The sequence below is a fragment of the Paraburkholderia sp. MM5482-R2 genome, assembly GCF_050436125.1.
GTDB classification, from domain to species: domain Bacteria; phylum Pseudomonadota; class Gammaproteobacteria; order Burkholderiales; family Burkholderiaceae; genus Paraburkholderia; species Paraburkholderia tuberum.
The window spans coordinates 2813651-2871321 of the sequence record NZ_JBNDLP010000003.1; the positions used below are offsets into that span (position 1 = coordinate 2813651).

49 protein-coding genes (2 of these 49 running past the window's edge) are annotated in these 57671 nt (G+C 63.5%); 14 read left to right on the forward strand and 35 right to left on the reverse strand.

All coding sequences use genetic code 11. The annotated features are described in order from the left end of the window. The 5 genes from OKW37_RS34885 to OKW37_RS34905 form a co-directional block, all read left to right on the forward strand. On the forward strand, positions 1–69 hold the end of the coding sequence (locus OKW37_RS34885; RefSeq protein ID WP_429403649.1) for a ShlB/FhaC/HecB family hemolysin secretion/activation protein. Its footprint begins 1695 nt before the window's first position; the window shows 69 of its 1764 coding nt (coding positions 1696–1764); its start codon lies beyond the left edge, outside the window; its stop codon occupies positions 67–69. Between the two features lie 57 nt (positions 70–126). Next, entirely contained in the window at positions 127–807 is a 681-nt protein-coding gene (locus OKW37_RS34890) for a CsgG/HfaB family protein (RefSeq protein WP_429403650.1), read from the forward strand. Between the two features lie 122 nt (positions 808–929). After that, positions 930–1247: a DUF4810 domain-containing protein gene (locus tag OKW37_RS34895; protein ID WP_429403651.1), complete on the forward strand. Its 318-nt coding sequence runs from the start codon at positions 930–932 to the stop codon at positions 1245–1247. Between the two features lie 10 nt (positions 1248–1257). Next, complete coding sequence (locus OKW37_RS34900; protein ID WP_429403652.1) at positions 1258–1923, forward strand: DUF799 domain-containing protein; 666 nt, start codon at positions 1258–1260, stop codon at positions 1921–1923. A 135-nt stretch (positions 1924–2058) separates the two neighbouring features. After that, entirely contained in the window at positions 2059–2463 is a 405-nt protein-coding gene (locus OKW37_RS34905; protein WP_429403653.1) for a hypothetical protein, read from the forward strand. Positions 2464–2616: 153 nt separating this feature from the next. On the opposite strand, the gene OKW37_RS34910 is transcribed toward OKW37_RS34905, so the two are convergent. The 5 genes from OKW37_RS34910 to OKW37_RS34930 all read right to left on the reverse strand — a co-directional run bounded on the left by OKW37_RS34910 (position 2617) and on the right by OKW37_RS34930 (position 11433). Next, positions 2617–3978, reverse strand: coding sequence for a sigma-54-dependent transcriptional regulator (locus OKW37_RS34910; RefSeq protein WP_184061845.1), 1362 nt, complete (start codon positions 3976–3978; stop codon positions 2617–2619). Next, positions 3968–5833: a sensor histidine kinase gene (locus OKW37_RS34915; RefSeq protein ID WP_429403654.1), complete on the reverse strand. Its 1866-nt coding sequence runs from the start codon at positions 5831–5833 to the stop codon at positions 3968–3970. Before OKW37_RS34915 ends, OKW37_RS34910 begins: the two co-directional genes overlap by 11 nt. A gap of 90 nt (positions 5834–5923) precedes the next feature. Continuing rightward, positions 5924–7249: a 2-hydroxycarboxylate transporter family protein gene (locus tag OKW37_RS34920; protein ID WP_311734819.1), complete on the reverse strand. Its 1326-nt coding sequence runs from the start codon at positions 7247–7249 to the stop codon at positions 5924–5926. A 142-nt stretch (positions 7250–7391) separates the two neighbouring features. Beyond that, complete coding sequence (locus OKW37_RS34925; protein WP_429403655.1) at positions 7392–10100, reverse strand: CoA-binding protein; 2709 nt, start codon at positions 10098–10100, stop codon at positions 7392–7394. A gap of 40 nt (positions 10101–10140) precedes the next feature. Next, a complete protein-coding gene (locus OKW37_RS34930) occupies positions 10141–11433 on the reverse strand; it encodes an ATP citrate lyase citrate-binding domain-containing protein (RefSeq protein ID WP_429403656.1) in 1293 nt (430 codons plus the stop codon). Positions 11434–12696: 1263 nt separating this feature from the next. Here OKW37_RS34930 and OKW37_RS34935 point away from each other — a divergent pair. Further along, positions 12697–13716: a phytanoyl-CoA dioxygenase family protein gene (locus tag OKW37_RS34935; protein ID WP_184061849.1), complete on the forward strand. Its 1020-nt coding sequence runs from the start codon at positions 12697–12699 to the stop codon at positions 13714–13716. A gap of 354 nt (positions 13717–14070) precedes the next feature. Here OKW37_RS34935 and OKW37_RS34940 read toward each other — a convergent pair whose 3' ends face one another. Beyond that, entirely contained in the window at positions 14071–15186 is a 1116-nt protein-coding gene (locus OKW37_RS34940) for a beta-propeller fold lactonase family protein (RefSeq protein WP_429403657.1), read from the reverse strand. Positions 15187–15365: 179 nt separating this feature from the next. Here OKW37_RS34940 and OKW37_RS34945 point away from each other — a divergent pair, with 179 nt between their 5' ends. The 5 genes from OKW37_RS34945 to gph all read left to right on the forward strand — a co-directional run bounded on the left by OKW37_RS34945 (position 15366) and on the right by gph (position 19011). Continuing rightward, positions 15366–16121, forward strand: a complete 756-nt coding sequence (locus tag OKW37_RS34945; protein WP_429403658.1) for a TonB family protein — start codon at positions 15366–15368, stop codon at positions 16119–16121. Positions 16122–16179: 58 nt separating this feature from the next. Beyond that, positions 16180–16947 (forward strand): MotA/TolQ/ExbB proton channel family protein, encoded by a 768-nt coding sequence (locus tag OKW37_RS34950; protein WP_429403659.1) that lies wholly within the window; start codon positions 16180–16182, stop codon positions 16945–16947. Then, positions 16938–17360 (forward strand): ExbD/TolR family protein, encoded by a 423-nt coding sequence (locus tag OKW37_RS34955; RefSeq protein ID WP_018424565.1) that lies wholly within the window; start codon positions 16938–16940, stop codon positions 17358–17360. Before OKW37_RS34950 ends, OKW37_RS34955 begins: the two co-directional genes overlap by 10 nt. A gap of 146 nt (positions 17361–17506) precedes the next feature. Further along, the gene (locus OKW37_RS34960; RefSeq protein ID WP_429403660.1) at positions 17507–18328 is read left to right on the forward strand and encodes an HAD family hydrolase; all 822 of its coding nucleotides are present in this window, start codon (positions 17507–17509) and stop codon (positions 18326–18328) included. Next, the gene (gene gph, locus OKW37_RS34965; protein WP_429403661.1) at positions 18319–19011 is read left to right on the forward strand and encodes a phosphoglycolate phosphatase; all 693 of its coding nucleotides are present in this window, start codon (positions 18319–18321) and stop codon (positions 19009–19011) included. Before OKW37_RS34960 ends, gph begins: the two co-directional genes overlap by 10 nt. 9 nt (positions 19012–19020) lie before the next feature. Here gph and OKW37_RS34970 read toward each other — a convergent pair whose 3' ends face one another. The 8 genes from OKW37_RS34970 to OKW37_RS35005 all read right to left on the reverse strand — a co-directional run bounded on the left by OKW37_RS34970 (position 19021) and on the right by OKW37_RS35005 (position 28143). Beyond that, positions 19021–19683 (reverse strand): ankyrin repeat domain-containing protein, encoded by a 663-nt coding sequence (locus OKW37_RS34970; protein WP_184061855.1) that lies wholly within the window; start codon positions 19681–19683, stop codon positions 19021–19023. A gap of 15 nt (positions 19684–19698) precedes the next feature. Continuing rightward, complete coding sequence (locus OKW37_RS34975) at positions 19699–20319, reverse strand: c-type cytochrome (protein WP_429403662.1); 621 nt, start codon at positions 20317–20319, stop codon at positions 19699–19701. Next, on the reverse strand, positions 20316–22049 hold the full coding sequence (locus OKW37_RS34980; RefSeq protein ID WP_184061857.1) for a pyrroloquinoline quinone-dependent dehydrogenase: 1734 nt from the start codon (positions 22047–22049) through the stop codon (positions 20316–20318). Before OKW37_RS34980 ends, OKW37_RS34975 begins: the two co-directional genes overlap by 4 nt. A gap of 361 nt (positions 22050–22410) precedes the next feature. Beyond that, positions 22411–23283, reverse strand: a complete 873-nt coding sequence (locus OKW37_RS34985) for a VOC family protein (RefSeq protein ID WP_429403663.1) — start codon at positions 23281–23283, stop codon at positions 22411–22413. A 100-nt stretch (positions 23284–23383) separates the two neighbouring features. Next, a complete protein-coding gene (locus tag OKW37_RS34990) occupies positions 23384–23812 on the reverse strand; it encodes an RT0821/Lpp0805 family surface protein (RefSeq protein ID WP_429403664.1) in 429 nt (142 codons plus the stop codon). Positions 23813–23828: 16 nt separating this feature from the next. Further along, a complete protein-coding gene (locus tag OKW37_RS34995; RefSeq protein ID WP_429403665.1) occupies positions 23829–25580 on the reverse strand; it encodes a SulP family inorganic anion transporter in 1752 nt (583 codons plus the stop codon). An 82-nt stretch (positions 25581–25662) separates the two neighbouring features. Then, positions 25663–26622, reverse strand: a complete 960-nt coding sequence (locus OKW37_RS35000; RefSeq protein WP_429403666.1) for a DUF2950 domain-containing protein — start codon at positions 26620–26622, stop codon at positions 25663–25665. 9 nt (positions 26623–26631) lie between these two features. Next, complete coding sequence (locus tag OKW37_RS35005; protein WP_429510051.1) at positions 26632–28143, reverse strand: DUF3300 domain-containing protein; 1512 nt, start codon at positions 28141–28143, stop codon at positions 26632–26634. A gap of 330 nt (positions 28144–28473) precedes the next feature. Here OKW37_RS35005 and OKW37_RS35010 point away from each other — a divergent pair, with 330 nt between their 5' ends. Together OKW37_RS35010 and OKW37_RS35015 are read left to right on the forward strand one after the other, a co-directional pair. Next, on the forward strand, positions 28474–28947 hold the full coding sequence (locus OKW37_RS35010) for a glycine zipper family protein (protein WP_018424548.1): 474 nt from the start codon (positions 28474–28476) through the stop codon (positions 28945–28947). Positions 28948–28965: 18 nt separating this feature from the next. Then, positions 28966–29553: a hypothetical protein gene (locus OKW37_RS35015; protein ID WP_184061864.1), complete on the forward strand. Its 588-nt coding sequence runs from the start codon at positions 28966–28968 to the stop codon at positions 29551–29553. A gap of 15 nt (positions 29554–29568) precedes the next feature. On the opposite strand, the gene OKW37_RS35020 is transcribed toward OKW37_RS35015, so the two are convergent. From OKW37_RS35020 to OKW37_RS35105, 18 genes are all read right to left on the reverse strand, one after another. Continuing rightward, entirely contained in the window at positions 29569–30588 is a 1020-nt protein-coding gene (locus OKW37_RS35020) for a hypothetical protein (RefSeq protein WP_429352432.1), read from the reverse strand. 19 nt (positions 30589–30607) lie between these two features. Then, positions 30608–30865, reverse strand: coding sequence for an RNA-binding protein (locus tag OKW37_RS35025; RefSeq protein ID WP_184061866.1), 258 nt, complete (start codon positions 30863–30865; stop codon positions 30608–30610). Positions 30866–30885: 20 nt separating this feature from the next. After that, positions 30886–31668 carry an enoyl-ACP reductase FabI gene (fabI, locus tag OKW37_RS35030; protein ID WP_429403668.1) on the reverse strand — a complete coding sequence of 261 codons (783 nt, stop codon included), beginning with the start codon at positions 31666–31668 and terminating at the stop codon, positions 30886–30888. A gap of 12 nt (positions 31669–31680) precedes the next feature. Next, on the reverse strand, positions 31681–32856 hold the full coding sequence (locus OKW37_RS35035; protein WP_429403669.1) for an acetate/propionate family kinase: 1176 nt from the start codon (positions 32854–32856) through the stop codon (positions 31681–31683). Positions 32857–32860: 4 nt separating this feature from the next. Continuing rightward, positions 32861–33850, reverse strand: a complete 990-nt coding sequence (locus OKW37_RS35040; protein ID WP_429404373.1) for a phosphate acetyltransferase — start codon at positions 33848–33850, stop codon at positions 32861–32863. Positions 33851–33929: 79 nt separating this feature from the next. Further along, positions 33930–36266: a DUF3141 domain-containing protein gene (locus tag OKW37_RS35045; RefSeq protein WP_429403670.1), complete on the reverse strand. Its 2337-nt coding sequence runs from the start codon at positions 36264–36266 to the stop codon at positions 33930–33932. 178 nt (positions 36267–36444) lie between these two features. Next, positions 36445–37044 (reverse strand): PqiC family protein, encoded by a 600-nt coding sequence (locus tag OKW37_RS35050; RefSeq protein ID WP_184061871.1) that lies wholly within the window; start codon positions 37042–37044, stop codon positions 36445–36447. After that, entirely contained in the window at positions 37041–38654 is a 1614-nt protein-coding gene (locus OKW37_RS35055) for an intermembrane transport protein PqiB (protein WP_429403671.1), read from the reverse strand. Before OKW37_RS35055 ends, OKW37_RS35050 begins: the two co-directional genes overlap by 4 nt. Continuing rightward, a complete protein-coding gene (locus OKW37_RS35060) occupies positions 38638–39918 on the reverse strand; it encodes a paraquat-inducible protein A (protein ID WP_429403672.1) in 1281 nt (426 codons plus the stop codon). The genes OKW37_RS35055 and OKW37_RS35060 overlap by 17 nt, the downstream gene beginning before the upstream one ends. Next, on the reverse strand, positions 39915–41429 hold the full coding sequence (locus tag OKW37_RS35065; RefSeq protein ID WP_184061874.1) for an efflux transporter outer membrane subunit: 1515 nt from the start codon (positions 41427–41429) through the stop codon (positions 39915–39917). The genes OKW37_RS35060 and OKW37_RS35065 overlap by 4 nt, the downstream gene beginning before the upstream one ends. Before the next feature lies 1 nt (position 41430). Beyond that, entirely contained in the window at positions 41431–44664 is a 3234-nt protein-coding gene (locus OKW37_RS35070) for an efflux RND transporter permease subunit (protein WP_429403673.1), read from the reverse strand. Positions 44665–44677: 13 nt separating this feature from the next. Beyond that, the gene (locus tag OKW37_RS35075; RefSeq protein WP_429403674.1) at positions 44678–45925 is read right to left on the reverse strand and encodes an efflux RND transporter periplasmic adaptor subunit; all 1248 of its coding nucleotides are present in this window, start codon (positions 45923–45925) and stop codon (positions 44678–44680) included. Positions 45926–45941: 16 nt separating this feature from the next. Further along, positions 45942–46334, reverse strand: coding sequence for a hypothetical protein (locus OKW37_RS35080; RefSeq protein WP_090808966.1), 393 nt, complete (start codon positions 46332–46334; stop codon positions 45942–45944). 216 nt (positions 46335–46550) lie between these two features. Then, positions 46551–46937 carry a response regulator transcription factor gene (locus OKW37_RS35085; protein ID WP_184061877.1) on the reverse strand — a complete coding sequence of 129 codons (387 nt, stop codon included), beginning with the start codon at positions 46935–46937 and terminating at the stop codon, positions 46551–46553. A 162-nt stretch (positions 46938–47099) separates the two neighbouring features. After that, positions 47100–47723: a response regulator transcription factor gene (locus OKW37_RS35090; protein WP_429403675.1), complete on the reverse strand. Its 624-nt coding sequence runs from the start codon at positions 47721–47723 to the stop codon at positions 47100–47102. Continuing rightward, on the reverse strand, positions 47720–49180 hold the full coding sequence (locus tag OKW37_RS35095) for a PAS domain-containing sensor histidine kinase (protein ID WP_429403676.1): 1461 nt from the start codon (positions 49178–49180) through the stop codon (positions 47720–47722). The genes OKW37_RS35090 and OKW37_RS35095 overlap by 4 nt, the downstream gene beginning before the upstream one ends. 942 nt (positions 49181–50122) lie before the next feature. Beyond that, positions 50123–50710, reverse strand: a complete 588-nt coding sequence (locus OKW37_RS35100) for a BPSL1445 family SYLF domain-containing lipoprotein (RefSeq protein WP_409259456.1) — start codon at positions 50708–50710, stop codon at positions 50123–50125. Between the two features lie 283 nt (positions 50711–50993). Further along, positions 50994–51674: a hypothetical protein gene (locus tag OKW37_RS35105; RefSeq protein ID WP_187611523.1), complete on the reverse strand. Its 681-nt coding sequence runs from the start codon at positions 51672–51674 to the stop codon at positions 50994–50996. A 231-nt stretch (positions 51675–51905) separates the two neighbouring features. Here OKW37_RS35105 and ppk2 point away from each other — a divergent pair, with 231 nt between their 5' ends. Beyond that, the gene (ppk2, locus tag OKW37_RS35110; protein ID WP_429403677.1) at positions 51906–52721 is read left to right on the forward strand and encodes a polyphosphate kinase 2; all 816 of its coding nucleotides are present in this window, start codon (positions 51906–51908) and stop codon (positions 52719–52721) included. 27 nt (positions 52722–52748) lie between these two features. Here the strand turns inward: ppk2 and OKW37_RS35115 are convergent, their stop codons facing one another. From OKW37_RS35115 to OKW37_RS35125, 3 genes are all read right to left on the reverse strand, one after another. Further along, a complete protein-coding gene (locus OKW37_RS35115) occupies positions 52749–54533 on the reverse strand; it encodes an acyl-CoA dehydrogenase family protein (protein ID WP_429403678.1) in 1785 nt (594 codons plus the stop codon). Positions 54534–54550: 17 nt separating this feature from the next. Then, complete coding sequence (locus OKW37_RS35120; RefSeq protein ID WP_429403679.1) at positions 54551–56431, reverse strand: feruloyl-CoA synthase; 1881 nt, start codon at positions 56429–56431, stop codon at positions 54551–54553. Between the two features lie 72 nt (positions 56432–56503). Then, on the reverse strand, positions 56504–57671 hold the 3' portion of the coding sequence (locus OKW37_RS35125) for an aldehyde dehydrogenase (RefSeq protein WP_184052133.1). 284 nt of this gene lie beyond the right edge of the window; 1168 of the gene's 1452 nt are visible here — the last part of the coding sequence; the start codon falls outside the window, past its right edge; the stop codon is at positions 56504–56506.

The following is a 57671-nucleotide window of genomic DNA, read 5'->3' on the forward strand; positions in this document are numbered from 1 at the left end:
ATCTACAAGCCGTCAGATTTTCCCACTGCGCGCGTGACGCTCGGTTTCCAGTTGACCGCTCAATTCTGAAATTCACCCCGCCGACGCTATCCGGGTTTTCGGCGTTTCAACAAAGAGGAAAACAAAATGAAGTTATCGAAAACGAATGGTCTTGGAGCCGTTGCTGTTGCCGTTGTCGTGGCGCTGGGCGGATGTGCAACCGAGTCGTCGCACTCGCTGCCGGTGCCTCCCGTCGCCAGTGCGCAGAAGCCAGCGGTGGGCCAACCCATCGGCATTTCAGTCGGCAAGTTCGACAACCGGTCGAGCTATATGCGCGGCATCTTCTCGGACGGCGTTGACCGTCTCGGTGGTCAGTCCAAAACCATCCTGATGACGGCGCTCCAGCAGACTGGGCGCTTCAATGTGCTCGATCGCGACAACCTCGACGAAATCCGCCAGGAAGCAGGCTTCCTCAAAAAAGCACAATCGATCAAGGGGGCGCGCTTCGTCATCACCGGCGACGTAACGGAGTTCGGTCGCAAGGAGGTTGGCGACCGGCAGCTATTTGGCATCCTCGGCCGAGGCAAGAGTCAGGTGGCCTACGCAAAGGTCAGCCTGAACGTCGTCGACACGACGACATCGGAAGTCGTGGCGTCGAGCCAGGGGGCAGGTGAATTCAGCCTTTCGAACCGTGAAGTCATCGGCTTTGGCGGAACCGCCGGCTACGACTCGACGCTCAACGGCAAGGTGCTCGATCTGGCGATCCAGGAGGCCGTCAATCACCTGGTCGAGCAGGTCGATGCAGGTACGCTCAAGGCCGCACAGTAAGTGCGCCGGGCCATTGCGGCCATCCACTTTCAACCGTAGCTGCAATAAACATAATGACGCGATTCACGATGAAGCATAGCCGCATGATGCGGGGAATCTGTCTGCCAGTAATGGCGACAGCCATGCTCCTCACGGGATGCGCGGCGAACCGCCCCCAGCCGCTTTACCAGTGGACCGGCTACCAGCCCGCCGTGTACGACTATCTCAAGGGAGAAAAGGCTCCGCAGGAGCAGATCGATGCGCTGGAAAAGGCCCTCCAGGACATCAGCGGCAAGGGGCACATGCCGCCGCCGGGATTTCATGCGCAATTGGGCATGCTGTACGCGAGTGTCGGGAACGATACCCAGGCCATGCAGGAGTTCGAGTCTGAGAAGCAACTGTTTCCGGAGTCCTCGACCTACATGGACTTCCTGATGAAACATAAAACGAAACAGCCTTAAGCGAGTCGTCATGTCCAGATTCCTTTCTTTCAGACTTTGGTTTGCCCTCTCGACGTTCGCGTTGTTAGCTGCGTGTGCGCAACCCGTCAAGCATGCCGATTACACCGCTTTCAGGAACAGCCGGCCGCACTCAATCCTCGTTCTACCGCCCGAAAACGAGACGACCGACGTGCAGGCGACGAACAGCATGCTTTCGCAGATGACGATGCCACTCGCCGAATCGGGTTACTACGTGGTGCCAGTGGCGGTGATGGATGAGACATTCCGCCAGAACGGCCTGACCGTCCCGGCCGATATTCAGGCAACCTCCCCCGCGAAGCTTCGGGAGATCTTCGGTGCTGACGCCGCGCTGTATTCGAAGATCACACAGTACGGCTCCGTGTACCACATCGTCGACAGTGCAACAGTAGTAACGGCGTCCGCCAGGCTGGTCGATCTCAAGACCGGTGACGTGCTATGGCAGGGTAGTGCGAGCGCCAACAGCAATGAGGGCAACAACAATGCTGGCGGTGGCCTGATCGGCATGCTGGTCATGGCAGCGATCAAGCAGGTTGCGAATTCGCTGACGGACAGGGGGCACGATATTGCCGGAGTGACGAGCTATCGGCTTCTGCATGCCGGGCCGCCGAACGGGCTGCTTTACGGGCCACGGTCACCTCAATACGGCACTGATTGAACAATCCTCGATCAGCAGGGACCGGCTGTGGCGGCAGATGGCTCGTACGGTACTGGGTTGTCGACGGCACCGCATTTGTATTCCTGACGCAAAAGCTGCCGGTCCCTATGCAGGAACTCTTCAATCGAGGGTTTTATGGTGCGTGTGGCTTTCTTGCGCGATCTTTCTCTGGAAGGCCATCTTGCTCTGGCAGTCTTTCGATCCGGGCACGGGACGGCAGAGACGATGGTGAGTCTGCTGCGGATGCTCTATATGACGTACTTCATGCTCGGAACCGCTTGCCCGGAAGCAGACGTCGCGCTTTTTCGCGAAGCGGGGACCGTGCTGGACAGCAGTATCTCCGCTGCCGCACAGGGGCATTGCTGGCAGGTGTCGACGGAACATACCGTCACTGTCGGACAGGTCGCGTCGCGTTACGACGAGGTGCTTGGCAGTGTGCCGAAATATCGTTATATCGAATCGTGCGACCGGCTGTGCCGGTTTGTCCATTCGGCTGCGACATCGCCGTTGCCGGGTAGTCAGTCGCTGCGTAGAAAATAGGACTTGGTCAGACAGACGACGTCAGATCGTCGGTCTCAGTGCGGCCATCAACCGTCATTCGTTCGCGTCGTTACTCGGACATTCACACGTCCGTTCCACCCAGGAAGCAGCCACGATTCGCGATATTGAGCGCTGCATGATCGGGGCGCTCCCTCAAGCGTCGAGTCCTTCGCTTTGCTCGTCTCCGCCCGGAAACTTCAGTTGACGCACCTTGTGATAGAGCGTCTTTTTCGGCATTCCCAGTTCAGCGCTGGCCTCGGCGATATTGCCGTTGTGCCGCCGCAGCATATCCGCGATCAGCATATGTTCGAAATGGGCAAGTTGCTCCGCAAGCGTTCCGGTTTTAATCCGCTGCCCGCCGGCCGGCAGCAGGCGGTCGCCATCGAGCCCAAGGACAAAGCGATCCGCGACGTTCTGTAATTCCCGCACATTGCCCGGCCACTGATGCGTCATTAGCTCCGAGACCTGGGATGCAGACACAATCGGAGCCGACAGCCCAAAACGAAGTGCGGCAGCGAGTACGAAGTGCTCGAATAGCAGCGGTATGTCTTCTCGACGTTCGCGCAGAGGGGGTAAATCGATCAGCGCGACGTTCAACCGATACAGCAGGTCAGCGCGGAAACGTCCGTCTGTCGCAAGTTCGACGAGATCTGCCTTCGATGCCGCCACGATCCGGCAATCGACAGCTATCGCCTCGTTCGAGCCCAGTCGCTCAATCTGGCGTTCCTGCAATACCCGCAGCATCTTGATCTGCAATGCGATCGGCATGGTTTCGATCTCGTCCAGAAAGAGCGTGCCGCCGGTGGCCCATTCGATCTTGCCGATGCGGTTCTTGATTGCACCCGTGAACGCACCGGCCTCATGACCGAATAGCTCACTCTCGAATAGCTGCTCCGGTAAGCCGCCACAGTTGAGCGCAACGAAATGATGATCGCGGCGCCCACTGAAATCGTGCAGTCCACGGGCGATCAGTTCCTTGCCCGTGCCCGTTTCGCCGGTAATCAGCACCGACACTGAGGTATCCGCCAGCCGCAGGATTTTCCGTCGAACCTCGACGATCGCGGGTGACTTGCCGAGCACAAGCGCCTCTATTCCCTGCCAGTTGTGCAATGCCGCGCGCAAACCCTGCACTTCGAGCGTTAGACGGCGCTTCTCGACTGCGCGTGTCACACGACTCACGATGTGGTCCGACGAAAAAGGCTTCTCGATGAAATCATAGGCGCCCGTTCGCATCGCCCCCACCGCTGTCGCGATGTCCGCGTGCCCGCTGATCAGTACAACAGGGATCTGTGGATCGATCGCAAGGACACGTTCGAGCAATTTCAGACCGTCGATGCCCGGCATCCGTACATCGGACACGATCACCACCGGTGCACCCGGTGCGACCTCCGCCAGCGCCGCGGCCGCCGACTCATACGCCCGCACTGGAAAGCCAGCCAAAGCAACCGCCTGCTCGACGCCGAGACGCACGTTCTCATCGTCTTCGACCACAACAACGCTGATCTCATCGCCCATTGGCTGCCTCCTGCTCCGTCGCCACGGAGAATTCAATCGTGAATTGTGCGCCGCCGTTGGGTCGGTTTGCAGCGGAGATTCGCGCCCCAAAGCCGTCCACAAGACGCGAGGTAATCGCGAGCCCGAGACCCAGGCCGCGGCCTCGCGGCTTCGTCGTCACGAATGGTTCGAATAGATGCGCCAGAACCTCCGGCGCGATGCCCGCGCCACTGTCGCTGACGGTGAACCGCACACGGCTCGGCCGTTCGGTTCTGGAAGCTTCGATGGCGATCACGCGCTTATCCTGATCCGCGACGGCATCCAGCGCATTGCCGAGCAGGTTGACGATCACCTGCTGCAGCTGGCTCGGCTCTGCGCATATCGTCGTGCCGGCCGGGATCAGGACATCGAGTTGCACCTGCTCATCGCGAATCCGTGCTTCGTAGATCAGCACCGCATGCGCGACCGCTTCATTCAGTGACACCGCGACACGTTCGAATTCAGGCTTGCGGGCGAAGGTCTTAAGTTCGCTTGTGAGTATCGCCATGCTGTCGACGAGCCGCGAAATTCGCTCGAGGTTTCCGATGGCAGGCGCAGGCTGATTGCGTTCGAAAAACGTCCGTGCATTGTCGCAGAGCGTTTTGATGGCAACGAGCGGCTGGTTCAGTTCATGCGTCAGACCGGCCGCCATTTGTCCGAGCACCGCGAGCTTGCCCGCATGCACGACCTCTTGCTGGGAATCCCGCAGTAGCTGCTCGGTGCGTGTGCGCTCGACAATCTCCTCCCGCATCCTTTCATTGGCCTGCGTCAGTGCCGCCGTGCGCTCGCGAACCGTGATCTCCAGCCGATCATTGGCGCTGCGCAGCGCGTCCTGTGCCCTGAGTTTTTCCGCTATGGCGCGGCGGCGCTGGATCGCATAGAGGCAATACAGTCCGATGATGAGGAAGCCCCCCGTGATGAACGCAAGCGCGATTTGTTGCTGGCGCCGCGCGCTGGACACGTCGAGCAGAATCATGATCGAATCGCCGGCCTGGGGCGCGGTTCGCGACATTGCCAGGTATCGCCGCTCGTGGCCTGGGCGACTCCAGTCGGGAAAGCGTGCAAACCACGACGAAGTGTCCCAGTCACCGAGACGCCGGTATGGCAGCGCTTCTACGCTACGGCCGGCATATTGCCGCGATGCCTGGATCTGGCGTTGCTGCTGTGCCGTTATCGGTCTAAGCGACGTGAACTTCCACGCCGGAACCGTGGAAATGACAATCACGCCGTTACTATCGATCACCATCGCCGCGACGCCCGGCACTCTCCACGCGGATTCAAGCGCGTCTACGCTGACCTTGACGGCCGTGGCCCCGATCGGCCCGCCATCCTCTCGCACCGCGCTCGCGAAATAGAGGCCAGGCATGCCGGTGTTCGTGCCGATACCGAAGAACCGGCCCGATCCATGTGCGAGCGCGTCCTGGAAATACGGCCGATAAGACACGTTGGTGCCGACGAAGCTTTCTGGCCGATTCCAGTTGCTCGCGGCGATGACCAGACCGTGCTGGTCGATCACGTCTACGGCAACGCTGCCGGCGTCGCGATTCACTGCGTCAAGATAGGTATTGACCGTCTGTAGAAGTCCGGCCGGTGGGTGGGGCATCGCACTCAACAACGCGCGCACGCTTTCCTGCCTGGCGACGATCGAAGGCATCATCTCGTAGCGTCCGAACTCGCTCCCGAGGCTGGCAGCATACAGGTCGAGCCGGTGTGCGCCGATCTCCACAAGCGCACCGATCGAACGGTCCCACGCAAACTCGACCGCGGCGGCAGCCACACCGACGTAAAGCGCGGCGGCGGCCATCCATCCCCACAACGGAATACCGCTTATTTTCATGCCCAAGGTCGCCCCGCGGCGCTCAATTGCAGAATGACTGCCGATCCCGACGTGGGGAACGGCGTCCCGACGCTTGCCAATAGCAACTCATCATCCCATGCGCGCTAGAACTATCAGCGTGACCGTGACGACAATCGCCCCGCCAATGCGGGTGGCAATCTGCGCAAACGGCATCAGTTGCATGCGGTTGGCCGCCGTGAGGATGGCGACGTCGCCGGTCCCGCCCTGCCCACTGTGACAGGCGTTCACGATCGCTGTGTCGATAGGGTACATCTTCAACATGCGCCCGACCAGGAAGCCGGTCCCCATCAGTGTGGCCACCGTCGCGACGATCGTGACGATGTTCGCCAGCGTGAACGCAGCCATCAGTTTGTCCCACGGCGTCATCGCCACGCCGATCGCGAACAGCAGCGGATAGGTCACGGCCGTCGAGAAAAACTTATATACGACGAACGCGCCTTCCTGTAATGGCGGCGATACCGCCCGCGCGAGCTTGACCAGCACCGCGAGAAACAGCATGGCCACCGGCGCGGGCAGCCCGAACATGTTGCGACACATCAGCCCCAGCAGGTACAGCGTAATGGCAGTGATTCCAGCCGCCGCGATGTGGGAGACGTCGACGTGCCCGCGAATTTCTTCCTCCACCGGGTTCATCTGGTCCACCTCGCCGGCTTGCAAACGCCCCTGACCCGTGAGATGCGGAAAGCGTTTGCCGACCATATCGAGCGCGCCCGCGAAGATGATCGCGGTGAGACTGCCAAGCATCACGGGCGGCAGCACCAGGGCGAACAATTCGCCCTGCGGCAGATGAAGGATTTCTGAATAGCCGATCGACAAAGGTATCGCGCCTTCGCCGATGCCGCCCGCCATGATGGGTACCACGACATAGAACAACGTATGGCGCGCGCCGAGCCCGAGTGCCGTGCCGACCAGCGTCCCGACGATGCCCGCCGCGACCGAGCCGAGCCCGAGCGGAACGAAGATCTTGATGAAGCCTTGAATCAGCACACGCCGGTCCATGCTCAGAATGCTGCCCACGATGATCGACGCAATAAACAGGTACAGGAAGTTGGTCGATTTCGTGAAATCCGTGGTAAGCGTGAGGATTGGCTTGGGCAATAGGTGGTAGTAGGTCAGCGCGGAAGGTATAAAGGTCGCAAAGATCGCGGCCGCGCCGATATTGCGCACGATCGGCAGGCGCTTGCCGATCTCCGCGCAGGTGAAACCGAAGAAGGCCAATACGGCGATCGCCATTGATATCTCGCCGGGCACCTTTCCGGTGATCGCGAAACCCGCGATCAGCGCGAGCAGGATAACGTAGACCGGCAGCGGAATAATGCCGATCCGGTATTCCATCAGTTTCCACCAGCCCTCAGGCCAGAATCGGGGCTTGATTTCGGGTTGCGGCGCCGGCACCGGTACCGGCTGTGATGTGTGTGGAGTGACTGGCACGACGTGTCTCCTCGGCGTTTGAAGCCCGGTGCTGCATTCCGATAAATCAGTCGAATGCGGCCCGGTCTTCGGACTGATCAGTCGATCGTAATACAGCTTTTGGCTCTCACGCGACGAATCGCACGTTTGCCTGAGGTGTGCGAGTGTCCAGGTTGCGACCGCGATTCAAGTGGTCGTCAACCTCCGCAGCGCAGCCGATCATCCGGCCATACAGGAACACGGTAAAGGCCGCGGTCTCCAGCGCCTGACTGGAGAACTCGCCAGCCCGATGGCGCGCCCACAGCATCTTCAGCAACACCGAGGCAATCACTGCATCCACGTTGACCGCGAACACGTTGCGCGTCACGTTTTCGTCGTACAACGCCTGCACCAGCGCACGGTAGTAGTCGTGGAAGACGTTGTACTCGCCCCGAGCCTCGAAGCGTTGACGCACGAACGCCTCACGGGGATCGACGTTGATGGGCTTGCCCTTGAACACCGGATGGTTGATGCAGGGCAGTGCCGTGGCTTGCTGTGCGCCGACCTCCTTGCGTTGTGTCCGCTCCTCGCCATATGCACGTGCGAATCCGGCAGCCATCGCTTTCAGGTCGAGACCGTGCGCCGGATCACCGGGATCGGTCATCGCGACCTCCTTGAAACGCTCAAGCAGGAACGCCACCCCCTCGAAGCCATTGCCGCCATGCGCGTAGCCCGCGTGGGTGAGAAAGCCGACCATCGCTTTGTTGAGTTGGACTCGTTCCGGCGTTTCGGGACCGTCCGCCGATACCGCGCCCTTCGCGCCCTGCGCGGAAATCGCGCCCGGTCCGTTCGTGAGCAGCAGGCCCACGAGTGTCTGAAATCCAAACAGCTCAGCTTCATCCGGCTTGGCCCCAATCAACGCAGCGCACGCAACATCGGTCAGCGAGCGCTGTCCTAGCACCTCGTCCATCGCGATACCGCAGAAGCGTCCCGCTTCATGTTGTCCGGCGTCGACCGACGCGCCGATCAGCGTTCCGAACAGGCGCATCCACCATGGCAGGTTTTCGACGGTCATCCGCGATACGCGTTTGCGCATCAACGGCCCCCACGCGAGCGTCGTGGTGATTGCAGCCAGCACGGCATCGGCGCTCGGGTGTCCGTCGAGGCCCTGTAAATAGCGGATGAACGCGGACTTCGCCTCTCTATCCGTCAGGCCAGCGAGCATCGCCTGGGCCTTTTCGTCAGGCACCTCACACGTGAGCAAGGCTCGCGTCTCGGCATCGTCGGACTGCAGCAACGACAACTCGAGCCCCTCGTCGAGCGCGTCCCGCAAGGCAGCCGTGGTGCCGAGTTCGACCAACGCTCGCGCGGCCCGGCGCGCGCCGTCGGCGCGACCCGGGCCGACAATGCTCGCCGCCGCCGCGAGTACGCTGTTTGGCGCATTGCCCGCGCCACGAGCGGCCTGCGCCGCCGCGAGCGTCGTATCGCCATGCAGGTTGAGTTCGGCACCGACCGCAACACTGACGAGTTTCGCGTCGTTTGTGCCCCCCGGTTCGTGCAACAGCGCGAGGCAAAGGTTGCCCTCGAGCGAATACTGCGCGGCCTGTAGCACCGGCACGCCGTGCAGACTTGTCACCTGCGTGTCCGGGTCCATCTGCGATGCGCCCGAAGCGTCCTTCATATTCTGGCGGGGCAACACGATGCCGACCTGTTGGTTTAGCGCGGCGATCTGTGCGTCATACGGCGGCAACGCTGTGACAACCGGCAGGTCGAGCTCGGGCGGCAATGCAATTCCTATTGACGAGCGAAACCATGGCTTGAGCGCGAGACTGCCTTCTGGCGCGAAGTCGGGCCGCGCGCCGTTTTCATGCATCACCGCCGTCAGAGCCGCCGGAATGTGGGCGATATTGGCTACGAGCGCGCCTTTTGCGCTGCACACCGGATCGTCCGGTGTGAACGGTCGATCGACGCCAAACTTCTCCATGAACCAGCGCTCTTTTGATGCAGCGTCGTCGTTGCCGCCGGCCAATGCTCCCGCATGGCCGACCGCGCGCGTCAGTTTCTGCTTCCAGCGGCCGACCACGCAGGCGACCACCGGCTTGCTGAAATTCGCTTCGAGTTCGTAGTATCCGCCCGGCTCCGAGTACAGCACGGCCGCCTTGCTGCGCGCGTCATTGGCGAGCGCGAACGCGAACTCCGGCGCCGCGAAATGGATATAAACGTCCTTCCCACTCGACATCAGCGTAGTCGTTCCCCAGCCGGCCATTCGCAGGTATGTCGCGATCGTTGTCGTGAAGTTTCCCGAGTTTGAGAAGATCGCGATCGAGCCTTTCCTGAGTGCCTCGTCAGGGCTATCGCCGCCGAGTGCGCCGCCGATGCGCACGCGGTTCCACGCATCGGCAATACCGAGGCTATTGCCGCCGAAGATGTCAATGCCGTTTTGCTGTCCCATCGCACGTATTTCGCGCGAATCGTGCACGGACAATTTCTCCGTGACGATGAAGATCTTCTTCAGTTCTGGATTAACGCGAATCAGTTCGGCCACACCGTCGCGCGCGGCGGATGGCGGCAAATAGATCACGCCGCAGTTGAAATGATGGCCGTCCTGCAGCCCTTCCAGCACGCTGTTGTACACAGGGATATTGCCAAGCGAAGTCTCCAGCACCTGTCCGCGGCGTCCGGGCGACGTGCCGAAAACGACGTTACCTCCCGAATACGCGTGGCCCACCGGCGTGACTTGCCGCGACTCGCCCCCGAGTATGTTCAGCACGCACACGCGGTCCTCGCGGCAGGCAGCCTGCGCGAGCGAACTGATGCCGACGTAGTATTTGAAATCTCCTGCACCTTGCCTGTACATGGTCTTCCTCCAGATTGATTTATGCTCGAGTCATGAAGGCTCAGGCTTGGGCGGGCGCGCCTTGCGCACTGTTGAGCGTCGCGGTGACCAGCTCGCGGCCGCCTGCTTTCATCCACGCGTCCGCCGCCTTCGCGTACTGGATGACTTCGCTGATATCCGAATCGAACCCGAAAATGCTGTAGGGCAGGCCGAGCGCATCGCAGGTGTCACGCATTGCGCCCATGCCGCGTACAAGATTAGGGCCGCCGCGCCCGATCACCACGTAAAGCGGCGTCGGTCCGTTCTTGCTGAAATGCTCGCGCAACGCATCGGCCATTGCGCGCAGCGTCTCGAAGATATCGGTGTTGTTAGACTTCCCGCCGATGATGAACAGCACGTTGGTCTGTTTCAGCCAGTGCTTGAAACAGATGCGAGCCACTTCCTTCATCTTTTCGTAGGGAGGATTCCCACCGAAGTCCGAGGAAATGATCGCGTCGTCGCCCAGAATCTCCGACACCAGCGAGTTGGCCCCGCCGCCAAAAGTCGGCGCGAGGATCGTGCCGCCTTCGTTGATCACGTAGACGTCGCTTTGACCCTGGTAGGTCCGCAACTGGTTGATCTCTGATTCGAAATCGGAATAGTCGACCGAGAACACGTGCGCGGGTATGTCGAGCCGCTGCCAGCGAACGTCGTCGCGATCAAAGCCGCATTTGAAATCGCATGCGACTGGCGTCAGCCGGCCATCGCGACCGGGCTGCATGCGGATCGGGTTTAGCTCTAGCGTCGTCATACCGAAGTTGTGATAGAGCTCCCACAGTTTCGGCAGGTGTTGAACCAGCGGCGAGATGATTTCCTTAGGCGCGTTCAGGCGCGACAGCGCGTTCGCGACGACGAACGCCTTCAGTCCGGTGAGCGGATCGAACGGCACGTGCACGATCATGCTCGGATCAAGTTCTTCGATGTCGACGCCGCCGTGATGCGTGAGTGTCATCGTGGGCGCCCTGAAGCGCGTCGAATCAGTGATCGAGAAATACACTTCATGCTGCGCCGGCACTGCGCCTTCGAAGGTCACGCCATTAGCCTTGGCGGTCTGATCTCCATGCCGATGTTCGGCGAAGTACAGGCGCTCCTTCTCCTTCAGTGCGGTTTTCAGGTCGCTCGCTCGCCCGATGAGTCCCGCCTTGCCCTTTTTGCCTATCCCACCCTTGAACATCGGCTTCACGAATACCGAGCCATGACGATCGATCAGGGCTTTGATCTGCTCTTCGCTTGCGTCAGGGCCGAGAACTTCGGCAGTGGGAAAACCACCGAATTTCAACAGTCTTGAGCCGTACAACATACCAGTGACTTGCATATCGTCTCCTTGTGGGTTGCTTTCTGAATGGACCGCGGGGTGGCATCGTCGGGCGTGCCGGATACAGTGACGAACAATCGACGGACGCATCTGTCCCGCCGTCCGCGGGAGGCAGTCGGTGACCAGGGCAGAGTGGGAAAAGTCGAGTTGCGGCTTAGTAGCGCCGCGCGCGTGAGCGCGGGGGGATAAATCGAATCATGGATGTCGTCTCCGCAGGTGAGTCCTATTTGGACTGCTTTAATGGCGTTGAATGCTCTATGCGTTAAACAACGCAAGGCCCGTGCCATCGATCGCCTGACGTGGAGGTCGCGTATCTTATTGATTTATATGGATTTCATTGACCTGAAAATGACTGGCAGACGAACCGATTCTCGAAAGTCAGAATCCGCCGGCCGTGCAGGCTGAGACTTCAGCCGCCGTAGAAAGCCGAGCGTGGAAAAATTGACGTCGCATTCGGGCATCGGGGACGCGGTCTCCAGCGCGCATTTCCCAACTGTCCGCGGTGACCAGTGCTTCTTGCCGAAGATACCGTCAGGCCATTCCCAAAATCAGCAAATAAATCGACTGCGCGACTGACCAGGATGCGAGCGGACTCCAATGCCCGCGAAGGCCGGTTTATTGCCGTCCGATGCGGCAGGACAAGTGGCCGTTGTCGGACTTGAAAGCTGCCGCCGAGTCCCGCCGGTGTTCAGCGGCGGCAGTGGGTCGATCTGGTGCGTTCGCGGTCGGCCGCGTTCGGCCATGAAGCGTCATTCGCCCGCACCATAGCTGGGACATTCGAAAGTCGGCTCCGCTCGCAAACGGCCATTCATTTCGCAGGGTCGAACGCTGCGTTTCGGCCTTTGCCGACGTTCGTCGATCGACGCTAACGCATCCGCCCATCGCTCCAAATCGGCCCATTCACCGCGCGACGACTTCGAACGGCTGCCACCGTGGCCTCGCTGAATGCTTATACTCGACCCCAAACTGCCATTCGGCAAGCTTGGGGATGCGATTGCGCGCGCCGGTGCCTCTTCAGCTGCCGCGGCTCCGGTTTCGGCTTCGCGGCGCCAGGCGCGGTTCTCGTCACACAAACGGGAGACGATCAGAGATCACGGCTCGTGATCTTTTCGCTAACTGGCGCAGCCTCGGGTCTCGGCTGGCCAAAATCTTGTCGTCTTCCGACTCCGCGATTTCGACGACGTCCCTGCAACTAACATCCATTTGTCCATTTCGATTCGACAAACGGGCAGTGAGAGGTCGAAAAGACCATGGGAGAAAGCAATGGCAAGCGCGCCCCTCAATATTGACGATTCGGGCTGCAGCCTTGAAATCAGCGTCGACGAGACACCGGCAAGCTCACGTCGTGTCCGGGCCGGTGACAAGAAAAATGAAGCAGCATTATTTTGCAGTGAGTTTCTCTCTGTCGACATCGATCAGATCGTCAGCGATCTAAATGTAAATGGATATTACGCCTTCCCCTCGGCGATATCGCAATACACGCTGAAAACCATCGAGCGCGACGCGACACAAACGAGACTTGGGCTGAATGAAAACTCCATCAGCGGCGTCTACTCCGAGAAACAGTACTACCTGACCAATCTTCTCGCAGTTTCGAAGACCTTCTACAACTTTGCCACCTCGTCGTTAGTGCTCAAAATCTGCGAGCGATATCTGGGCAACGAATTCCGGCTGAAAGCGCTGCGTTATTATGAAACATATGGTGGACACCATATGCAGTGGCACACCGACAACAAGACTGACAAAGCATTCGCTCATATTCCGGGAATCATTTTTATTTTTTATGTCTCGGATGTCGAGGATGGCGAGTTTCAATATATCGAAGGCTCTCACCTTTGGTCGGGCGAAAAGGCATATAGCGACTATACCGACGAGTTTATCGAAGCGAACTACGAGTCCGCGATCAGGAGCTTCAAGATGCCCAGTGGCTCCTTGCTGATCTACAACACATACGGCATACACAGAGCGAGGCCCGTCAACAACAAGAATTTCGTCAGGAAAAGCGTCTTCCTCCAGGTAGACAGCGAAATCCAAAGGTCCGAGCCGATTATCGTCAACACCGAATTCATCACCCGGTTGAATGACCAGATCTCGATGTTTTTGGGCTTTGGGCAACCGTCCGACTATGAGGTCTTTCCAAAAACCACGCTGAACTCCTTGCCCCTCGACAAGAAGATTATCCGCGTGATGACGAGATATGTTTTGTATCGCCTCTCCCGCGGGGCTTTTTCCAGGCTCCCGCAGTCTGTCCGACTCGCCGTCAGGCGGCTCATCAAAAGGTAGTCGGTTGCGCGGCGGCTCGCCTGCTCTCTTATATAGGTTGCTGACTTAGGGAGTCCTTCTTCTTGAACGAGCTCGTTGCATCGCTTGCGGATGCGACGAATCTCATCTGGACGTCAAGTGACATGGAAATTTTTAGCGGGACGGTGACCTTCTGGTTCATCGACCGGGCACTCGCGACGCGTCGCACTTCCTGATTTCCCCGCCTGTTTCATCAACACAGCCCCGCTTCGACGGGGCTGTTTCGTTTTTGGAGACGCGCAATGATCCTCACCCGCGAACAGCTCGCGGCGGCGGTGCCGCGCGCGAACGTACTGGTATGGCAGGACCCGATAACAGCTCATTCGCCCGCTTCGCTCAATGCGATTCGATCGAGCCGTCGCTGTGCGGATACGTGACGATGCCCCACGCGAGCGGCAGCTCGCCGATCTGCTTGAGCGGCTGATAGCTCTTCGCGTCGAGCACGTAGACCGCGTCGGAGCGACCGCACGCGACCATCAGCTTCGAGCCGTCCGGCGTGAAGCTGAAATGCCAGCAGCGCTGGCCGACCGGCACATCGGCGACATGTTCGTACGTGTGGCCGTCGAACACCTGCACCACCCTGTCGCGCGCGGCGGCCACGAAGAGCCGCTGACCGTTGGGACCGAACGCGACGCCATAGGGCCCGAGTTTGGTGTCAACGGTCTTGACTACGTCGAACGTGTGCGCGTCGATCACGACGAACTTGCTGAGCGACTCCAGCGTGACAACATAATGCTTGCCGTCAGGCGACAGCCGGATGCCGCGCGGCCGCCCGCCCGCCGCGAGCTTCACGGTTCGGATCGGCGCGCCGGTTCGTGTGTGATAGATCGACACCGTATCGTCGCCTTCGTTGGTGACCAGCATCATCTGGCCGTCGCGCGAGAATTCGATGCCTTCGGTTTCGTGGCCGCTCGTGACCGAACGGATCACGTGCCAGTTTTTCATATCGATGATCGCGATTTCGGCGGGCGGCTTGTTCGCGTCGTCGTCGTCCGCGCCGGGCTTGTTGCCCGCGTTCGCTGCGGGCTTATTGTCCCCCTTCGCGTCGGGTTTGGCTCCCGGCGGCCCGCCGTCCTCGCCGGGCTCGTAGGTCACGTACGCGTAGCCGTTGCGCACCCGCACATATTCAGGGTTTTTGCCGATCTTCACGCGCTGGACGACCTTGCCCGTGGCGGTGTCGATCACCGCGAGATCGTTCGTGTTCTTGTTGGCGACCAGCAGACGCGTGCCGTCGGCGTTCAGGCTCAGGCCGCGCGGGCCACCGGCGCCGACCGGAAAGGTCTGCGTGAGCGTCATCTGGTCGAGATCTATCACGCCGACGCCGGCCTTCTCACTCGTCACGTAGGCGAGCGGCGCGGCCGCGGCATGCGCGGCGCTCGCGGCCAGCACGAGCGCGCAGGCCAGCGCGAGGGAACGGCGTGGTGGTCGGGGGAAAATCCGTGTCTCCAGCATCGTTGTACTCCGGGTTGATATGGCGGCGCCGCGATGGTTCGCGTCATCATTTCAAGGTAGCCCACCGGGCGATTGTTTGACAACGCGGATCGGCGGGAGATTTTCCCGAATTGCTTCGCGCCGGCCGTCGCGGGTTTGAAAAGCGGGGTCGGCGGGGGACAATGAGCGCGGAGGTGGCGATGATGCTGCAAGTTGCCATGGTGAACCCAGCAAGTCCTACGAATGCCGCGGCCGGTTACCGTCGCGCGGCCATCGTGCTGGGCGCCGTGATCGCCGCGCATCTGGTGCTGCTCGCCATCGCGTTGAGCGCGCGTAACCGGATCGTCGAGCGTCCGGTCGAGCCGCGCACGATCACCGCGTCGCTGCTGAGCCCCGAGCCTCCCGCTCCGGTTGTTTCACCTCCCGCGCCGCCCCCACCCGCCGCTGTCGTTCCGACGGCGCCAACGCCGCCGGTCACGCACCCCGCCGTGCGCGTCAAACCGGCGCCGCAGCCTCGCGCGCAGGTGCCGCGCAGTGTGGAAAAGCCTGTGCCGACACCGTCTCCGACACGCGAAAGCACCGCGCAGCCCGTCACGCAAGCCGCCGTTCCAACAGCCACCGCGCCATCGGCGGCATCGGCTTCCGCCGTCCATCCGGCGGTGCCCGCGTCGACCGAGCCGCGCAACGTGTCGCACGTCGACTGCTCGATTCCGAAGCCCGACTATCCCGACATCGCGAAGCGGCGCGGCGAGCATGGCACAGCGATCGTGCGTTTCGTCGTCGGGCTGAGCGGGCATATCGAAACGGCGCGGCTGCAAACCAGCAGCGGCTCCGCGCGGCTCGACGACGCGGCGCTCGCCGCCGTCCATGCGGGCGCCTGCCAGCCGTACACCGAAAACGGCACGCCGGTGCGCGCCGCGTACTCGCAGTCGTTCGTATTCGGACTGACCGAGTGACGCGACAGGGTGAGCGCACCGCCAAACAGACCAGGGACACCAAACGAAGGAACTCGCCATGCAACACTACGGACTCGCAAACGTCTGGGATTCAGGTGATATCGTCACGCGCGGCATTCTGAGCGTGCTCGTGATCATGTCGGTGCTGTCGTGGACGGTGATCATCGTGAAGCTGTGGCAACTGATCCGCCTGAGGCGCGCAACCCGGAGCGACGCGCGCTTCTGGAGCGCGGACCGCTTCGACGACGGGCTGCGCAGCCTCGGTCATTCGGAATCGGGCGCGCACGACAACCCGCTGCTCGCGCTCGCGCTGGCGGGCCATGAAGCCGCGACGCACCATCGGCAGACGCAGCAGCATCTGCACGACCGCATCGACGTGTCCGACTGGATCACCCGGCGTCTGCAGGACACGATGGACGAGACGATCGCGCGCCTGCAAAGCGGCCTCGCGATTCTCGCGTCGATCGGCAGCACCGCGCCTTTCGTCGGGCTGTTCGGCACCGTGTGGGGCATCTACCATGCGCTGATCGTGATCGGCGAGACCGGTCAGACCTCGATCGATCATGTCGCCGGCCCGGTCGGCGAGTCGCTGATCATGACGGCGTTCGGGCTCTTCGTCGCGATTCCCGCCGTGCTCGGCTACAACGGTCTGACGCGCGCGAACCGCTCGATCGTCGCGCGCCTGAAGCGCTTCGCGCACGGCTTGCACGCGTACTTCGTCACCGGCTCGCAGTTGCCGTCGAGCGCCGGGCCGCAGATGCGCGTGGTGCCGCGCGGCACCAACGCGACGAACGCAAACCGCGACGGAGACCTCGAATGGCAATGAGCCCTTTCTCCGACGACGACGATCAAGGTTTGATGAACGAGATCAACATGACGCCGCTCGTCGACGTGATGCTGGTACTGCTGATCATTTTTCTCGTCACCATTCCGGCGCTGCAACACGCGGTCAGGATCGATCTGCCGCACGCAAGCAGTCAGCCGGAAGCGCTCAAGCCCGCGCACGTGGACGTCGCGGTGCAGGCGGACGGTACGGTGCTGTGGGACGGTCAGCCCGTGACCGACGACGCCTTGCGCGCGCGCATCGCGCAAGCCGCCCTCGCGACGCCGCAGCCGGAGCTGCATTTGCGCGCCGATCGCAAGGTGCCGTACGAGCGTGTGGCGATCGTGATGTCGGCGGCGCAGCGTGGCGGACTGACGAAGCTGGGCTTCGTGACCGATCCGCAGTTGGGCAAATGACGCGGCGCGGCGTGCGTGTTCGGTGCGTGCCGGCACACAAAGTCCCGCTTATCGGCGGCGAAAGAATCTCTGAATTTGAATCGGCGGACGGCTCGGCTATCGTGGTGCGTGTCTGAACCGCACCCCACCCTTGCGAGGACCGCACGATGCAAGCCCTTATCTTCGACGTCGACGGCACGCTCGCCGACACCGAGACTGCTCATCTGCACGCATTCAACGCCGCGTTCGCGGAAGCGGGCCTCGACTGGTTCTGGGACGAAGCGCTCTATTCCAGCTTGCTGAAAGTGGCGGGCGGCAAGGAGCGTCTGCTGCATTACTGGCGCACGGTCGAGTGCGAGGAAGCCGGGGGCCCGCGAGCGCGAGACGCCGTCGACGCGCTGCACGCGCTGAAGACGCGCCACTACACCGAGCGCATGCGCGAGCGCGGCGTGCCGCTACGGCCCGGCATCGCGCGTCTGATCGACGAGGCGAACGAGGCCGGTCTACGCGTGGCGATCGCGACGACCACGACGCCCGCCAACCTTGACGCGCTGCTGCAAGCGCATTTCGGCGCCAGTTGGCGCCATCGCTTCGCGGCAATCGGCGACGCCGGCACCACGCCGGCGAAAAAGCCCGCCCCCGACGTCTATCGCCACGTGCTCGAACAGCTCGGCTTGCAGCCCGCGGCCTGTCTCGCCTTCGAGGACTCGCGCAACGGCCTGCTGGCAGCGCGCGCCGCGCGCGTGCCCGTCATCGTCACGCCGAGCGCTTTTACCGCGCGCGAGGACTTCGATGGCGCGCTGGCCGTGCTGCCTCATCTCGGCGATCCGCACGCGCCGATCGTTCCGATGGTGCGCGGCGAATGGCATCGCTGGGTGGATCTGGCGACACTGCGCCGCTGGCATCAAGACGCCACGCGTCGTCCCGATTCGGCTGCGCACGCCGCACTGAACGCGGACCAGGCGAACGCGAGCGCGTCATGGCAATGAACCGCGACTACCACGCTGTCCTGATCGATCTCGACGGTACGATGGTCGATACCGCTCCGGACATCGTCGCGGCTGCCGGCCTGATGCTGACGGACTTCGGCGCCACGCCGCTGCCGTACGACAGGGTGACCGGCTTCATCGGCAACGGCCTGCGCAAGCTCGTGCAACGCTCGCTGGATGCGGCGGGCCTCGGTGAGCGCGTCGAACTGGAGCACGCGCAAGCGGTATTCGAGCGGCACTACGCAGTGACCAACGCGGCGCTGGGTCGGGTTTTTCCTGGCGTGATGGCCGGGCTGCGCGCGTTGCAGCAGCACGGGTACCGCTGCGCGTGCGTGACCAACAAGCCGCAGGCGCTGGCGGCGGCGCTGCTCGACAAAACGGGGCTTGCCGCTTATCTGGACGGGCTGGTCGCGGGCGACACCGTGGCGAGCATGAAGCCGTCGCCCGAGCCGCTTTGGCACGCGTGCCGGCTGCTCGACGTCGAGCCCGAACGTTGCGTGCTGGTCGGCGATTCATCGGTCGATGTCGCGGCGGCGCGCGCGGCCGGTCTGCCGGTCTTCATCGTCAGCTACGGCTATGGCAGCGCGAGCGGCGCCGACCTGCCGCGCTGCGATGCGCTGATCGATTCGTTCGAGGCATTGCCGGCGATTCTGGCGCAAGCGCGGCCGGCATTGCGTGCGTGATTCGAGCCGCTAACCCGCCGACAACAACCCCGCGACGCGCTCCGACTTCGTCTGCACCGCGATATCTTTCGCCGTCATCCCGCGATTGTCCTTCAACGACCGGTTCGCGCCGCGCGCGAGCAACAGCTGGGCGGTCTCCGCGCGATCGTATCCCGCCGCCCACATCAGCGCGGTCAGATCGTTCTTGTAGGTCCGGTTCACGTCGACGCCCGCATCGAGTAACTGACCGACGACCTTCGTTTGCCCCTGGCCCGCTGCGTATTCCATCGCGGTCTTGCCGACGCGATCGGTCGCGAGCGGCTCGGCGCCATGCGCGAGCAGCAGCGCGACGATCTCGTCGAAGCCGCCGTAGGCTGCGGCCATCAGCGGTGTATCGCCCGGCGCGTTCGCATGCTGCACGTTCGCGCCGCGCTCGATCAGCGTGCGCGCCATCGCCGTATCGCCCTTCTTGCACGCGGTGACGAGCGCGGTGTCGCCGATCCGGTTCATCGCATCGACCGACGCGCCGCGCTGCAGCGCCGCGACGACCGACTGCTGATCGTCGTCCTTCGCGGCCGCGAGCAGTTGGCGGTTGATTTCCCCCTGGTCCTGGGCGAGCGCCGGCACCCATGCGCCGAATGCGGTGGCGAGCAGAACGGCGGCCGCAAGCTGCCGAGTGAACATGTCTGTCATGGTGTCTTCCCCGTGCTAATGCAGATTGTTGATATAAGCGGCCAGATGATGGATGTCGTCGTCGGACAGATTACGCGTCACGCTGGTCATGTTGCCCGCATCGTTGGTGCGCGTGTGCGAGCGAAAGTCCTGCAACTGCTTGACGATGTACTGATACTGCTGGCCCGCGACGCGCGGAATCTCGTTCTGCCCGGAAAAGCCACCCAGGTGGCACATCGTGCACAACAGCTCGGCGGCCTTCTTGCTGCCCGCCTCGATGCTCGCGCCATCCGCGTTGAACGGCACCGATACGGGCTTCTGCGCGGCGAAGTAGTCGGCGAGGTCCTGCATGTCCTCGCTCGACAGGTTCGCCGCCATCGGCGACATGCGCGGATCGCTGCGCCGTCCCTGCTTGAAGTCCTTCAGCTCCAGATACAGGTAGCGCGCGGTTTGCCCGGCCAGAATCGGATAGTCCGGACTGGTCGAATTGCCCATCGGCCCATGACAGGCCACGCACACCTGCGCTTTCGCCTTGCCCGCCTCGGCGTCGGCGCGCGCACCCGACGGCAGCCATGCGGCGATCAGTCCGCCGCACAGCAGCGCCACCCATGCAGCGCGCGCCCGACCCGGCGCTCCCCGCGGCGCCGGCCGCCTCATGGCACCGCGAACACGACGACGCTATTGCCGCGCTTGAAGTCGATCTGCGTATTGCCGCCCGCCGCGACCGCGATGTACTGCTTGCCGTTGACCGTGTACGACACGGCCGGCGCGTTGACGCCCGCGCCGCACTGGAACTCCCATAGCTTCTTGCCGGTGGCGGCATCGAACGCGCGGAACAGGCCGTTGCCCTCGCCGTTGAACACGAGACCGCCCGCCGTTGCAAGTACGCCGCCGATCAGCGGCTGGTCGGTCTTGTAGTCCCACGCGATCTTGCCGGTGTCGACGTTGACGGCCGACAGCTTGCCCCATTGCGCCTCGGACGGAATCAGCTTGAAGGCGCCGCCGAGCCACAGCTTGCTGCCGCCCGGATAGGCGGCGTCCTCGACCTGGTACGTCATCGGCTGATTCAGGTTGGCCGCGTAGACGAGGCGCGTTTGCGGATCGAACGCGATCGGCGACCACTCGACGCCGCCGTTCGCGCCCGGCAGCATGCGCGCGCCGGCTGCTGTCGGCAGGGTCCACATGTTTTCCTGCGGAATCATCGCCTGCGAGAAGCGGATCAGACGGCCGGTCGCACGATCATGCACGTACACGTGACCGGTCTTGCCCGCATGCACGATGCCGGGGATCATCTTGCCGTCGTTGTCGCGCACGTCGATCAGCACCGGCGGGCTCACTGCGTCGAGGTCCCAGACGTCGTGCGGCACGTACTGGTAGTGCCATTTGTACTTGCCGGTGTCGAGATCGATCGCGACGAGCGAATCCGTATAGAGGTTGTCTCCCGGCCGGATCGCGCCATACAGGTCCGGCGACGGGTTGCCGACCACGAAATACACCGTGTGCGTTTTCCGGTCGATCGCCGGCGTCATCCACACACCGCCGCCGAGCGTCTTGTAGAAGTCGCCGCCCTTGTCGGCCAACTGCTTCTTCTCCGCGTCGATGTCGCGCTTCTCGTCGCGGCCGGTCGCGTCTTTGGTGGCCCACACGCCTTCCTGGCCGGTTTCCGGAATCGTGTAGAAGGTCCACAGCAACTGGCCGGAATTCGCGTCGTACGCCTTCACGAAGCCGCGAATGCCGTACTCGCCGCCGTTCGTGCCGATCAGCACCTTGCCGTCGACGACCGTCGGCGCCATCGTTTCCGAGTAGCCCTCGTCGGGATTGGCGATCTGGCTTTGCCACAGCACGTTGCCGGTTTTGGCGTCGAGCGCGACGAGCTTGGAGTCGAGCGTGCCCATATAGAGCCGGTCACCCGAAATCGCGACGCCACGATTGTTCGGCCCGCAACAGAACGTCGTGACCGGACCCATCTTGTGCTTGTAATGCCAGAACTCTTTGCCCGTCGTCGCATCGATCGCGTATACGTGATTGAACGACGTGGTCAGGAACATCACGCCGTCCTTCACGATCGGCGCCGTTTCCATCGACTCGTTGACGGCCGTCTGGAAGATGAACGCCGGCCTGAGCTTCGCGACGTTCGTCCGGTTGATCTGCGCGCCGGGGTAATAGCGCGTCTGCGCGTACGAGCCGTTCGGATGGAGCCAGACCGCCGTCATGCTGCCGGCGCGATCGAGCTGATCCTGGGTCACGGGCTGAAGCGTCGATGGCACCGGCGCGGCGGTGGTGGTCGAGCTGTTCTGTACTTCGTCGGCGGCATGAGCCGCAGGCAAGCCGAACGCGATGGCGAGCAGTGGCAGGCCGACAATTCCCTGAATACGGTTGAATGGCATGAGCGTCTCCTAGCTTTTTATCGTTCCTATGAATTGCAGCGCAGGAGTGGCGACATGGATCCACGCGGACGACAGCGTGAAAGAGCACGATGGCGCAACCCTCGCAGACAACAAAAGCGTACGACTTCGAATCGTTGTTAGCTTTGTCAGGACGGGTCGGCTTCGCAGAGAGGGGAGAAGTGATGCACGGGTCCGCGGAAAACCGGCTCGTTTAAGGGTAGGCGATGTGTTGTGGATTTTCTAGATTAAATCGTTAAGGAGTGGCGAGCGATCAGCGTGCACCGTTGTGGTCGCTGACCGCCGCCCTGGTCGTGGCGTTTTCACCTGGGTCGCTTCGCGTTGCGGCCGCTCGTTGAGCCGATCAGAACCGGCCGCCGCGCGAATCGGCCCCCTGCTGATAGTTCCGGTTGGTCTGTTCCGGATTCCGGTTCACCAGCGGGCGCGCGTAAAGTGGGTGATGCAGGCTCCGTACTTCGTGTTCGAGCCGGAAGCAACGCTCTCCGGATGACAGATCGAGCAGGTCGGCAAACCGGTATTGATGCGGCTCTTCTCCATATACCAGACCTTTTTCGGCGAGCCGTGTGAACGGCCCCGAAAAAGCAGCGGTGTAAATGGCGATATGGTGTCCGTCGTATTCAGGAATGGGCTGGGTCGTTTCCGCGTACAGCAGTTGCTGATGCGTGCCGATATCGATCACCGCGCGGTGCAATCCATGCTTCTCTTCGATGTCGACGGTCGCATCGAACATATCGCGGTAGAAGCGCGCGATAGGCAACGCGCTGCCGATCGGCACATCCATCTTCACGAACGCGATGCCCAGATCGATGTCCGACCACGGAGCCGACGCGGATCGATTGAGAGGATCGAGGCACTCGTAGCGGTTGCCCCACGGACACGTCACTTCGACACTGCCTGCGCGCTCCGTCCAGCCGAACGCGGTGCCGGCGAGCAGCGGTTCGACCGAGCGCAGCCGCCTCACCAGCGCTTCGAGCTCGCCGACCACGAGACCGACACTGCCGCGCAGACGTTGCGCCGCCCCGTGCGGCAAGTGAATCTGCGACCGGCCGACGTTGATCCACATATTCTCGACCCCGGTCATCACGAACGGATCGCGCGTGAGCCCAAGGCCGGTGACGTAGAAGGCGGTCGCGAGAATCTGGTTGGGGATTTTCAGGTTGACGTGTTCGAGCAGGATCAGATTGCCGGTATCGTCGTTAGCGTAAGAGTGTTCCATGTGTTTGCCTTGTGCATGAGCCGCGAAACGCTGGACAAATTATGCATCAACAGGGCAAATGGTATGTGCTCGTGAGGCGTACGACGCGACACGCATGCGTTTATTGCTTCAGAATCTTCCACGGCCCATTGCCGGTTTTGCAGACGATCGGCGTCCACGTTTGCGTCTGTCCTTTCGCGACCGCGGTCAGCGTCGCGGTCCGGCAGGTTCGATCGCCGTCCTTCGTCGTGTCCTGCGGCGTCACCGTGCCCTTGATCGAAACGGAATTGCCGGTGCCCGCATTGCTCCACTCGTACGATTCGCCATCCTTTTTTGTATCGAGCGCCTTTTGCGCCGCGTCGTTGAGCGCTTTGCGGTCGGCCTGGCGCATGTAAGTAATGGGCGTGTCTTTCAGAAAGTTCAGGTTCGCTGCGTCACACAACATTGGGCTGGCAAGCAGCGCCGCTGCCGCAAGCCACTGCGTGATCGTGTGGGCGTACGCGGCGTCGAGTGCGGGCGCGCCCGCGCCAGGATGAAATTGACGTGACATGGGTTTCTCCTCGAGTTCATCCGCGATCCGCGTCGTCCGCGAAATCGCCGTTTTGCTGGAATGCGTCGACGACGTCGGCCACCGAGCCGCGTCGGCCGATGTGGCCGACACGAACTTCGAGCCCCTCGGCGCGCAGCATGTCGCGCACGTCCGCGTGCGCGCCGACGACCTTCATCGCGGCGCCCGCGGCCTCCAGCGCGCCGTGCATCGCTTCGAGCATGCGCGCGCCCGCCAGATCGACGACCGCCGATGCGGACAGATCGCAAATCACGAGCCGGACCGGTTCGGGTGCGGCGTGGATCATGCGCCAGATCGTCTCGCGCACGTGCTCGACGTTGAAGTACAGCAACGACGCCTCGACACGCACCGCCAGCACATGCGCAATCGTCTCGTTCTCGGCATGACGTTCGAGATCCGAGAAATAGCGCGTGCCGGGAATACGCCCGAGCATCGCGACATGCGGATGCGCGGCGCGGTGGATGATCAGCAGCATCGACACGAGCACCGCGACGATGACGCCCTTCAGGATGCCCAACAACAGCACCGCCGCGAACGCCACCATCGAAATCGCGAATTCGAAGCGGCTCACGCGCCACACATGACGCAGTTCGCCGACGTCGACGAGGCCCTTCACGGCCACGAGCACGATCGCCGCCAGCACGACGTTGGGCAGATTCGCGAGCAGTCCGGTGAGGAACATCAGACAGAAGCCGATCGCCAGCGACGCGAATACCAGCGCAAGCGCGCTTTTCGCACCGGCCTTGTCGTTCACCGACGATTGCGAAAGCCCTCCCGCAACCGGGAAGGCCTGGAACAATCCCGCGGCCAGATTGGCTGCGCCAAGACCCAGCAATTCCTGGCGGGCGTCGATCTCATAACCATGTGCCTGCGCGAGCGCGCGCGCGGCCGAAACGCTCTCGACGTATGCCAGCAACAGGCACGCGAACGCCAGCGGAACGATGCCGTCGATATCGCGCAGCCGCAGCCCGGGCAGACGGAATTCAGGCAAGCCTTGAGGCAGCGCGCCCACGAGCGTGAAGCCGCGGCTGGCCAGCGGCGTGACCGACAACACGACGATCGAGGCAGCGACGACGGCGAGCGCCACCGGACGCCCCGGCAAAAACTTTTCGCCGAGCAGCAGCAACGCGATGCAAACGAGGCCGAAACCGAGCACGCCGAGGTTGGTCAGCGGAAGCTGCCCCCACAGCACGGCGATCCGTTCGAAGAAGAATTCGCCGCCGCCTTTCACCCCGAACAGCTTCGGCAGCTGGGTCATCGCGATCGTCAGCGCGGCGCCCGCCTTGAAGCCGAGCAGGATCGTCTCGCTGATGAAGCTGACGAGCGAACTCAAGCGCAGCAGCCAGCCGATCACGCACATGCACGCGATCAGCACGGACGTGAGCGCCGCGATCGAAGCCCAGCGCGACGGGTCGCCCCCGGCCATCGGCACGAGCGTCACGCCGACGAGCATCGAGATCGCCGAGGTCGGGCCGATCGCGAGCTGGCGCGACGAGCCGAACAGCGCATAACAGAGGCCGCCGACCAGATAGCCGTAGATGCCGTATTGCGGCGGCAAGCCGGCGAGCGACGCATAGGCGAGCGATACCGGAATGCCATAGGCCGCGAGCGTCACGCCGGCGACCGCGTCCTTCGCGAGCCATCGAGGCTGATAGCTTCGCAGCCACTGCGCGGGAGGAAACGCGCAGCGCCACCCGCGCGCGGGTGGCGTGGAAGACGCGCGGCCGGTGACGCTCTGTGGATGGTTCAACGTAGCGCCTCGAGTACGGAAGCGGACCTGACGGAAGCACGGGCGCGCTGTACGGCCTTCGCCTCAGCCAACCCGGAGCGGCTCAGAGCGAATCCTTGACGCGCTGCCACGTGTGATCCGGATCGAACTCGGTCACAGGCGGCGCGTGCGCGCCACGGTCCTTCTGGTAGATGACGCCGTTGTTGCTGACCACGAAGGTCATCACGCCGCTCGTGCCGTACCGCGCCGGGTAAGCGACCATCGCGAAACCCGCGATCATGTGGCCGTTGATCACGTAGCTGAACGCGCCGCCCGGCGCGTTCTTGCCCTGCCGCGTCAGGATGTGGAAATGGTAGCCCCGGTAAGGATCGCCCGCCGCGTGGCCTTTCAGATATTCGGAACTCGCGGCGACGAGCGGGCCGAACGGACTCTCTTCTTCGTCGCTGTTTTCGTCGGTGGGCCAGTAGAGACCGTCCTGCTTGCCGGGTGTGCTGGCCAGCTTCTGCGCGTATTCGAGCAGGCCGTCGTGGTTGCGGTCGCGCGACGCGTATTGACGCTGCGCGTCGATATAAGCGTGCAGCACCTTGATCGCTTCGAGTTCGTTGGCGCCGATCCGTCGATTGATCAGTTCTTCTTCGCCCTGCTCGGTGGCGAAGCGCCAGGTGCCGTCCTCTTTGACGATCGGTATCGGCATCGGCCACGCCTCGTCGCCGACCAGCAGAATCCGCCGGTTCGGTCCCCTGTCGTCGAGCACGTGATAGGCCTCGAGCTCCTTGCTCGCCTTGGCCCAGTTCGCCTCGTTCTCCGCCTGATCCGGCGATACCACGAGGCTCTTGTGCGCTTCGCCGAAGATCGCGACGAGCGACGCTTCGTCGTCGGTCTTCAGTGCGCTGGACAGCGCGGCGACCGCGTCTTCCGGGGTGGCGAAAGTGCGCTGCCCCGCGGCGAGCGCGGCCAACGGAATCGACAGCGCGAGCACCATCGCGCACAGCCGGCGCGATGTGGCCACACGTCGCCGCGAATCGTCGCGTGGGCGCTTTCCGGTGATGCTTTGTCCGCTCATGGCTGCTCCTTATCGCCGTCCGCCGCCGCGGCCGCCACCGCCACCGCTGGGCCGCGGCGAGAATCCACCACCGCCACCGCCACGGCCGCCACCGCCGGAGAACCCACCGCCACCGGAATTTCCGCCGCCACGCGTCGATTGACGGCTCGCCGCGCCGCGCGCGCTGTTGGCTTGCGCGTCGCGCGCCGAGCCGTAGCCGCTGAACGCATCGCCGCCGCCCCCAGGCGACGCGCGCTGACTCACCTCGCGTGTGCCCGCCGACGCCGTCGGACGCTGGGACGGCTGCGGCCGCCCTTGCGCGCCAGCACCGCCGCCCGCGAAGTTTGCGCCGGCGCCGCCACCCGCGCCGCCACCTGCATAGTTTGCGCCGCCGCCCGCGCCGCCGCGGTTGCCGCCCGCCAACCCACCGCCCGCGCCCGCACCTGCACCTGCACCTGCACCCGCGCCGCCGCCGCGCGACGGCGGATCGCCGACCCGTTGCGTGCGCGCCGAGCGATCCGAGATACCGCTGACCTGGCCCGGCTTCTTGTCCGAGGTCCACGCGGAGGTGCCCCCTCCCTGCCCGCGACCACCGCCGCGGTTGATGTCGCCCGTGTTGATATTGCCGCGCTCGACGTTTCTATCGCCCCGCTCGACGGTTCTATCGCCGCGTTCGACGTTTCTTTCGCGGTTGATGTTGATGTTGTTGTTGCCGCCGCCTCCGTAATGCGTTTCATAGTGCCCGCCGTTCCAGGCGGCGGTAATCGCCGCGCCCCAGATCAGCCCCGTCGCGAGCGCGGCGCCGGGCGCGTACGGATAGTAGTAGGCCGGATAGGGCGTGGGCGCGTAGGCGTAGGTCACGGGCGCACTGGCCACCACGATGGTCTGCGGGTTGTACTGCGGCACGTAGATCACCTGCGGATCGGCCGGCTGGATCTTGATCACTTCCTTCTCGACGACCACGACCTGCTTGTCGTCGGATTTCAGATGCCCCGCCGACTGCGTTTGCCGCCGGAAGCGCTGAATCGCTTCGAGCACCGAGCCCTGATCGGCAACGACGGCCTCGCCGAGATTGATCGTCCAGTCGAGATCGGTGCTCATGTTCTTGACGATGCTGGGGTAATTCAGCAGCGCCTTCACCGGATCGTGCCACGCGTCGTTGAGCTTGAGCGACTTATCGTTTTTGTACTGGTCGAGAAAGCGATCGGCCTGCACGATTTCGACGGGATAGGTGGAGGCAGGAAGAATGATCGCGATCAGGTCGTCCGGATATAGCGCGATCGGTCCGACGAGCTTGTCGAGCGTCGCCGCGGAAACGGGTGCGTTCGGGGCCGAGTTCGCCGGAGCGTTCGCGGCCGGCGCCTGCGCCAGCGACACCGCAGTGGAGAACGCGCCGCAGCACGCCAGAAGCGCGGCGCCCAGTACATGGCTGATGCGTCGCGCGCGCTTCGCCTCGTCGTCGAGCGCCGGCATGCGCCTGCGCCTGTCGAGCGCCGTTGCAATCGGGATGATGCGTGTACGAGCACGCGAATCGCGGTCCATCGATGCTTCCCCTTGCGCTTCGTCAGCGGCCCCGGGCGGCATGGCCATGATCTTTGACAGACAGTTGTCCGAAGCAATGAAAACGACCTGCACCTGTCGCATGAATACAGTTTGGAAACCATGGACGAAATTGCAAATACGACCTTGGTCCGATTGCGCGCGACAGGCCCGCGACACCATGATGAAAGCGAACCTGCCATTGCTGCGCATCCACCGCGCGGCAACCGGTCCCACCAGAATTCCCATTCACGGGTGCCGGTTGCGCCCTCACGCCTGAGCAAACAGGAAGCCGGCGACTCGCACCCGCGTGTGCCCACGCAAGGAGCTGTCGTGAACAAGTCTACGAAATATGCCGTGATCGCCGCGTTGAGCGCGTCGCTATCGCTGGAAGGCCTGGCGCAATCGAGGCCGATTGCCTATCCGGCCAGAGGGCAAAGCCCGCAGCAACAGCAGCAGGACGAAGGCGCCTGCTATTCGTGGGCGAAGAGCAATACCGGCATCGACCCGACCATGGTCGCCAATGCCCCGCCCCCGCCTTCCGGCCCCGCGGTGGGAGGCGGCGAGCGCGTGCAGGGCGCCGCGCGCGGCGCGGCCGGCGGCGCGATCATCGGCGCGATTGCGGGCGACGCCGGCAAGGGCGCGGCGATCGGCGCGGCGACCGGCACGATGGTCGGCGGGTCGCGCGCGCGGCAGAACCGGCGCGCGGCCGCGGCACAATCGCAGTCGCAAACGCAGGGCTCGATGGACACGTTCAATCGCGCTTTCGCCGCCTGCATGTCGGGGCGGGGTTACACGGTCAATTGATCGCGCAAGGAGAGCAGAATGATTAACCACAAACTGATCATCGCGGCGGCGCTCGTGTGTCTCGCGAATACGGGGTTCGCTCAGACGGAGGCACCCGTCACGGTCAAGAGCGAGCCCGGCAAAGTCACCGTGTCGGGCACGGTCAAAACGACCGCGACGGTCGTCGGCATCGAGCCGGCAACGCGCACCGTCTTGCTCAAGGACCCGAAGGGCAAGGTCGTGCAGGTCGTGGTCGGCGAGGAAGCGCGCAACTTCGATCAGATCAAGGTCGGCGACGTGGTCAAGGCCGAGTATTCGCAGGCTCTGACCATCATGCTGAAAAAAGGCAACGCGCCGCTGACCGCCAACGAAACGCAGACGCTCGAACGCACACCGGCGGGCGCGAAACCCGGCGGCTCGGCCTCGCGCGAAGTCACGATCATGGCTAACGTCATCGCGGTCAATCACCAGAGCGGCGCGGTCACGCTGAAAGGCCCGCAAGGCAATACGGTGGATCTGATCGTGCAGGATCCCGAACAGCTCAAGCGGATCAAAAAAGGCGACCAGATCCAAGCGGTCTATACCGAGGCCGTGGCCATCTCCGTGGAGCCGGTCGCCGGCAAATAGCGAGCATGGCTCGCGTCAGATCAGGCGGTGCGCTTGCGCGAGGCCGCTGAGGGGCGGCGTAAAGTCCGCGCGTCGAAAACGCACCGTCGAGAAAACCCGTATCGCATTGGGACTCGCCGGCAGACGCGCAAGGCGAAACTCGATTTCGTGCGCGGGCCGCGTATCTCCCTCTCCCAGGACGACGTTCATCCGGTCGAGCCGGTAGATGCTTTTGCGCACGTAGAAATGCGCATCCGGCGCCTCCAGTACACCGCACATCACGTCGAGATGCCGCTCCAGCGCCTCTGTCTTCAGGCCCAACTGCGCCAGAGCCTGATCGTTCTCTTCGATCTGCGCCTGCAGCTTCGCCACTTCCGCGTAATTCGACGTCGCGTCGCTACCAAGCAGCGAGCGCACGCCCGCCCCTTGCCGTTCGAGAATCGTCAGGCGCGTTTTCAGCAGCGCCCTTTCGCGTTGCAATTCGTCCTGCCGCGAGGTGTCGGCCTCGATCTTGCCGAGCGCTTCGAGCACGAGCTGATCGACGATCCGCAACACGATCTGGCGCCGCAACGCGGCTTCGGATTCTTCGCACACGCGCACCTGGTGATCGCTGAAGTTGATGGTCGTCTGCGCGAGATCGGTTTGCGTCGTTTCGCCGTGTTGCCCGACGCCGAAAATACGCCGCTCGTCCATGGCCATGCCGAGCACCGCGAATACCTGATCGGCAGCGGGATGGTCGCTGAAGAACGTGTTCAGCTCGTGTGAGCGGTTGAAGACCGGGCAGACGTCGTCGGGTGTGGCGAAAAAGGCGTGGATATACGGGTCTGTCGCCCACGCCGCCGCGTTCGCTTCGCGCGTCGGCGGCACTTCATCGGCGAGCCGGAGCAGATAGGCGGTCGTGTGTTGCACGGCGGGCCGCAGGCGCGACGCATAATTGCGCGCGAGCCGCAACGACGGACAGAGCCCGACGATCCGCTCGACGATTTCCTTCGTCTGCTGATCGTCGCTCTCTTCGGAAGCGTTGCGCCTGGTCAGCCACCGCGACAGCAAACCCATGCCCGGCTCCCGTCGCCCGTCACGATTCGTCGCGCTCCGGCAGCAGCTGCGCGACGATCGTGTGGTTCTTCCAGAACAGGTTATGGACGCGGCTTTGCAGTATGCGCAGCCCGTCCGCGGACACGTCGTCGAAGACGACCACCGCGCCTGGCCGCGAGCCCGTGCCGTGCACCCGCTGGATCGAGCTGAAGCGCGGGAACCCGTAGCGAATCAGGAACTCGCCGATCTCTTCGTCGGAGACGCTTTCCTCGACGTTTCCAAGAAACAGTTCAGCCATGATGCTTACTCCTCAAGACCCTATGCGACGATGTTCAATCCGCCGTCGATATACAAGGTGGAACCGGACACCCGCCGGGCATACGGCGTGGCCAGAAACGCACAGGTATAGCCGACATCCATGATGTCGACGAGTTCGCCGAGCGGCGCGCGCTGCACCGCTTCGTTGAGCAGCAGCTCGAAATCCTTCAGGCCCGAAGCGGCGCGGGTCTGCAGCGGCCCGGGAGAAATCGCGTGCACGCGGATGCCCTTCGGTCCCAGCTCGAACGCCAGATAGCGCGCGCAGGCTTCGAGCGCCGCCTTGACGGGGCCCATCAGGTTGTAGTTCGGCACGACCTTGTTCGCGCCGTAGTAGCTCATCGTCAGCATGGTGCCGCCGTCTTTCATTAGCGGCGCGGCAAGGCGCGCCATCCGCACGAACGAATGGCAGGAGATGTCCATCGCGCTCAGGAAGCCCTCGCGCGACGATTGCAGCAAGCCGCCCTGCAGATCCGCTTTCGGCGCCCATGCAACGGCGTGAACGAGAATATCGAGGCTTCCCCATGTCTTCTCGATCCGGTCGAACACGGCCTCCATTTCGTCCTCGCCCGTTACGTCGAGCGGCATGAAGATCTCGGCGTCGAGTGCTTTGGCTATCGGTTCCACATAAGGAACCGCCTTGTCGTTCGCATAGGTGAGCGCAACGCTCGCGCCGAGGTCGTGAAACGCCTTCGCGCATCCGTATGCAATCGAATGCTCATTGGCGACGCCGGTCACGAGGGCCTTCGCTCCTCGCAGAATCAAACTCGGTTGCTCGACAGACATGGTGAAACTCCTCTATGGGGCGACAGCGCGCGTATGGCGGGCGATCATCAGTTCCTCGTTGGTGGGCACGACCCAGACCGGCAGCCTGCTCGAGGCGCGGGTGATCAGCGGGCCGCCCGCCCGATTGGCCGCTTCGTCGAGTTCGGCGCCGAGCCACGCGGCATCGCGCACGATGCGCTCGCGAATCGCGACGGCGTGCTCGCCGATGCCGGCCGTCAGCACCAGTGCGTCGAGACCTTGCATCGCCGCGGCGAGACTGCCGAGTTCGCGCCCGATGCGGTAGGTGTAGACGTCGATCGCAAAGCGGGCACGCGGGTCGTCGCTGTCGAGCAGCACGCGCATGTCGCCCGAGATGCCCGACATGCCGAGCAGCCCCGAGCCCTTGTAAATGAGGTCCGCGATCGACTGCGTATCCATCTTCAGCTCGTCGAGCAGATAGAGCATCACGCCGGGGTCGAGGCTGCCGCAACGCGTGCCCATCGGCAGGCCTTCCACCGCCGTGAAGCCCATCGTGCTCGCCACGCTCTTGCCCGCGACCATCGCGCACATGCTCGCGCCGTTGCCCAGATGCGCGACGACGGTGCGCCCCGCCGCCGCGGCCGGTGCGATCTCCGGCAGCACGCTCGCGATGTATTCGTACGAGAGCCCGTGAAAACCGTAGCGCCGCACGCCGTGGTCGGTAATCGAGGGGGGCAGCGCATAGGCCTGCGCGGTCTCGGTCTGCGTGCGATGAAACGTGGTGTCGAAGCACGCGACCTGTGGAAGGTCGGGACGCAGCTGCGCGAGGATGCGGATCGGGGTCAGGTTATGCGGCTGATGCAGCGGCGCGAGCGGGCTCAGGCTGTCGAGCTGGTCCATCACCTCGGAAGTCGCGAGGACGGGGCCGGCAAAGCGCTGCCCGCCGTGCACGACGCGATGCCCGACCGCCTTCAGTTGATTGCCGCCGCCGTGGTCGCGCAAAAAACCGCCCAGATATTCGATCGCTCCCTGATGGCCGAGCCGATGGCCATCGCCCCATTCGTGCGAGCTGGCATTACCGTCGCGATCCGTCACGCGAAAACGCGGGCTCGTGTAGAGCGCTTCGATCTGACCGCGCAAAATGAGCTCGAGTTGCGCTTGTTGCGCGTCGAAGGCGCTGAACTTGAGGCTCGACGAACCTGCGTTCAATACGAGGATCACATCCGCCATGACGTCACCCGACCACCTTGCCGGCCTCGCGCCGTGCCTTGGCCACCAACGCGGCGACCGCGCACGACGCGAGACGCGTCGACAGAGAATCCGCGCGGCTCGTCAGAATGATCGGCACGCGCGCGCCGAGCACGATGCCCGCCGCGTCCGCGCCGGCGAGAAACGACAGGCTTTTCGCGAGCATGTTGCCCGCTTCGAGGTCCGGCACCATCAATACATTGGCGCGACCGGCCACCCGCGACTCGATCTGCTTGATGCGCATGGCTTCAATGCTGATCGCGTTGTCGAGTGCGAGCGGACCGTCGACGAGCCCGCCGGTGATCTGCCCGCGGTCCACCATCTTGCACAGCGCCGCCGCTTCCACCGTCGATGGAATTTTCGGATTGACGCTCTCGGTCGCGGACAGGATCGCCACGCGGACCTCGTCAAGTTTCAGCGCGTGCCCGAGATCGATCGCGTTCTGCAGGATGTCGACCTTCTCTTCGAGCGTCGGCAAGATGTTGATCGCGGCGTCGGTGATGATCAGCGCGTTCTCGTACCCGGGCACGTCCATCACGAAGCAATGGCTGATGCGCCGCTCGGTGCGCAGGCCGGTGTCACGGCGAATCACCTCGGCCATCAGCTCGTCCGTATGCAGGCTGCCTTTCATCAGGGCCTCCGCCTTGCCTTCGCGCACCAGTTGCACGGCTGCCGCCGCGGCGGCATGGCTATGCGGCGCATCGACGATCGTGAAGTTCGAAATGTCGATGCCGTGTTCGGCGGCAGTCGCTTCGATGCGCGCGCGCGGCCCGACCAGCAGCGGCGCGATCAGTCCCATCCCGGCTGCTTCGACCGCGCCATTGAGCGAACTCTGGTCGCACGGATGCGCGACCGCTGTCGGCATCGCCGGCAGCGTCCGGCAGAAATCGATCAGACGCTGATACTTCGCGTGCTTTTCCATCGGCGTATTCCTCGTGTGTACGGTGCGTTGGATTCGTGACGCGTGGCACGCCATGCTGACGGGCGCCGTGCACACGGGCGCGGTGCGCACGGTTTCGTCACGCTTGCGTCCTGCCGCGCATCGCGCCAGTTGCTCACGTGCGAGTAGAGTCAGGCAAACGTGCGTTGCGCTTGCGGCTCTCGCGCGAGCCCAGCACCGCGCGGATGCGTTCGAACGCCTCCTTTTGCGCGGCGTCGGGCGCGGTGTTCAACACGCGCTCGTCGCTCGCCAGCTTGTCGAGCAGTTGTAGAAAGCGCTCGCGGTCCTCGCTGTGGGAAAGCAGCTTCGGCAGCGTGGCTATCGACTCGTCCGGTTCGAAGCTGACGATGATTTCCTGCTCACCCCGGATCCGCCGCCAGTGATCGGGGCTGATGTCGGGCAGGTACTCCGCGTAACTTTCGGCGATCTCCTTGCGCATCTCCAGGCGCGCGAGCGGCAATGACCCGCCCTTGCGCGACAACAGATAGGCCGCGCGCGCGAGCGCCTCCGTGTAGCCGCCGTCGCCGATCGCCTGCAATGCCGTGCGCACGAACGGCAGCTCGCGCGGATCGATCGCGCCGGCTTGCGCGGCCACGCCATCGGCGGCCGGCTTGCTCAGATACGTCGCATACAGATTCGCGTACACGCTGAAGAAGCTGGCCTCGGTCCCCGCGTCGCGCATCGCGCGGTAATAGTCCAGCGACGCGCTGAACATTTGCGAGCCGTTGTGTTCGAGCTTGCTCCACGGGTTATCGGCGGCGGCCCGCTGGCGATTCTCACGAACCGACTGCGCGGCCGCCGGCAGCCAGCCAAGCCACGGGTTCATCGCGGACACGGCCCAGCGCTGCCAGCGCAGCGGATGAAACTGGCGCAGCAGGCGGGCGCTCGTTTCGTTCGACATCGCCCGCACGAACGGCTGCGCGAGCAGTTCATACATGCGCTGATTCAGATTGGACACCGCGGCGACCGCTTCGAACGGCTTTTCGTCGATGCGGCCGAAGCGGTTGAGATGCGCGGAAATCTCCTCGAGCCGCCGCTCATGAAATTCGACTTCGTATTCGATCTCCCCGGCCGCGTTCCTGGCCTCGTTGATGGTCATGCCGTAGAGTCCCGGCGGGAAGGTTTCGATGGTCTCGAGCACGGACATGATCTGCTTGTGCTCCTTCTTCGCGACTTTCCCGGACACGAAAATGCCCAGATGCCCGATGTTCTGGTGCGTCAGACCGACGATCACCTGGCCGCGCGACTTGATCTCCTCGGTGCTGCCGTAAAGGTCCGCCACCCAGTTGAACGCCTGTTGAGGCGGCGTGATGTTGTCCCCCATCGACGCGAACAGGATGATCGGCGAGCGGATTTCACGCAGATCGAAAGCCTGGCCGCTGCTGTTCGTCACTCCGCCCGACCACAGCTTGTTGCCGACGAACAGGTTGCGCGTGATCCATTCGATCTCCTCGCGATTCATCAGGTAGTAGCTGCCCCACCAGCGCTCGAATTCCAGAAAGCGTGGCGGCTCGGTATCGACGTTCGAGAACAGGTGGTAGTACTTGTCCCAGAACGTGTTGGCGGGATTCAGGTTCTCGAAGTTCTCCACCAGATACGCGCCGTCGAACTTGCCGTTGCCAAGATCCGCCGCGTACGACGCGAGCCACGCGCCGCCCAGCATGCCGCCCGCGTAACGCATCGGGTTGTCGCCCTCGCCTTCGCTCCAGGCCGCGCTCCAGTACGACATCGGCGCACCGTTGATGACGATCGGGCCGGTCTCCTCGGGGTCGGAGCTGGCGAGCATCATCGCCGCCCAGCCGCCCTGGCAATTGCCGATGATCGCGGGCTTCGGACTGTCGGGATGCAGCGCGCGCACCTTGCGCACGAATAGCTGCTCGGCGTTGCACACGTCGAGCAGGGTCTGACCGGGCTCGGGGTCGCGAAAGAACACCACGAAGTAGACGGGATAGCCCGCGCGCAGCGCGATGCCCGCCTGCGAATCGTCCTTGAAGCCGCCAATGCCGGGGCCGTGCCCCGCGCGCGGATCGATGATCAGATACGGGCGTTTGCGCACGTCCACGCCCACGCCTTCGAGCGGACGAAGTTGCAGCAGCGCATAGTTGACCGGCCGTTCGAACTTGCGGCCGTCCAGCACCATGTCGTACTCGAAATGCAGCACCGGCGTGGGACCGCTGACGCTGCGTTCGACGAACTCGTTGCCGCGCCGGTACAGCGTGTCCCAGAACAGCAGCGAGCGCTGCGCGGCATCTACCGTGTATTGCCACGCACTGAGCGGATCGAATGGCGCGGGCATCGCGCTTGCGGTCGGGGCGCCATCGTGATCGAGCCCCAGCGTTTCGGTGACCCGTTCATTCAGATGCCGCTGGGCGATTTGCGTGCGCTTCTGCAGCACGTGGGTGATTTTCGAGGCAATGTCCTGGCTTTGTGACAACAGCGTTTCAGCGTCCATCGGAAGACTCCTGAAAGGTGCGCGTCACGATCGGTGCCGAGGCACGCGCCGTGCATTGATTGAATCGTGGAGTTGGCCCAGAGCTCTAGCAATCGGACCAAGGTCTTATTATGCGCGCGACCCGGTGCAGCGCACGGGTTCGGGCGCGGCGCGTGTCGACGTGACGCAGCGCGACGTCTCATTGAACGGGTTTCGCCTGCACCGCTGCGGCGATATCGCGGCTCACCGAGGCGAGCGCGCGATCGTGGGCGGCGATGATCGGCTCGAATCCGGGACCGGATACGCTCTCGCGCGCGACCGAGCGGCCGGTGACGGCGCGGACCTTGCCGGGCGGCCGCACGGCCCACAGCACGTCGACGGTGACGTCGCGCCCCGGCACGGACTCGAAGCGCATCACGTCGATCCTCACGCGCCAGACGACGGACGGATCGCGTACCGCATCGAATACCGAAATCTGCTGCGAGTTCAGCAGCGCGCCGAGATCAGCCGCGATCACGCGGCCGATGTCGCCACCGAGCGGCTGCGCCCAGCGGTCGAATTCGTTGACCGCGACCTCGTTGTTAGCGATCCGCGTGACGATCTGCGGCCGGTCCACGATCTCGGGTATCGTGACCGGACCGATCACCGCCGCGATCGGCCGGCTCGCGCCGGTGCTGCTCAACGACTCGTCGGGGCTCAGCGTGTAGAAGTTCGTCGCCGGCGACTTGCAGGCGCCGAGCAGAGCGCCGGCGAGCGCGAGCATCAGGCCGGCCGCGAAGCGGCGCATCGCATCTGTCATGGCTTCTTGTCCTCGGACTTGCCGCGCACGAGCGATTCCGGATGCTGCGCCAGATAGTCGGCCAGCGTGCGCAGCGAGGCAGCGGTGCGAGTCAATTCACGCATTGCGTCCTCCGTCGATTGCTGCAGCGACGAGTCGGGCTGCAGCGCGGCATTCGCGGAATCGAGCGTCGATTGCGCGGACAGCAGCGTGTCGCGCGCTTTCGGCACGACCTGCGTGTTGAGCTGCCCGAGCATCGCGTTGGTGGTGCGCAGCGTCGAGCGCGCGTCCTTGCCGATATCCTCGAACGGTATGTTGTTGATCTTGGCGAGCAGTCGCGTGACCGATTCCTGCAGCGATTGCAGCGTGCGCGGAATCGCGGGCATTTCGGGCGGCGTCTTGCTCCAGTCGATCGACGCCTTCGGCGCGTCGGGGAAATAGTCGAGCGCGAGATACTGCTGGCCGGTCAGCAGATTGCCGGTTCTCAACTGGAAGCGGAAGCCGTGCTCGACCAGATAGTTCGCGAGACCGCGCGGGTCGTTGGTGAGGTGTCCGCCGGCGCCGTCGTTCTGATAGCGCGACGTGAACCGCTCCGGATAGAGATTGATCTCGACCGGACTGCTGAAGCGGCGGGTGTCCGGATCGAAGCGCGTGTAGATCGCCGTCACTTCGCCGATTTCGACGCCGCGGAAATCGACCGGCGCGCCAACTGTCAGACCGCGCACCGAATCCGCGAAGTTCACCACGTATTTGACGACGATGCGATCGTGCATCTTCATCGCGTCGGCGCGCGTGGTGTACAGCTCGAACCGGGTGCTGGTATCGGCGCTCGTCTCTACCTGTGAATCGGGCGGCGATTCGAACGCGATCCCGCCGATGATGATCGACACGATCGACTGCGTTTCGACGCGCAAGCCGCTGCTGTCGAACGACATGTCGACACCGCTGGCGTGCCAGAAGCGCGTGTCGGTTCTGACGAAGCGGTCATACGGCGCGTTGACGAAGACCTTCACCGTGACGCCGTGGCCGTCGGGGTCCAACTGGTACGACGCGACCTGGCCCACCTGAATTCTGCGGAAAAACACGGGCGTACCCACGTCGAGCGAGCCGAGTCCCGTGCCGTGCAACGTGTACTCGTGCCCCGGCACGTCGCTCGCGATCACGGGGGGCTCCTCGAGGCCGACGAAACCGCGGCGCGCTTTTGGCGAATTGCCGACGTCGACGTCGATATACGAGCCCGACAGCAGCGTGCCGAGCCCCGACACCGTACCGCCCGAAATGCGCGGACGCACGACCCAGAAGCGCGTGTTGTCGACGAGCAGGTCCGACACGTCGCGCGTCACCTCGGCCTTGGCCACCACGCGCTTGTGGTCCGGCGTCAGCGAGACCGCTTCGACCACGCCGATATCGACGTCCTTGAACTTGAGCTTCGTCTTGCCGGCTTCGAGACCGTCGCCGGTCTTGAAGCTGATGCTGATCTGCTCGCCGCGCTCCATCACCGCCTTCACCGCCAGCCAACCGCCGATCAGTATCGCCACGATCGGCACGAGCCAGACCAGTTGCATCCGCCAGCGCGAGCGCGGCACCGGCTCCGCGGCGGGCAGTTCGGGCTCTTCAGTCGGAGTGGACACGTTCGGTCTCCAAAGCGTCCCACATCAGGCGCGGATCGAACGCCATCGCGGCGAGCAAGGTCAGCACGACGACCGCGCCGAACGCGATCGCCGCCGGGCCGGCCTTGATCGTCGCCAGCGCCTGGAATTGCACCAGCGCGACCAGCATCGTGATCACGTAGATGTCGAGCATCGACCAGCGACCGATCAGCTCGATCAGGCGATAGATCCGCGTGCGCTGCCCGGGCAGCCATTGCCAACGAAGCTGGGTCGACAGCGCGAGATACCCGATGCCGAGAATCTTCAGCATCGGCACGACGATGCTCGCGATGAATACGAGCACGGCGAGCGGCCACGAGCCCGATACCCACAGATACACCACGCCGCTCAGGATCGTGTCCTTCTGCGTGCCGAACAGCGAACTCGTGTCCATCACGGGCAGCACGTTGGCCGGAATGTAGAGCACCATCGCGGCCACCAGATACGCCCACGTGCGCGACAGGCTCGCGGGCTTGCGCTGGTGCAACGGCGCCCTGCAGCGCGGACAGACGTGCTTGACCGCGCCGCTGGGCTGCTTGAGCAGCAGGCCGCATTCTTCGCACAGCACGAGCCCGTAGGCAGACGCCGTGATGGCGTTGCGGCGCACGCGGATCGGCGGCAACTGCCACGCCTGCGCGCCACGCGCTGCCGTGATGCGCGCCCACACCTCATGCGGATCGAAGGTCGCCGCCGCGGCCGCGAGCAGCAGCATCAGCGCGATGAACGACCACAGCGCGGTGCCCGGCACCACCTTGGCGATATGCGCGAGCTTGACCAGCGCGACCAGCAAGCCGAGGATCAGCACCTCGGTCATGCCCCACGGCCGCGCGAGCTGAAACAGACGAAAGCACTCGGCCGGCCGCCACGGCACGCGCCCGAAGCGCAGCGGCAGCAGCAGCCACAGCATCGCCGCGGTTTGCAGCACCGGCGTGACGATCGTCGTCAGGCCGACCAGCAAGGCGAGCGGCCACGAGCCGTGGCTGTACAGCATGCGCACCGAACCCGCGAGCGTCGTCTGCACGACATGGCCGTTCAGCGACAGACCGACGATCGGAAACACGTTCGAGATCACGAGCAGCACCGCGGACGCGCACGAGAATGCGAGCGCATACTCCGGCCCGTTCGAGCGTCCGCGCCTGAGCTCCGCGCGGCAACGCTGGCAGCGCAACGCATTGCCGGCGGCCGGCGGCGCGCCGAGTTGAAGCAGGTCGCACTCTTCGCACGCAATCAGCTCGTTGCCCGTCATCTCGCCTCCACTGCACCCGACGTTCCAGCCGGCGCGGGCGCGTTCTGCGAGACCGGCGCCATCGCCGGCGAGTTTTGCGGCGCGGGCGGCGGCGCCGTCAGTTTTTCCGCCTCGGCCACCCAGCCACCGCCCGTCGCCTTGTAGAGCGTGACGTACGAGGCCAGCACCGCGCCTTGAGTTTGCGCATAGTTCAGTTGCGCGTTGAACAGGCTGCGCTCCGCATCGAGCACTTCGATGTAGCTCGTATAGCCGCCTTCGTAGCGCTGCCGCGCGAGGTGCGCATAGGTGTGCAGCGCCTCGACCTGGAGGTTTTGCGCATCGAGTGCCTGATGCGTCTTCTGCACGGAGATGAGCGCGTCCTCGACCTCCTGGAACGCTACCTGGATCGCCTTTTCGTACGAGTACAGCGATTCCTGCTGGCGCGCTTCGGCCTGGTGCACCTGGCCGGTGATGTTGCCCGCCGTGAAGATCGGCTGCGTGACGCTGCCGGCAAACGACCACACACGCGCCGGGCCGGTGAACAGATTCGAGAACTGCGCGCTGACCGAACCGAACAGCCCGGTCAGCGAAATCGACGGGAAGTACAGCGCGCGCGCCGCCCCGATCAGCGCGTTTTGCGCGACCAGCGTCTGCTCGGCCTCCAGCAGGTCGGGACGGCGTTCGAGCAGATCGGACGGCAGCCCCTCGGGAATCGGCGGCGTGCCCATCTGCGACAGCTCACGGCCGCGCAGTATCGCGCCGGGATTCCTGCCGATCAATACCGACAACGCGTCTTCCTGCTGGGCGATCTGCGCTTCGAGCTGCGGAATCGTGACTTGCGCGGCTTGATACTCCGACTGGCTTTGCGCGAGTTCCATCTGCGAGACCTCGCCGTAGCGGAAGCGCGCCTCGAACACGCGCACCGATTCCGCGCGGCTTTGCACGGTCTCCTTCGCGATCACTAGCTGCCGGTCCAGACTGCGCAGATTGATGTAGGCCGACGCGACCGAGCTCACCAGCGTGAGAATCGTGGCGCGGCGGCCCTCTTCGCTTGCGAGCAGGTTCGCGCGTGCCGCCTCGGTTTCCCGGCGCACCTTGCCGAACAGATCGAGTTCCCAGGACACCGCCAGCGTCGCGTCGAACTGGTTGTAGACGGGGCTCACGCCCTTCGGCACCGGCACGCCTTCGTCCTGCGAGACCCGTTGACGCGACGCGTCGGCGCCTGCCGAAAGCTGCGGGAACAGCCCGGAGCGCGTGGTCACGAACTGCCCGCGAAACTCGTCGACCCGCGCGGCCGCGACCTTCACGTCGCGATTGTCCTGCAGCGCGGCGGCGATCAGCTGATCGAGCACCGGGTCCTGAAACTGCTCCCACCACACGGCGTTGGCGATGCCCGCGGCCTCGCCCTGGGCGAAACGATAAGTGGCCGGCACGTCGACCGCCGGGCGCTGGTAGTTGGGGCCTAGCAGGCATCCGCTCAGCGCGAGCAGCATGACGGATGCGAGCAAACGCGCCGGTGCCGTGCCGTGCATCTCATTCACCTGCCTGCGGCGCGGACGGCGCCTCGCTCGACGCACCGGGCCCCGGCACCGCCGAGGGTTCGCGTCCTGCGCCGCCGCTGGGCTCCACGCCCGGCGTCGGCTTTTTGCCTCCCTTCGAGCGCGACGACATGGATTCGAGCAGGTAATAGAACATCGGGATGAAGAATACGGCGATCGCCGTCGCGCCCAACATGCCGCCGATCACACCGGTGCCGATCGAATGACGGCTGTTGGCCGACGCGCCCGTCGCGATCGCGAGCGGCACGCAGCCGAGAATGAACGCGAGCGAGGTCATCACGATCGGGCGCAGCCGTTCTTCCGCCGCGGTCATCGTCGCGTCGAACACCGAGGCGCCGGTCTCGCGATTGAGCACCGCGAATTCGAAGATCAGGATCGCGTTCTTCGCGGCGAGCGCGACCAGCATCGTCAAACCGATCTGGAAGTAGACGTCGTTGGACAGGCCGCGCAGCATGATCGCGAGCAGCGCGCCGAACAACGCGAACGGCACCGCCATCAGCACGCCGAACGGCAGCGACCACTTCTCGTACTGCGCGGCGAGGATCAGGAACACCATCACGAGACCGAATACGAAGACGAGCCCGGACGTGCCGCCCGACTGCCGTTCCTCGAATGCTTCGCCGCTCCATGCCACGTCGTAGCCTTCCGGCATCTGCGCGGCGATCTGTTCCAGCGTCGAGATCACCTGTCCGGAGCTGTAGCCCGGCGCGGCGTTCGCCGTGACCTTGATGGCCGGGAAATTATTGAATCGCGTGACGAGGTCCGGGCCCGTCGTAAAGCGGTAGCTTGCCACCGACTTGATCGGCACCATCGTGCCGTTCGTGCTGCGCACGAAGATCTGATCGAGATCAGTAGGCTTCAGGCGATACCGCGGCTCCGCCTGCAGGATCACCTGCCACAGCCGGCTCGAACGATTGAACTGCGATACGTACAGCGAGCCGAACATCGTCTGCATCGCGCTATAGACGTCTTCGACCGGCACGCCGAGCGTCTCCGACTTGTCGCGATCCACGTTGACCAGCAGTTGCCGCGACGCCGCATTGAACGTCATCGTGACGCCGGTCAGCTCCTTGCGCGCCCGCGCTTTCTGCACGAACTGGTCGGTCACGCCCGCAAGCTGTGTGATGGTCGCGTCGCCCTTGCTCTGAATCCACACCTCCGTGCCGCCCGTCGTGCCGAGCCCCGGAATCGACGGTGGGTTGACCGGCAGAATAATGCCCTCCTGGACGTTCGCGAAGTGGCGATACGCGTCGAGCAGCACCTGGCGCGCGTTCTGCGTCGCGCGGTTGGCGCGCGTATAGCGTTCGTCGAAGCTCTTCAGACCGACGAAGAAGGTGCCGGCATTGTTCTTGTTCTGGCTGTCGAGCAGGCTGAAACCATCGACCGTGGTGATGCTGCCGACCGCCTCCTGTTTCATGAAATAGTCAGTGATGACTTGCGACACCTGGCCGGTGCGGTCGAGGCTAGCCGCGTCCGGCATGATGACCGCGCCGAGCAGATAACCCTGGTCTTCAGGCGGCAGGAACGCCGACGGAATCGAGCGCACCATCAGCACCGCCAGCGCGATCATCGCCGCGAAGAACACGAGCCCCATGACAAAGCGCTTGATGATGAGCTTGACCGCGCGTGTATAGCCCGACGTCATGCGGGCGAACTGATTGTCGAACCAGCGGAAAAAGCCCTTCTTCTCGTGGTGCGTGCTTTTCAGCAGCAACGCGGCGAGCGCCGGTGACAAGGTCAGTGCGACGATGCCGGACAGCACCACCGAAATCGCAATCGTGATCGCGAACTGCTTGTACATCTGGCCGGTGATGCCGCCGAGAAACGCGACCGGCACGAACACCGCGCACAGCACCAGCACGATCGCCACGACCGGGCCGGCGACTTCGTCCATCGCCTTCTTCGAGGCGTCTTTCGGTGACAGCTTGTACACCGTCATGTTGCGCTCGACGTTCTCGATCACGACGATCGCATCGTCGACGACGATACCGATCGCGAGCACCATGCCGAACAAGGTCAGCATGTTGATCGAAAAGCCCAGCAGCAGCATGAACATGCAGGTGCCGACGATCGACACCGGCACCGCGATGATCGGAATCAGCGTCGCGCGAAGGCTTTGCAGGAATACGAACACGACGATCACGACGAGCACCAGCGCTTCGAAGAACGTATGGATCACGTCCGAGATCGACGCTCGCGTGAACTCGGTCGTGTCCATCGCGATTTCGTAGGTCATGCCTTCCGGAAACGACTTCTTCAGTTCCGCGAGTGTCGTGCGCACCTGCTTCGCCACGTCGAGCGCGTTGGCGCCCGGCTGCTGATACACGGCGAGCACGGTGGCCGGCTTGCCCTGGAAGCGGCTGCGAATCGAGTAGTCTTTCTGGCCGAGCTCGGCGCGGCCGATGTCCTTGAGCCGCACGATCGCCGCGCCGCCGTTCGCGGCGCGCACGATGATGTTGTCGAACTGCGAAGGCTCGGCGAGGCGCCCCGTGGTCGTGACCGCGAACGATTGCTGGACCTCTCCGCTGGTCGGCGACTGTCCGATACTGCCCACCGCGAACTGCTGGTTCTGGTTCGCGACGACCCGTTGCACGTCGGCGGCCGTCACGCCCAGCTGCGCCATTCGGTCGGGCTTCAGCCAGATGCGCATCGCGTAGTCTGGATTGCCGAAAATACTCGACTGATTCGCGCCCGGAATCCGCTTGATCGCGTCAAGCACGTAGATGTTCGTAAAGTTCGCGATATACGTCGAATCGTAGCGGTTGGTGGGCGAATAGATCGCGATCACCATCATGAACGCCTGTGACTTTTTCTGTACCTGAATGCCCTGCGCCTGGACCGATTGCGGCAGTTGCGGCAGCGCGAGATTCACGCGGTTCTGCACGTCGACCTGGGCCAGTTCGGGGTTCGTGCCGATCTGGAAGTACACGTTGAGCGTCATACTGCCGGTCGACGAACTCGACGAGTTCATGTAGATCATGTTGTCCGCGCCATTGACCTGCTGCTCGATCGGTGCGGCGACATTGTTCGCGACGACCTCGGCGCTGGCGCCCGGATAGGTGGCGGACACCGTGATCTGCGGCGGCGTGATGTCGGGGTATTGCGCGACCGGCAGCGAGAACATCGCCAATGCGCCGCCGAGCGTGATGACGATCGAAATGACTGACGCGAAAATCGGCCGATCGATGCAGTAGCGCGAAATGTTCATGGCGACTGCCCCGTCACTCGGCGGCGGGCGCTGCCGCGGCGCCTTGCGATGCAGCGGTCGCCACCGCCGCCTGGCTTTTCCCGCCGGCCGCCAGGGTTTTGATGATTTTCAGCTGCGAATCCGCGGTAACGCGCTGCGCGCCGTCCACGACGATGCGCTCGCCCGCCTTGAGTCCGTCGGAAACAAACCAGTTATCGCCCTGCCAGTCGCCGACTTCGACGACGCGCTGATGCGCCTTCGAGTCGCTATCGACGACCCACACGAAGTTGCTCTTCGCGCCCTGCAACACCGCGCGCTGCGGCACGAGCGTCGCATTGGGCCGGATCGCGCCGGAAACGCGGGCCCGCACGAACTGGCCGGGGCGCAAGATGCCCTTCGGGTTTTCGAAGGTCGCGCGCACGAGGAAGGTTCCCGTTTCGGTATTGAACGCCGGGTTCGCGAAGTTGATCTGGCCTTGCTCGGCATAGGGCGAGCCATCGGCGAGAATCAGATGCACGGAGAAATCGTCGTGCGCGGGAAATCGCAGACGTCCTGCCGCGATGTCATCCCGGTACTTCAGCATCTCGTTCTCGGAGATGCTGAAGTTCACCCACATCGGATCGAGCTGGTACACGTAGGTCAGCAAACCGTTCGAGGTCGCCGTCACGTAGCTGCCATCCTGCAGACGCGCGAAGCTCGACAGGCCGTTCAGCGGAGACTTGATCGTCGTGTAGCCGAGGTTCAGCAGTGCGGTGTCGACTTCGCCCTGGGCGGCGATCACCGCGGCGGCGCTCTGCTTCTCGTTGCCGACCGCGTCGTCGAGATCCTTCTTGCTCAACGCGTTCTGCGCCGCCAACGGCACCACGCGCGCGAGATTGGCCTTGGCGACTTCGAGGCGCGCCTGCTGCTGGGCCAGTTGCCCTTTCGCGGTCCGCAGCGCGGCCTCGAACGGCTTGCGGTCCATCTGGAACATCGTTTGTCCCGTCTTGACCAACGCGCCTTCGGTGTACATGCGCTTGTCGAGGAAGCCGTCCACCCGCGAGCGGATCTCGACTTCACGCGAACTCTGCGTTTGCGCGGTAAATTCGAAGTCGACCGGCGTGTCCTGTTGCGTCACCGTCATCACGGTCACTTCCGGCGCGGCGACGACCGGCGGCGGTGGTGCCTTCTTGCACGACGCGAGCAACGTGAGCAGCGTCAGCGCCGCGACGACGGCGAGCAATGGCAGAGCGCCGCGAGAATCCGGCCGCGGCGAGACCAGGGACACGGGTACGGTTTTCATCGCGCACTCCGCCTGATCACAAAGGCGTGCAGTTGCCGAACAGCACGAAGGCATCGTTTCTGTTCGCGATCGTCAGCGTCATCTCGCCGTCCGTCGAATCGACGACCAGCGTCCAGCCAAAGCCCAACTCATTGCCGAGGATCAGGAGCTGATCCGCCTCCTTGGTGACCGACAGCATCGGCGTCGTGCGCGCGGGACCGACGACCGCGCGTTTGTCGAAATCGAGAGTCAGGAATTTTGGCAGACCGAGATCCGCGGGCAACGCGCGCGTGCAGGCGATACCGGGATCGCAGGCGTGCGCGTCGATCGTCGCGCAGATCAGCCGCTTGCTGCCGTCGAAGTCCGCCGCGCCCACCTGCATCGCAGCGGTACCGAGAAGAATCGCGAGACAAACCGAAATTGACTTCATTACGTGCGCTCCCGCTTTTATCCTTGAACGCTGCCGCACTCCGCGCGGCGCATCGCACGCGCAAAGGCACGCACGCGCCGCAACCTGTCCGGTTTCGAATTCGGTGCGGCGCAGCCGGTGTTCGGTTCGACGCGTTGACTGAGTTCAGTTTGGTGGTCCGAAGAAACGGCGACAATCGGACCTTGGTCTCATATCATCCGGCGCGAAGACGCGCGTTCAGGGTGTCGGCGGACCGCCGATGGCCACCTCGACCGCCTTGAACAGAATCGCGCTGGTGAAAGGCTTGCGCAGATACGCGGCCGCGCCGGCCGCGAGCGCGCTCTGGCGGACGGAGAGATCGTCATAGGCGGTAATCACGATGACCGGCACGCCCATTTGCGCGAGCTGACGCTGGACTTCCAGGCCGTTGGTTCCCGGCATCTGGACATCCAGAATCACGCAGGCAGGCCGATACGACGGAATTGCCACAAGCGCATTCAAGAACTCGTCACCGCTGCAAAACGTCTCCGCCCTGATACCTTCGGAATGCAGCAAACGCTTGATGGCTCGGCAGACCGACTCGTCATCGTCGACCACCGCAACGAATTGGTTAGGGTTGACCATATGACAGCGCGAACGCGCAGTCGCTCCGGAAAGTGGACCACTGATGCCTTAGCGTACTGGTTGAAACCCCGATGAGATATAAGACTTTGGTCCACTAGCGGTGTCGGCCAGCGCCGCTGAAAGTGGCGGCGCAACGCGGGAGTCGGCGCCTGGTTCGGGCGATTATTCTTCGTCGGCCGTACAAACGCCGCCCTTTCGCACCAGATGAACGAGGTCGACGATCGATCGGGCCTTCATCTTCTCCATCACGCGGGCCCGATGAATCTTGATCGTTTTTTCGGCCGCGCCCAGATCGCTCGCAACCTGTTTGTTCAGGCGGCCAGTCACGACGAGTTCCATGACTTCGCGTTCGCGGCGGGTCAGATGCCGCATCCGCTCTTCTATTTCCTCGCGTTCGTGGCGCCGCCTGCTTTCCACACACGCGCGCGCGAGCGCGCGATCCACCGCGGCGAGCAACAGCGAGTCGCGCACCGGCTTGGGCAGAAAGTCGACCGCTCCGCCTTTCATCGCGTCGACGCTCGAGCCGATGTCGCCGTGCCCGGTCAGGAATACGATCGGCAGCAGCCGATCGAGCTTGCGCTGCACTTCGAGTCCCGTCATGCCCGGCATCTGCAGATCGAGAACGAGGCAGGCTGGCATGCTCGTCAGATCGGCTCGTTCGAGAAAGGCCTCAGGACTGTCGAAGCATTCGACCTGGTAGCCGGAGGCGCGCAGCAAGCGGGCGAGCGCGCTGCGCACGCTGTCGTCGTCGTCGACGATGAAGACGCGAGTGTTGGTCTGGTTCATGATGATCGGGGCACGAGTCTCTGTCGGATATCGGTCGCGACCGGAAGCGTGACGTGAAACGATGCCCCTTTGCCCTCGTTGTTTTCCGCCCACAGCCGGCCGCGGTGCGCCGTGACGATCGTGCGGCTGATCGAAAGACCCAGTCCTAGCCCCTGCGGTTTAGTGGTGAAAAATGGCCGGAAAATCCTTTCCATGCTGTCGACGTCGAGGCCCTGGCCGCGATCTTTTACCGTTATCCGTATCAGTCCGTCCGCTTCCTCACGCGCTGTCGTTTCGACGAGGCGGTCCGCGGCAGGGCAATCCTTGACCGCGTCGAAAGCGTTGAGCAGCAGGTTCAGGATCACCTGCTGAAGCTGAACCTTGTCGCCGCAAATCAGCGCCAGATTGTTCGGAATGTCGAAGCTCGTGCGCACGCTGCGCGTCAACGCATCGCTGTGCACGAGCGTCGCGATGTCGCGCACGACGTTGCCGACGTCCAGCAACTGCAACTCGACATCGCCTTTGCGCACCAATGCGCGAATCCTTTGCAGCACCTCGTTCGCGCGGCAATTGTCGGCCACGATGTCTTCGAGCGCTTCGCGCAGCTCCACTACGTTGGTCGTCTCCGCATCCATGAATTTGCGTGCGGCTTGCGCGTTGAACAGGATCGCGGTAAGCGGCTGCTTCAACTCGTGCGCGAGCGATCCGGCGAGTTCGCCCAATGAAGAAACGCGCGCCAGATGCGCGAGATCCCTCGTATTTCCATCGACTTCGCCGCACGCACTGCAATCCGATATCGCGGTGATCCGCAAGTCCTGATTGTGCACGCGGCATCGCGTGGTTTCCGCCTCCGCGTGAAAGCCGCCGCCATCGCGCCGCCGTGCGATCAGAATCTGCGTGGTCGTGACGCCGGGGATTTGTATCTTCGCGCCACGATTGCCTGGGCCCGACCGATCGGCATTGATGCCGTCGATCGGAAACAGCTTGGCGGTCGGCGCGCCGATCAGCTCTTCCCTCGTGTAGCCGAACAGTTGCGCCGCCCGCGCGTTCGCGAAGATGATCTGGTCCCGCTGGTCGACCGTGACGATCGGAACCGGCAACATTTCGAGCGTCTCGCACAGCGGCATTCTCGCGTCGAGCATGCGCCGCGTGCTGCTATCGCCTTCGCCTCGCAGCCACGACGCGCAAGCGGCGACACAGCGCCGCCATGCCGGCAACGCGTACGGCGGCTCGTGGGTATCGCGGGTACTCTGTCGGCTCGACACGCCGGGGATATTGCGAGCGTGCTGAAACCGGTGATGCCTGGGTGAAAACTGTCTGGAACGGTCGTGCCCGGATAGTGGAGGACCGTCGTTGCGCGCATTGTCGATCTGTGACGGGCCGCATTGACCCATGTGGCGCGGTTGCGCGTGCAGCGCCGTGAGAATTCCCGCTACCCCGATCGCCAGGTGTCTGCCGTACACGATCAGATTAATCATTGGCACCTCCGGGTCCAGTGCGAACGGATTCCGTACAACTGCGACGTCTTTATCTTTGGGCTTCGAACCGCATAATTGACTTCACAATCGGTACTTCGCACGCCTGGTGGCTGGAAGTCAGTATAGGCTATCCAGAATCACTTACCGAAGAGTTACCTTAATTTATGCCGCTTACTCGGGAAACTACTCAATAGTGTTCTGCGTTGTCCGCCATCAATGGGAAAATGGCGACAGAGTTTGTTAGGCAGTTAATTATTGCCGGGCGGGACAGTGTCCGTGCCGTCCGTTTGCAAGCACAGGAAAGTTAGCAAACTGGCAACGTCGCCGTAGAGCCGCAATGTTCCCCTGCGCCGTGACGGATTTGCACTAGCCCGTGAAGCCCGGCGAGATAGCGCTTTCAGATGGAAACTTCCAACCGTAAAGCTTTCATGCATCGCGAATCACAGAGTCAGCGGGTATAGCCAACGCTAATTCTCCAATTTAATTAATTTGCCGGCGATATTTCTTGACGCAAGTCAACGCTTTTATCGCCCGCTATTCCAGTGCGAATCATTTGCATTCATCGATCACAAAAAAATAAAATTATGCCCGGCAGATGACTAAACGCAGCACCGCGGCGAGAACGCGTGTTTCGGCTTCGTCTTTTCTACCGGTATTGAATAATCAGGAAGGTCAGTGCAGATTACAGGCAGCGTCGCTGCGAGTCGCGAGCGCATCTGGCTCGCAGCATTTCGTGGGAACAACGGGAGGGATGATAGGGAGGCTAAGTGGGGTGAGTCCGCCAAAAACTATCCGCTGCGCGTCGCCGTGCCAAGGCGCGCGTAGCGTGTTGCGCGGCCTCGCTGTAACGAAACCGCGCAACACGCGATAGACGCGATAGACGCGCCACCGTGTGACAGCGCCATGACGATTCGATCGAATGCCGCAGCTTGCCGCGCCCTGTTACAGATTCATGCGCGTAACCTTGGTGCCGGCCAGCGACAGGTCGGCCATCAAGCCCGTATTGGTTAAGACCATCGCGACGACCTCGGCGGTCGCCGACGTGGTATCGATCGCGCCGGTAGCGCCGACTTTCAGCAGTGAAACCGAAGCATCGACGCCCGCCGACCAGCCCTTCGCGTTGCGGAACTTCTCGAGCGAATCTTTCGTCATGAACAGGAAGAACACGGCGGTCGACTGCGCGCCGGCCTGCAATCCGAACGATGCCGCGGTGGTACTGTAATAGCCCACCGTCGCTCCCCCGACGCGCAATGCCCCTTCACCGTACTCGCCACCGACGATGAACGCCGCCTTCCTCACCGAAGGAAACACGAGCACGCCCTGCGCCTTCGATACGAGCTCGTGCGAGCCTTGCACCGTATCGAACAATTTCGACAGCGCACCGTTCACGGCCGCGTCGATCTCCTGCCGTTTGGCGGCGTCGGTAGTGGCGCTCTGGCCACTGCCTCCGGTCGTCGTGCAACCCGCCAAAGCCAGACTCGCGGCCATGGATGTAAGCGCGAGCGTGTGCACAAAGTTCCGTCTGTTCACTATCGACTCCGTTCTGGTTACGATCCGAGTCGCCAGTCCTGATGGCTGGAAGCCTCGATCTTTTTTCTCCGCCGTGAAGCGGCATAGCCGCCCAAGGAACCATCAATGCCATCGCCGCGCGTCGATTTTCTTCGGTATTCGGATGCGACGACTACAACGCTTGCAGATACATGATGTCACGCTGAAACCGCTGCGGAATCGGACCTTGGTCTTACAGGAAGCGCGGTGTCGATGATGAATGAAACGCGAAGCCAGCGAAGCTGATTGGCGGGGCCGACCTCGATCATCCGCCGAGCGCGATGATCGCCACGGTGAGCAGGACGCCGACCGCCGCCATCGCAAGGCCGGCCTGCCAGCCGCGAAATCCCGCGTAATGCCCCAGCGCCATGCCGCTGCCGAATAACATCGCGATAGTCAAGACACGGGAGACGATCAGCGCCGTCGGAACGTTCGCGAACAGCACGAAGGGCAACGCGACCGGGAATGTTGCGGCTACTACGAGCACAAAGATAGCCGCGGCGGCGGTGAAATCGTCGCGCACGAATACTGCTCGCTGCGGCAGATCCGGCCGCGCCGCAACACGCCTGCGGATGGACTCGAGCTCCGTATCGCCGATCAACGGTCTGAGCCACGCGGCCATTGCGTCGCGAAGCGTCCGAACGCCCGCGGCCGCATTCGGCTGGCCTCGCACGGAATGCGCAAGCGTCACACGCCTGCCGCGAGCCACCAGCGTACGCACGAGGAACATCACCGCGTCCGCGAGGCCCCATGCGAGATTGCAGCCGAGCGCGGTGTAGAACATCTTGTGCCCCGCGTCGGCACCCGCGCCGACGGCCGAGACGGTGCCGACGAACGTCAGCGCCATGAAGAGGCCGAAACATGACTCGCACACTCGATCGACGACATCGAGAACCGGCTCCCTATCGCCGACGTTTTCCTGCTCCGTGTGACCCGTGGCGTCCATGAAGCCTCCCGTGGCGATGACGTGAACCGAGCCCGCCCTTTGCCGGCATACGGATGAGGCGCGACGAGGACAGTCGGATCGGGCAGGCGCGAGCAGACGCCCGCATCATACTGCGCGCCCTGTACCGGCGATATTGGACCAAGGTCGTATGGCCCTGCTTCGCGTCGCGCTCTACCGTGGGAATGGATCATTGCGTAGTACGCTGGAACAGTCCGCGCTGGGGAGAAGATAATGGCCAAAACGAAGTCGGAAAACGAGCAGCCCGAGCAAGACAGGGCGCTGTCGTACAAGGAATATCGCAAGGCGCTTTTCGATCTGCATGTGGAGCTCGTCAAGCTGCAGGAATGGGTCGTGCAAACGGGAAGCAAGGTCTGTATCGTCTTCGAGGGACGGGACGGCGCGGGCAAAGGCGGCACGATCAAGGCGATGACCGAGCGCGTCAGTCCGCGCGTCTTCCGCGTCGTTGCATTGCCCGCGCCTAGCGAACGTGAAAAAAGCCAGATGTATGTGCAGCGCTACGTGCCGCACTTGCCGGCCGCGGGCGAGGTCGTCATTTTCGACCGCAGCTGGTACAACCGCGCGGGCGTCGAGCGCGTGATGGGTTTCTGCTCCGAGGCGGACGTGCAGACGTTCTTCAAGGCCGTGCCGCTCGTCGAGCGGGCGATCGTCGAATCCGGGGTCATCCTCCTCAAGTACTGGCTCGAGGTCAGCCCCGAGGAACAGACCCGACGTCTCGAGGCACGCATCCACGACGGCCGCAAGACCTGGAAACTGACCGAGATGGACCTGAAATCCTATAGCCGATGGTATGACTACTCGCGTGCCCGCGATGAGATGCTCGCGGCGTCGGACACCGACTATGCTTCGTGGTTCATAGCGAATTCAAACGACAAGCGGCGCGCGCGACTGAACATCATCAGCGACATGCTTCAGAGGATTCCGTACAAGCAGCCTGCCCGCAAGAAAGTCTCGCTGCCGAAACGGCAAAAGCCCGACGGATACAAGGAACCAGACTATCCGTTTAAATACGTGGCCGAGCGGTATTGATCAGGCAGTTGTTGCTCAAGCCGACTTTCAAACGTACGGCAGCGTTGCCTCGCACCCGGCTTCAACGAGGCTGCGGCGATAAGCGAAGGCCGCGAGCGGGTAGTCGAAGAAGAAGCGGCCCGTCTCCCGCTTCTCCACATAGAACGTTTCCGCCTCGCATTGCGGCGTCGCAATTCGCAGCGTGCGCGCCCATGCGAACGCCAGCAGCATCCAGCCAAGCATCGCGAGATAGTCGTCCGCGACCCGGTATGCCGTCTCCGGGTCTTGCGCGTGGCGTGCCTTGATCGACCGTGTCGTGCTCTCCACTGTCTGTGCGAGCTCTGCGAGCTTCACGCCGGCGGCACGAACCGGCGGATCGGACTCCTGGCACAGCCGCGCTTCCGCGCGCACCTGGCGAAGCAGCACATCGAACGCCACCGCCCCATCGGGCAGCACCTTCCGAATCAGCAGATCGATCGCCTGAATTTCGTTGGTGCCTTCGTACAACATCGACACGCGACTATCGCGCAACGTCTGTTCAATGCCGTACTCGTGGATGTAGCCGTAGCCGCCGAACACCTGCAGCGCGTTCGATGCAGCGCCAAAACCGTTGGCCGTAAAAAACGCCTTTGCAATCGGAGTCAACAGCGATGCGAGCTGCGCCGCCTGTTCCCGTTCGGCGGCGTCGGCATGACGTGCGGCGATGTCGAGCCAATGCGCGGTCCAGTAACCGATCGCGCGCTCGCCTTCGACGATCGCGCGCAGCTCCATCAGAATCCGCCGCATGGCCGGATGAAACGCAATCGGCGCAGCCTTCCCCGGTGCGACGTTCGCACCGGGCGGCACGCTCACTGCACGCATCTGCGCGCGTTCCTGCGCGTAAGCGTGCGCGCGTTGCCACGCGGTGTGCGCATGCCCGAGGCCCTGCATCGCAACCTGCAGCCGCGCCGCGTTCATCATCACGAACAGGCACGCGAGACCGCGATGCGCTTCACCGACGAGCCAACCGAATGCGCGTTCGAAGCGCATCGTGCAGGTCGGGCTGCCTTTCAGGCCCATTTTCTTTTCGATGCCTTCGCAATAGACACCATTGTACGAACGCCCACCGTCGCCGTCTTCCAGCCATTCCGGCACGACGAACAGCGACAACCCTTTCGTGCCGGGCGGCGCATCGGGCACTCGAGCGAGCACCAGATGAACGATGTTCTCCGTCAGATCGTGCGCGCCGCCGCTGATAAAGATCTTGCTGCCGTCGATGAAATACCCGTCGGTGCCCGGTGCTTCAGTCGCGCGCGAACGGATCAGGCCGACATCGCTGCCGGCCTGGGGCTCGGTCAGACACATTGTCGTCAGCCACTCACCACTCGCGACTTTCGGCAGCAATGCCTTTTTCACGCGTTCGCTGCCATACGTCTGCAAGCATGCCGTCGCGCCGTGCGTGAGCCCGGGCGACATCAACCATGCATGGTTGGCGCCCGCGAGCATTTCCTGAAGTGCGACGTCGAGAAGCTGCGGCAGGCCCTGTCCGCCGTGCCCGGTGTCGAGCGATAATGTCGGCCAACCCGCTTCGACGAATTCCGCGTAGGACTCGCGAAAGCCCGCGGGCGTCGTCACCTTGCCCGCGTCGAAACGACATCCTTCGAGATCGGCGCTCGCGTTGAGCGGCGCGATGCGCTCCTCGACGAAACGCGCCGCTTCCTCGAGCACCTGCTGCGCGGTCTGCGAGTCGAGGTCTTGCCAGTCGGGCACGTCGCGCCACCACGAAGCGGCGTCGAGCCACTCGTCCATCACGAAGCGCATGTCGCGTAGCGGCGCCTGATAAGTCAACGTCATTTGTTCCTGTCCCTGGACTAGCTGCCTCTGCGCGCATGGATCACGGTCGCGTCAGCGGCATCGGCTTCGTGCATTGCTTCCACGAGCGCGGCCCGGTGCTGGAGCACGGCGCGCTGATTGATCGAGCCTTTGTCGGTGATCTCGCCGAGGTCGAGCGACGGCGGCACGCTCAGCAGGTGCATGCGGGCAATGAACGAGGCACTGCCCGTCGCACTCCGATTCAGCCGCGCGACGAGCTCGCTGAAGAAGTCGCGCACGGCGGCCGTGTTGAGCACGTCCTCGGCGCTCGCAGCCGCGGGCGAACCCGCCAACGAGCGACACGCGTCAAGGCGCGGAAAAATCATCGCGCCCACTTCGTCGCGATTCATCCCCGTGATGACGGCATCCTGAACGTAGGGCGCCCCTTCGCTGATGATGCGCGCGCGCATCGGCCCGACGCTGACGAAGGTTCCCGACGCAAGCTTGAAGTCCTCCGCAATGCGGCCATCGAACATCAGGCCCAGTTCGGGACGTTGCGGATCGACGAAACGCACGGCATCTCCTGTGCGGTAGTAGCCTTCATCGTCGAACACGCTGCTCTGAAGCGCCGGCGATGCTCGCCAGTAACCGCCCATCACGTGAGGGCCGCGAAAGCGCGCTTCGAATTTGCCATCGACGGGCGCGAGCTTGGCCTGGCACCCGGGCGGCGGCAAGCCGATATAGCCGGCGCACGATACCGGTCCCGTCGTGAACAGACACGACGGCGCGGTCTCGGTCATGCCGAGCCCGGCCATGATGCGGATGCGTTCTCCGCAATGTTCGAGCGTTACGCGCTCGAGACGCTCCCACGCCGCCTGCGACAGACCGGCGCCCGCGAAGAAATACATCTTCACGCGCGAGAAAAACCGCTCGCGCAGCGCCGCATCCTTTTCCAGCGCGATGGTCAGTTCTTCCCAACCCTTCGGCACGTTGAAGTAGATGGTCGGCGCGACTTCACGCAGATTGCGCAGCGTCTCGTCGAATTTGCCGGCCACGGGTTTGCCGTCGTCGATATAGAGCGTGCCGCCGTTGTACAGCACGATGCCGACGTTGTGGCTGCCGCCGAACGTGTGATTCCACGGCAGCCAGTCGACGAGGACCGGCGGCTCGATGCCGAACTGCGGAAAGGTTTCGAGCAGCATCTGCTGGTTTGCGCCCAGCATGCGATGCGTCGTCGGCACGGCTTTCGGCAGGTTCGTCGAGCCGGACGTGAACAGGAACTTCGCGATCGTGTCGCCGTTCACGCGCGCGTTGGCAGCGTCGACGTCGCGCGGGGCCGTGTCGAGCAATGCGTCGAAGCGCGTCACTCTCGACGCGTTTGGCGCGGGCACCGCGCTGACACGTTCGACGTCGCTTCCCAGCGCGGCATCGAGCGCCGCTGTGTATGCGCCGATATCGTCCGCGTAGACCAGACCCGGTTTGAGCAGTTCGAGGACATGGCGCAGCTTTCCATAATCGCCCGACATCAACGAATAGGCCGGCGAAACGGGTGCATAAGCGATACCCGCCCACATCGCGCCGAGCGCGAGTTGCATATGTTCGACGCTGTTGCCCGACAGGATCACCAACGGGCGTTCCGCGCTGAGATCGCGATCGAGCAGCGCCTGCCCGATCGCACGCGCGCGCTCGAGCATCTGCGCATACGTGATGCCCTGCCACTCGCCACCGGCATCGCGTCGTGCGACGAGCAGCCGGTCGGGATGCGCGCGTGCGCCGCTCAGCAGGCGGTCCGTAAAGCGCTCCGGAAACGGACCCAGAGGTTCAAGTGTCTCGAGGTACCAGCAGTCGCCGCGTTTCTCGATCCGCGCTGAAGGCGCTCCGATGGCGACGCTCCGGTATCCGGTCGCCAGAGAGCTTGCGTGGCTGTGCTCCGATTCCAAAACCTGTCTCCTAGTTGTGCCATTTCATGCAAGGATGGGGTGGCCGCAATCGTTGCGGCCGGGAGCCGACGCCTAGATCGGATAATGACGCGGACTCGTCTGCACCGTGATCCAGCGCAACTCGGTGAACTCGGGAATCGACGCCTTGCTGCCGAAGCGCCCATAACCACTCGCCTTCACGCCGCCGAACGGCATCTGCGCCTCGTCGTGCACGGTCGGGCCGTTGATGTGGCAGATGCCCGACTCGATGCGTTTCGCGACGTTCATCGCGCGCGCGATATCGCGGCTGAACACGGCGGCCGATAAGCCGTACTCGCTATCGTTGGCGACCGTCAGCGCCTCTTCGTCGCCGTCCACGCGCTGCACCGTCACCACGGGGCCGAACGATTCATCGGCATAAAGCTTCATCTCGCGCGTCACGTTCTCGACGATCACCGGCTGCATGATCGCGCCTTTCACCTCGCAACCGAGCGGCAACTTCGCACCCTTTTCGCGAGCGTCTTCGACCAGCGCGCGAATGCGCCGCGCAGCGGCTTCGCTCTCGAGCGTGCCGAGGATCGAGCCCGGCTGTGTCGGATCGCCTGCCTTCAGCGTGCGCGCTTTCGCGACGAGCTTTTCGACGAACGCATCGGCAACCTTGCGATCGACGATCACGCGTTCCGTCGACATGCAGATCTGCCCTTGATTGAAGAACGCGCCGAACGCGATGCCCTCGACGGCAGCGTCGAGGTCCGCGTCGTCGAGCACGAGCACCGGCGCCTTGCCGCCCAGTTCGAGCAACGCGGGTTTCAGATGGCGCGCGGACAGCTCGGCGACGATGCGGCCGACACGCGTCGAACCGGTGAAATTCACACGCTTCACGGCAGGATTCGCGACCAGACGCTCGACGATCGCGGGCGCGTCTTCCGGCGCATGCGTGAGCACGTTGACGACGCCTTCGCCGAGACCCGCGTCGTTCAGCGCTTCGCCGATCAGCGCATGCACGCCGGGACAACCTTCCGATGCCTTCAGCACGACCGTGTTGCCGCACGCGAGCGGCATGGCGAGCGCGCGCGTCGCGAGGATCACGGGCGCGTTCCACGGCGCCATGCCAAGCACGACGCCGCACGGCTGGCGCACGGCCATTGCGAGGCTGCCCGGCACGTCGGACGGAATCACCGCGCCGTCGATCTGCGTCGTCATCGCCGCGGCTTCGCGCAGCATGTTGGCCGCGAGCATGACGTTAAAGCCGTACCAGTTC

Coding starts and splice junctions, on each gene's coding strand:
- OKW37_RS35075 (WP_429403674.1), bottom strand. CDS start 45,925: ATGAAAACCGTACCCGTGTCCCTGGTCTCGCCGCGGCCGGATTCTCGC.
- OKW37_RS35090 (WP_429403675.1), bottom strand. CDS start 47,723: ATGAACCAGACCAACACTCGCGTCTTCATCGTCGACGACGACGACAGC.
- OKW37_RS35040 (WP_429404373.1), bottom strand. CDS start 33,850: ATGGCGTGCCACGCGTCACGAATCCAACGCACCGTACACACGAGGAAT.
- OKW37_RS34895 (WP_429403651.1), top strand. CDS start 930: ATGCTCCTCACGGGATGCGCGGCGAACCGCCCCCAGCCGCTTTACCAG.
- OKW37_RS35105 (WP_187611523.1), bottom strand. CDS start 51,674: ATGGACGCCACGGGTCACACGGAGCAGGAAAACGTCGGCGATAGGGAG.
- OKW37_RS34925 (WP_429403655.1), bottom strand. CDS start 10,100: ATGTACAGGCAAGGTGCAGGAGATTTCAAATACTACGTCGGCATCAGT.
- gph (WP_429403661.1), top strand. CDS start 18,319: ATGGCAATGAACCGCGACTACCACGCTGTCCTGATCGATCTCGACGGT.
- OKW37_RS34990 (WP_429403664.1), bottom strand. CDS start 23,812: ATGTCACGTCAATTTCATCCTGGCGCGGGCGCGCCCGCACTCGACGCC.
- OKW37_RS34960 (WP_429403660.1), top strand. CDS start 17,507: ATGCAAGCCCTTATCTTCGACGTCGACGGCACGCTCGCCGACACCGAG.
- fabI (WP_429403668.1), bottom strand. CDS start 31,668: ATGTCTGTCGAGCAACCGAGTTTGATTCTGCGAGGAGCGAAGGCCCTC.
- OKW37_RS35000 (WP_429403666.1), bottom strand. CDS start 26,622: ATGAGCGGACAAAGCATCACCGGAAAGCGCCCACGCGACGATTCGCGG.
- OKW37_RS35065 (WP_184061874.1), bottom strand. CDS start 41,429: ATGCACGGCACGGCACCGGCGCGTTTGCTCGCATCCGTCATGCTGCTC.
- OKW37_RS34910 (WP_184061845.1), bottom strand. CDS start 3,978: ATGGGCGATGAGATCAGCGTTGTTGTGGTCGAAGACGATGAGAACGTG.
- OKW37_RS34890 (WP_429403650.1), top strand. CDS start 127: ATGAAGTTATCGAAAACGAATGGTCTTGGAGCCGTTGCTGTTGCCGTT.
- OKW37_RS34900 (WP_429403652.1), top strand. CDS start 1,258: ATGTCCAGATTCCTTTCTTTCAGACTTTGGTTTGCCCTCTCGACGTTC.
- OKW37_RS34930 (WP_429403656.1), bottom strand. CDS start 11,433: ATGCAAGTCACTGGTATGTTGTACGGCTCAAGACTGTTGAAATTCGGT.
- OKW37_RS34970 (WP_184061855.1), bottom strand. CDS start 19,683: ATGACAGACATGTTCACTCGGCAGCTTGCGGCCGCCGTTCTGCTCGCC.
- OKW37_RS35080 (WP_090808966.1), bottom strand. CDS start 46,334: ATGAAGTCAATTTCGGTTTGTCTCGCGATTCTTCTCGGTACCGCTGCG.
- OKW37_RS35115 (WP_429403678.1), bottom strand. CDS start 54,533: ATGACGTTGACTTATCAGGCGCCGCTACGCGACATGCGCTTCGTGATG.
- OKW37_RS35015 (WP_184061864.1), top strand. CDS start 28,966: ATGATTAACCACAAACTGATCATCGCGGCGGCGCTCGTGTGTCTCGCG.
- OKW37_RS35050 (WP_184061871.1), bottom strand. CDS start 37,044: ATGACAGATGCGATGCGCCGCTTCGCGGCCGGCCTGATGCTCGCGCTC.
- OKW37_RS34945 (WP_429403658.1), top strand. CDS start 15,366: ATGATGCTGCAAGTTGCCATGGTGAACCCAGCAAGTCCTACGAATGCC.
- OKW37_RS34950 (WP_429403659.1), top strand. CDS start 16,180: ATGCAACACTACGGACTCGCAAACGTCTGGGATTCAGGTGATATCGTC.
- OKW37_RS34980 (WP_184061857.1), bottom strand. CDS start 22,049: ATGCCATTCAACCGTATTCAGGGAATTGTCGGCCTGCCACTGCTCGCC.
- OKW37_RS35085 (WP_184061877.1), bottom strand. CDS start 46,937: ATGGTCAACCCTAACCAATTCGTTGCGGTGGTCGACGATGACGAGTCG.
- OKW37_RS34940 (WP_429403657.1), bottom strand. CDS start 15,186: ATGCTGGAGACACGGATTTTCCCCCGACCACCACGCCGTTCCCTCGCG.
- OKW37_RS34985 (WP_429403663.1), bottom strand. CDS start 23,283: ATGGAACACTCTTACGCTAACGACGATACCGGCAATCTGATCCTGCTC.
- OKW37_RS35045 (WP_429403670.1), bottom strand. CDS start 36,266: ATGGACGCTGAAACGCTGTTGTCACAAAGCCAGGACATTGCCTCGAAA.
- OKW37_RS35025 (WP_184061866.1), bottom strand. CDS start 30,865: ATGGCTGAACTGTTTCTTGGAAACGTCGAGGAAAGCGTCTCCGACGAA.
- OKW37_RS34935 (WP_184061849.1), top strand. CDS start 12,697: ATGGCAAGCGCGCCCCTCAATATTGACGATTCGGGCTGCAGCCTTGAA.
- OKW37_RS35060 (WP_429403672.1), bottom strand. CDS start 39,918: ATGACGGGCAACGAGCTGATTGCGTGCGAAGAGTGCGACCTGCTTCAA.
- OKW37_RS35095 (WP_429403676.1), bottom strand. CDS start 49,180: ATGATTAATCTGATCGTGTACGGCAGACACCTGGCGATCGGGGTAGCG.
- OKW37_RS34955 (WP_018424565.1), top strand. CDS start 16,938: ATGGCAATGAGCCCTTTCTCCGACGACGACGATCAAGGTTTGATGAAC.
- ppk2 (WP_429403677.1), top strand. CDS start 51,906: ATGGCCAAAACGAAGTCGGAAAACGAGCAGCCCGAGCAAGACAGGGCG.
- OKW37_RS35035 (WP_429403669.1), bottom strand. CDS start 32,856: ATGGCGGATGTGATCCTCGTATTGAACGCAGGTTCGTCGAGCCTCAAG.
- OKW37_RS35005 (WP_429510051.1), bottom strand. CDS start 28,143: ATGGACCGCGATTCGCGTGCTCGTACACGCATCATCCCGATTGCAACG.
- OKW37_RS34975 (WP_429403662.1), bottom strand. CDS start 20,319: ATGAGGCGGCCGGCGCCGCGGGGAGCGCCGGGTCGGGCGCGCGCTGCA.
- OKW37_RS34905 (WP_429403653.1), top strand. CDS start 2,059: ATGGTGCGTGTGGCTTTCTTGCGCGATCTTTCTCTGGAAGGCCATCTT.
- OKW37_RS35020 (WP_429352432.1), bottom strand. CDS start 30,588: ATGGGTTTGCTGTCGCGGTGGCTGACCAGGCGCAACGCTTCCGAAGAG.
- OKW37_RS34915 (WP_429403654.1), bottom strand. CDS start 5,833: ATGAAAATAAGCGGTATTCCGTTGTGGGGATGGATGGCCGCCGCCGCG.
- OKW37_RS35070 (WP_429403673.1), bottom strand. CDS start 44,664: ATGAACATTTCGCGCTACTGCATCGATCGGCCGATTTTCGCGTCAGTC.